Annotated in this window: 38 protein-coding genes and 4 pseudogenes; 14 read left to right on the top strand and 28 right to left on the bottom strand. The window is 44.2% G+C overall.

Features of this window, described 5'->3' with window-relative positions; genetic code table 11:
• Positions 1-67 precede the first annotated feature (67 nt).
• Positions 68-559 (bottom strand): VOC family protein, encoded by a 492-nt coding sequence (locus tag ACED46_RS15345; protein ID WP_371721819.1) that lies wholly within the window; start codon positions 557-559, stop codon positions 68-70.
• A gap of 520 nt (positions 560-1,079) precedes the next feature.
• On the opposite strand from ACED46_RS15345, the gene ahpC reads away from it, so the two are divergent.
• Positions 1,080-1,637, top strand: a complete 558-nt coding sequence (ahpC, locus tag ACED46_RS15340; RefSeq protein WP_016798107.1) for an alkyl hydroperoxide reductase subunit C — start codon at positions 1,080-1,082, stop codon at positions 1,635-1,637.
• A 198-nt stretch (positions 1,638-1,835) separates the two neighbouring features.
• A complete protein-coding gene (ahpF, locus tag ACED46_RS15335; protein ID WP_371721818.1) occupies positions 1,836-3,428 on the top strand; it encodes an alkyl hydroperoxide reductase subunit F in 1,593 nt (530 codons plus the stop codon).
• 136 nt (positions 3,429-3,564) lie between these two features.
• On the opposite strand, the gene ACED46_RS15330 is transcribed toward ahpF, so the two are convergent.
• A complete protein-coding gene (locus tag ACED46_RS15330; RefSeq protein ID WP_017071831.1) occupies positions 3,565-4,164 on the bottom strand; it encodes a LysE family translocator in 600 nt (199 codons plus the stop codon).
• Positions 4,165-4,286: 122 nt separating this feature from the next.
• On the opposite strand from ACED46_RS15330, the gene ACED46_RS15325 reads away from it, so the two are divergent.
• Positions 4,287-4,772 (top strand): Lrp/AsnC family transcriptional regulator, encoded by a 486-nt coding sequence (locus ACED46_RS15325; RefSeq protein WP_017065258.1) that lies wholly within the window; start codon positions 4,287-4,289, stop codon positions 4,770-4,772.
• Positions 4,773-4,871: 99 nt separating this feature from the next.
• Here ACED46_RS15325 and ACED46_RS15320 read toward each other — a convergent pair whose 3' ends face one another.
• Together ACED46_RS15320 and ACED46_RS15315 are read right to left on the bottom strand one after the other, a co-directional pair.
• Positions 4,872-6,242, bottom strand: coding sequence for an L-serine ammonia-lyase (locus ACED46_RS15320; RefSeq protein ID WP_371721817.1), 1,371 nt, complete (start codon positions 6,240-6,242; stop codon positions 4,872-4,874).
• A 26-nt stretch (positions 6,243-6,268) separates the two neighbouring features.
• Complete coding sequence (locus tag ACED46_RS15315) at positions 6,269-7,810, bottom strand: sodium/solute symporter (RefSeq protein WP_371721816.1); 1,542 nt, start codon at positions 7,808-7,810, stop codon at positions 6,269-6,271.
• Between the two features lie 348 nt (positions 7,811-8,158).
• Between ACED46_RS15315 and ACED46_RS15310 the strand changes: the two genes are divergently transcribed.
• The 4 genes from ACED46_RS15310 (at position 8,159) to ACED46_RS15295 (ending at position 13,174) form a co-directional block, all read left to right on the top strand.
• Positions 8,159-9,463 (top strand): MFS transporter, encoded by a 1,305-nt coding sequence (locus ACED46_RS15310; protein ID WP_017065255.1) that lies wholly within the window; start codon positions 8,159-8,161, stop codon positions 9,461-9,463.
• 125 nt (positions 9,464-9,588) lie between these two features.
• Positions 9,589-10,605, top strand: a complete 1,017-nt coding sequence (locus tag ACED46_RS15305; protein WP_017065254.1) for a nuclear transport factor 2 family protein — start codon at positions 9,589-9,591, stop codon at positions 10,603-10,605.
• A 248-nt stretch (positions 10,606-10,853) separates the two neighbouring features.
• Positions 10,854-11,939, top strand: a complete 1,086-nt coding sequence (locus tag ACED46_RS15300) for a porin (protein ID WP_371721815.1) — start codon at positions 10,854-10,856, stop codon at positions 11,937-11,939.
• A gap of 197 nt (positions 11,940-12,136) precedes the next feature.
• On the top strand, positions 12,137-13,174 hold the full coding sequence (locus tag ACED46_RS15295; protein ID WP_371721814.1) for a LacI family DNA-binding transcriptional regulator: 1,038 nt from the start codon (positions 12,137-12,139) through the stop codon (positions 13,172-13,174).
• Positions 13,175-13,230: 56 nt separating this feature from the next.
• Here the strand turns inward: ACED46_RS15295 and ACED46_RS15290 are convergent.
• Positions 13,231-14,040, bottom strand: a pseudogene (locus ACED46_RS15290) (sulfatase-like hydrolase/transferase); the annotation flags it as partial.
• Between ACED46_RS15290 and ACED46_RS15285 the strand changes: the two are divergent.
• A pseudogene (locus ACED46_RS15285) lies at positions 14,036-14,287 on the top strand (DUF481 domain-containing protein); the annotation flags it as partial. The pseudogenes ACED46_RS15290 and ACED46_RS15285 sit on opposite strands and share 5 nt — an antisense overlap.
• A 111-nt stretch (positions 14,288-14,398) precedes the next feature.
• Here ACED46_RS15285 and ACED46_RS15280 read toward each other — a convergent pair.
• From ACED46_RS15280 to ACED46_RS15255, 6 genes are all read right to left on the bottom strand, one after another.
• Positions 14,399-14,818, bottom strand: coding sequence for a globin (locus ACED46_RS15280; RefSeq protein ID WP_371721813.1), 420 nt, complete (start codon positions 14,816-14,818; stop codon positions 14,399-14,401).
• Between the two features lie 136 nt (positions 14,819-14,954).
• Positions 14,955-15,335 carry a VOC family protein gene (locus tag ACED46_RS15275; protein ID WP_017062185.1) on the bottom strand — a complete coding sequence of 127 codons (381 nt, stop codon included), beginning with the start codon at positions 15,333-15,335 and terminating at the stop codon, positions 14,955-14,957.
• 146 nt (positions 15,336-15,481) lie between these two features.
• Positions 15,482-15,931, bottom strand: a complete 450-nt coding sequence (gene soxR, locus ACED46_RS15270; RefSeq protein ID WP_017062186.1) for a redox-sensitive transcriptional activator SoxR — start codon at positions 15,929-15,931, stop codon at positions 15,482-15,484.
• Between the two features lie 164 nt (positions 15,932-16,095).
• Positions 16,096-16,617: an NADPH-dependent FMN reductase gene (locus ACED46_RS15265; RefSeq protein WP_017062187.1), complete on the bottom strand. Its 522-nt coding sequence runs from the start codon at positions 16,615-16,617 to the stop codon at positions 16,096-16,098.
• 329 nt (positions 16,618-16,946) lie between these two features.
• Positions 16,947-18,494: a glutamate synthase-related protein gene (locus tag ACED46_RS15260; protein WP_371721812.1), complete on the bottom strand. Its 1,548-nt coding sequence runs from the start codon at positions 18,492-18,494 to the stop codon at positions 16,947-16,949.
• 224 nt (positions 18,495-18,718) lie between these two features.
• The gene (locus ACED46_RS15255) at positions 18,719-19,276 is read right to left on the bottom strand and encodes a DUF1439 domain-containing protein (RefSeq protein ID WP_017065247.1); all 558 of its coding nucleotides are present in this window, start codon (positions 19,274-19,276) and stop codon (positions 18,719-18,721) included.
• 162 nt (positions 19,277-19,438) lie between these two features.
• Here ACED46_RS15255 and ACED46_RS15250 point away from each other — a divergent pair, with 162 nt between their 5' ends.
• From ACED46_RS15250 to ACED46_RS15240, 3 genes are all read left to right on the top strand, one after another.
• Positions 19,439-19,825 (top strand): thiol-disulfide oxidoreductase DCC family protein, encoded by a 387-nt coding sequence (locus tag ACED46_RS15250; protein WP_017062190.1) that lies wholly within the window; start codon positions 19,439-19,441, stop codon positions 19,823-19,825.
• Positions 19,826-20,209: 384 nt separating this feature from the next.
• Complete coding sequence (locus ACED46_RS15245) at positions 20,210-21,553, top strand: AarF/ABC1/UbiB kinase family protein (protein WP_065584895.1); 1,344 nt, start codon at positions 20,210-20,212, stop codon at positions 21,551-21,553.
• Between the two features lie 84 nt (positions 21,554-21,637).
• Entirely contained in the window at positions 21,638-22,228 is a 591-nt protein-coding gene (locus ACED46_RS15240; RefSeq protein ID WP_371721811.1) for a glutathione peroxidase, read from the top strand.
• On the opposite strand, the gene ACED46_RS15235 is transcribed toward ACED46_RS15240, so the two are convergent.
• The 5 genes from ACED46_RS15235 to ACED46_RS15215 form a co-directional block, all read right to left on the bottom strand.
• Positions 22,225-22,659, bottom strand: a complete 435-nt coding sequence (locus tag ACED46_RS15235) for an N-acetyltransferase (protein WP_017062214.1) — start codon at positions 22,657-22,659, stop codon at positions 22,225-22,227. The genes ACED46_RS15240 and ACED46_RS15235 overlap by 4 nt on opposite strands.
• Before the next feature lie 151 nt (positions 22,660-22,810).
• Positions 22,811-23,425: a LysE family translocator gene (locus tag ACED46_RS15230; protein ID WP_371721810.1), complete on the bottom strand. Its 615-nt coding sequence runs from the start codon at positions 23,423-23,425 to the stop codon at positions 22,811-22,813.
• Between the two features lie 130 nt (positions 23,426-23,555).
• Complete coding sequence (locus tag ACED46_RS15225) at positions 23,556-23,909, bottom strand: hypothetical protein (RefSeq protein ID WP_082152309.1); 354 nt, start codon at positions 23,907-23,909, stop codon at positions 23,556-23,558.
• 116 nt (positions 23,910-24,025) lie between these two features.
• Positions 24,026-25,462, bottom strand: coding sequence for a lipopolysaccharide biosynthesis protein (locus ACED46_RS15220; RefSeq protein WP_371721808.1), 1,437 nt, complete (start codon positions 25,460-25,462; stop codon positions 24,026-24,028).
• 16 nt (positions 25,463-25,478) lie between these two features.
• Complete coding sequence (locus ACED46_RS15215) at positions 25,479-26,405, bottom strand: glycosyltransferase (RefSeq protein WP_017062218.1); 927 nt, start codon at positions 26,403-26,405, stop codon at positions 25,479-25,481.
• A 316-nt stretch (positions 26,406-26,721) separates the two neighbouring features.
• Between ACED46_RS15215 and ACED46_RS15210 the strand changes: the two genes are divergently transcribed.
• The gene (locus ACED46_RS15210) at positions 26,722-27,870 is read left to right on the top strand and encodes a glycosyltransferase family 4 protein (protein ID WP_371721807.1); all 1,149 of its coding nucleotides are present in this window, start codon (positions 26,722-26,724) and stop codon (positions 27,868-27,870) included.
• Positions 27,871-27,998: 128 nt separating this feature from the next.
• On the opposite strand, the gene ACED46_RS15205 is transcribed toward ACED46_RS15210, so the two are convergent.
• From ACED46_RS15205 to ACED46_RS15185, 5 genes are all read right to left on the bottom strand, one after another.
• Complete coding sequence (locus ACED46_RS15205) at positions 27,999-28,772, bottom strand: viroplasmin family protein (protein WP_136974212.1); 774 nt, start codon at positions 28,770-28,772, stop codon at positions 27,999-28,001.
• Positions 28,773-28,853: 81 nt separating this feature from the next.
• Positions 28,854-29,159 carry an NIPSNAP family protein gene (locus ACED46_RS15200; RefSeq protein WP_017070270.1) on the bottom strand — a complete coding sequence of 102 codons (306 nt, stop codon included), beginning with the start codon at positions 29,157-29,159 and terminating at the stop codon, positions 28,854-28,856.
• Positions 29,160-29,221: 62 nt separating this feature from the next.
• The gene (locus ACED46_RS15195) at positions 29,222-29,551 is read right to left on the bottom strand and encodes an AzlD domain-containing protein (RefSeq protein WP_371721806.1); all 330 of its coding nucleotides are present in this window, start codon (positions 29,549-29,551) and stop codon (positions 29,222-29,224) included.
• A gap of 2 nt (positions 29,552-29,553) precedes the next feature.
• Positions 29,554-30,282 (bottom strand): AzlC family ABC transporter permease, encoded by a 729-nt coding sequence (locus tag ACED46_RS15190; RefSeq protein ID WP_136982857.1) that lies wholly within the window; start codon positions 30,280-30,282, stop codon positions 29,554-29,556.
• A gap of 90 nt (positions 30,283-30,372) precedes the next feature.
• Positions 30,373-31,206, bottom strand: coding sequence for an AraC family transcriptional regulator (locus tag ACED46_RS15185; RefSeq protein ID WP_371721805.1), 834 nt, complete (start codon positions 31,204-31,206; stop codon positions 30,373-30,375).
• 247 nt (positions 31,207-31,453) lie between these two features.
• On the opposite strand from ACED46_RS15185, the gene ACED46_RS15180 reads away from it, so the two are divergent.
• The gene (locus ACED46_RS15180) at positions 31,454-31,792 is read left to right on the top strand and encodes a hypothetical protein (RefSeq protein WP_371721804.1); all 339 of its coding nucleotides are present in this window, start codon (positions 31,454-31,456) and stop codon (positions 31,790-31,792) included.
• 228 nt (positions 31,793-32,020) lie between these two features.
• Here the strand turns inward: ACED46_RS15180 and ACED46_RS15175 are convergent.
• The 6 genes and pseudogenes from ACED46_RS15175 to ACED46_RS15150 form a co-directional block, all read right to left on the bottom strand.
• Positions 32,021-32,131: pseudogene (locus ACED46_RS15175) on the bottom strand (integrase); the annotation flags it as partial.
• Between the two features lie 227 nt (positions 32,132-32,358).
• Positions 32,359-33,729, bottom strand: coding sequence for an L-serine ammonia-lyase (locus tag ACED46_RS15170; protein WP_371721803.1), 1,371 nt, complete (start codon positions 33,727-33,729; stop codon positions 32,359-32,361).
• A 112-nt stretch (positions 33,730-33,841) separates the two neighbouring features.
• Positions 33,842-34,855, bottom strand: coding sequence for a LacI family DNA-binding transcriptional regulator (locus ACED46_RS15165; RefSeq protein ID WP_371721802.1), 1,014 nt, complete (start codon positions 34,853-34,855; stop codon positions 33,842-33,844).
• A 151-nt stretch (positions 34,856-35,006) separates the two neighbouring features.
• Positions 35,007-36,110, bottom strand: coding sequence for a porin (locus ACED46_RS15160; RefSeq protein ID WP_371721800.1), 1,104 nt, complete (start codon positions 36,108-36,110; stop codon positions 35,007-35,009).
• 99 nt (positions 36,111-36,209) lie between these two features.
• On the bottom strand, positions 36,210-37,232 hold the full coding sequence (locus ACED46_RS15155) for a nuclear transport factor 2 family protein (RefSeq protein ID WP_371721799.1): 1,023 nt from the start codon (positions 37,230-37,232) through the stop codon (positions 36,210-36,212).
• Position 37,233: 1 nt separating this feature from the next.
• A complete protein-coding gene (locus ACED46_RS15150; protein WP_371721797.1) occupies positions 37,234-38,511 on the bottom strand; it encodes an MFS transporter in 1,278 nt (425 codons plus the stop codon).
• Between the two features lie 357 nt (positions 38,512-38,868).
• Between ACED46_RS15150 and ACED46_RS15145 the strand changes: the two genes are divergently transcribed.
• On the top strand, positions 38,869-40,425 hold the full coding sequence (locus tag ACED46_RS15145; RefSeq protein WP_371721796.1) for a sodium/solute symporter: 1,557 nt from the start codon (positions 38,869-38,871) through the stop codon (positions 40,423-40,425).
• 39 nt (positions 40,426-40,464) lie between these two features.
• Here ACED46_RS15145 and ACED46_RS15140 read toward each other — a convergent pair.
• A pseudogene (locus ACED46_RS15140) lies at positions 40,465-40,578 on the bottom strand (transposase); the annotation flags it as partial.
• Between the last annotated feature and the right edge of the window lie 405 nt (positions 40,579-40,983).

Below are 40,983 nucleotides of genomic sequence, written 5' to 3'. Positions count from 1 at the left end.
AGACTCATCAACAGGCTACTGCATGATCTCCATACACCACATTTGACAATAGCTCGCAGTAACGCTATTACTCGTAATCAGTCGCGTAGGTGTCTTCGTATGTGTGCGAGTAAAATTCGAATAGGTTGCCAAACGGGTCTTCTAGATAAACCATTTGTGCTTGTTTTAGTTCGTCTTCTGGGTGGTAACGCATGATGTCCATACGGACCTTACCGCCAAACTCTTCAACACGTTTAATCGCTGAATGAAACTGCTCTTTTGGAAGCTGTAGACAGAAGTGGAAGATACCTAGACGTGAGAAATCAACTTCGTGACGCTCTTGGCGCTCTTTCATTTCGAACAGCTCAACACCGATACCATCAGATGTTACTAGGTGTGCAATGTTGAAGCCTTTAAAGCCTTCACCGAACACAGCGATACACATGCGGCCGATTGCTGATTCGCGCTCTTCCATCATTTTGGTGTTGTTCATTACGATTCTTAGACCTAGAGCTTTCGTGTAAAACTCGACTGCTTGGTCCATGTCACCCACCATGATGCCTACGTGATTCATTTTCATAACTTGCTCCAAATTCGTTTTAAATTCTGTGCTTTTCGAAGTCTAGCTTCGGTGTTTCGTTTCGATGGAGAGAGTATAGGTACATGCGTTAATTAACTGAAATTATCATAATTTATATTAATGATAATTTTTTGTTATTTACAGTTTGATATAACAACTCAACTCTCGCAAAGAAACCATACCGAACCCTACCTACATAGACACATAGATACATAGATACATAGATACATAGATACATAGATACATAGATACATAGATACACACACCAATAGAGATAAGCCCAATGTAGAGAACAACCTAAAGAGCATAGCTACTTAAATTGGGAGTTGTTGATGTTTGATGGCTTTTGTTAATTGTTTTTGTTGATAGCTTTTACCGATAGCCTTTTCCTTTCGAAGATAGGATTCGCCTATTGAATCTATAGAAATGTCCGATTTCACTAATTTTCGGTGGCAATGCAATATATCTACATCGACGCGGGATAGCGTTAAACACTATAAATTAGAAAGAGAGTCAAATCATGATCAACACAGAAATCAAACCATTCAACGCAACAGCATTCAAAAACGGCGAATTCGTAGAAATCACTGAGCAAGACGTTAAAGGCAAGTGGGCTGTATTCTTCTTCTACCCAGCAGACTTCACGTTTGTATGTCCAACTGAGCTAGTTGACCTACAAGACAAATACGCAGAGCTTCAATCTCGCGGCGTAGAAGTTTACTCAGTATCAACTGACACTCACTTCTCTCACAAAGCATGGCACGATACTTCTGACAAAATCGGCACTATCGAATACTTCATGGTAGGCGACCAAACTGGCAACATCACAAATAACTTCAACGTTATGCGTGAAGGTCAAGGCCTTGCAGACCGTGCAACGTTCCTAATCGACCCTGAAGGCGTTATCCAAGCAATGGAAATCACAGCTGAAGGCATCGGCCGTGACGCAGAAGACCTACTACGCAAGGTTAAAGCAGCACAATACGTAGCCGCTAACCCAGGTGAAGTTTGCCCCGCTAAATGGAAAGAAGGCGAAGAGACTCTAGCTCCATCTCTAGACCTAGTAGGCAAGATTTAATCTAAGCCTAGCTAACAAGAATAGCTAAACGGTTCTACAGGCGCGCTTCGGCCCCCCTCCTAAAGGGCAGTCGCGCGCCACCCTTTCAAAACATCAACACCACAATATTTGCCGACTTGCGCCCCCTTTTTATTTTCCTTTTTCAGCAAGAAGGTATTGGTCAATACCAAGACACAGAATTTAAGAGCAGGCACGATTATGTTAGATCAAGCAATGAAGCAGCAGCTAAAAGCATACCTAGAAAACCTAAAAACCAATGTTCAGTTAGTGCTTAGCCTGGATGGCAGCGACACCGCGAACAAACTTCAAGATCTGGCGAATGACACCTCGTCTTTAACCGATAAAATTGAAGTGACTCGCGATGACAGCGCAAGCACTCGCAGCCCTATCATGCAGGTCGTGAACCAAGAGAAAGGCACCGCGATCGGTTTTGCCGGTTTGCCAATGGGTCACGAATTTACGTCACTGGTTCTAGCACTGCTTCATAGTGGTGGTCACCCTATCAAGCTTGAAGCGGACGTAATCGAGCAAATTAAAGAACTCGATCAAGAGCTTAATGTAGAGATTTTTATCTCGCTCTCATGCCAAAACTGTCCAGAAGTGGTTCAAGCCTTCAATATGATGTCGGCGATTAATCCTCTGGTTAAGACAACGATGATCGACGGCGCAGCATTCCAAGATGAAGTGAAGTCTCGCGACATCATGGCAGTACCAAGTGTATTCGTTAATGGTGAGCTATTTGGTCAAGGCCGTATGTCACTGGCTGAAATCCTTAACAAGGTTGATTCAGGCGCAGCGGAAAAGAAAGCAGCAAACCTAAACCAACAAGCACCGTTTGATGTATTGGTTGTCGGCGGCGGCCCTGCAGGTTCTTCAGCGGCAATTTATGCTGCACGTAAAGGCATTCGTACTGGTGTGGTTGCTGACCGATTCGGCGGCCAAGTGATGGACACCATGGCGATTGAGAACTTTATCTCAGTGAAAGCAACCACCGGCCCTAAATTAGTGGCAAGCCTTGAAGAGCACGTAAAAGAGTACGGTGTTGAAGTAATGACTGAGCAGCGCGCTGCAAACATCATTGCGGCAGAAGACACTGAAGACGGTTACATCCACGTTGAGCTAGAGAGCGGCGCAACACTACGAGCTCGCACGGTTATCACAAGTACAGGTGCTCGCTGGCGTGAAATGAACGTTCCGGGCGAGCAAGAGTACCGCAACAAAGGTGTTGCTTACTGCCCACACTGTGACGGTCCATTGTTCAAAGGCAAAAAAACAGCGGTTATCGGTGGCGGTAACTCAGGTATTGAAGCGGCTATCGACCTAGCAGGTATCGTGGAACACGTAACTGTGCTTGAGTTTGCGAACACACTGCGCGCTGACCAAGTGCTTATCGACAAAGCGAACGCAACACCAAACATCGAAATCATCAAGATGGCACAAACAACGCAAGTGATTGGTGATGGCAACCGTGTAACCGGTCTGGAATACAAAGACCGCAACACCGATGAACTTAAACAGATTGAACTCGCAGGTATCTTTGTTCAAATCGGCCTGATGCCAAACAGCGAATGGTTGAAGGGTTCGAAAGTTGAGCTCTCACCACGCGGTGAAATTGAAATTAACGCTCATGGCGCAACATCAATGAAAGGTGTGTTCGCAGCGGGTGACGTAACAACCGTACCTTACAAACAGATCATCATTGCGATGGGTGAAGGTGCGAAAGCAAGCTTAGGTGCATTTGACCACCTAATCCGTAACTCAGCTCCAGTTAAAGAGGCTGAAACCGCTTAACCTTTACACTGAAAAGCTTAAAGCTTTTAACTCAAGCTCCTTAAATATTTGTTAACTTAATTCTTTACTGTTAACGACTTAGTCGACATTTAGACGCCACTCCTATGGATTTAGGAGTGGTTTTTTTATTTGTGATTTACGCCGGTTGATAAAGCATAAAGGCAACCACCATCGCTAAGCTTCCGCCCAAGCAACGGTTCACAAACATCATCTGTTTTGGTGATTGCAGTAGCTTTTTAAGCATGGTGCCGCAATACGCCCACACCAACATGCACGGTACACCGGTAATCACCATACCCGCGATAATGGTCACGACTTGAATCAAGTAATCTGCATTCGGAGTGATGAACTGCGAAAACACGGTTAATGACGCTATCCAACCTTTAGGATTTAACACCTGCACCAACACACCCGACACAAAGCCTGAACGATTGTCGGTGGTGCTTTCTTCGATTTGCATATTCGCAATCGACCACGCCATGAACAGCAAATAAGCCGCACCCGCGTATTTCAAAATGCTGTATAGCTCTGGGTAAAGGGTAAATAGGCTCACCAAACCGACACTAGAACCCGCCAGTACGATGATGATGCCAACAGCGTTCCCAGAGATAAAAGGTAAAGTCGCAGCAAATCCATAACGACTTGAAATCCCAAGTAATGCGATATTGCCTGCCCCAGGGGTAATTGCAATTGATGTTGAAAATAGCAAGAACGCCAGCATTAATTGAGAGCTCATTTCCTCTCACTCCTAATAAGTAAAGTATTTATAGGGAGAGAGTTTACAGATTCGACTAGGAATTAAATTGCTATATAGGCTAATATTAATCCAAATTTGAGCAAGAATTTTCCAAAATAGCCATGAAACAGAAAGAATCCACCAAAGAAGTATTGGATGACACAGATATCGCCATCTTAGAGCATATCCAGCAAGACGGACGCATGAGCAACAGCAAGCTCGCAGAGAAGGTCAACCTCAGCGAAACCCCATGCTGGCGTCGTTGGAAACGCATGGAGGAAACTGGCTATATCGATGGTTACGCCGCTAAGCTGAATCGTAAGAAATTAGGCTTTCATGTGGCTGGTTTTACTCTTGTGACCTTGGGTAACCATGAAGTTGAAAACACAGAACCATTCGAAGAATTTGTCGCGGTAACCGATTGGATTCCTATGTGTCACTGCATTGCAGGCGGCGCCGATTACATGGTGCAAGTGTTGGCCAAAGATTTGGAAGAGTACTTTGAGCGTATTAGCTCGATCAGACGAGTCAAAGGCGTGAGTGCGATTCAGTCGAACATCTCAGTAAAAGAGTTGAAAAACAGCTATCGATTACCGCTTTCAGATTAGCTCCCTAAAACACATAAAACAAAAAGCCCAGCCGCGATAGATTTCTAAAGTCTAAGGCTCTGGGCTTAACGTTATTATTTACTGGGTTAACTGGCTTAGCTATTCACAAGGATGAGCTAGATGGATCAAGGCTAAACCACCGAGTGATGTTTCACGATATTTCTTGTTCATGTCTTTACCGGTTTGGTACATGGTTGCGATGACCTTATCGAGTGAGATCAAAGACTTGCTCTTTCGCTTCAATGCCATGCGAGATGCATTAATTGCCTTCATCGCACCCATCGCATTTCGCTCGATACACGGCACTTGAACCAAGCCGCCAATTGGGTCACAAGTCATACCCAATGAGTGTTCCATCGCGATTTCCGCCGCAATACAGATCTGCTCATTGCTGCCACCGCGTAGTGCCGTTAATCCCGCAGCCGCCATAGAGGATGATACGCCTACCTCACCTTGGCATCCTACTTCCGCACCAGAGATCGAAGCGTTAGTTTTGTACAGAATACCAATCGCGCCCGATACCGCTAAGAAATCTTTTAACTGCTTAGTATCCAACTCTTTAATGAAGCGATGGTAGTACATCAACACAGCAGGAATAACGCCCGCCGCACCATTGGTTGGTGATGTTACCACTTGGCCACCAGCCGCATTTTCTTCGCTAACCGCAAACGCAAACAAGTTAATCCAATCCATGATTTCCATTGGGTCGTTTTCAACCGCCGCATTCGCTTCTAACTTTTTCAGTAGGTTAGGCGCACGACGAGTTACGTTCAAACCACCATCAAGAATGCCTTCGGTTTCAAAGCCACGCTCCATACAACGACTCATCACTCGCCAGATTTGATCCGCTTTCTCTGAAATAATGTCAGCGCCTTCGAACTCCGCTTCATTTTTTAGAATCATACCACCGAGGCTCATCCCACTATTGTCAGCTTGTTGAAGCATTTCATCGGCGTTTTTGAACGGGAAAGGAACTTCTACCGCTTGGGTTTGAGTACCATTTTGCAGTTCATCAGCAGTTGCGATAAAACCGCCGCCAATCGAATAATAAGTTTCATCGACAATCACGTTGCCACTCTGGTCAAACGCAGTAATCATCATGCCATTTTCATGCAGAGGCAGATTGTCTTTGTGGAACAACATGTCGGTTTCGTAGTTGAAGGCAATGTGCTTGGTGCCCGCTAAATCCATCTCACCACTGTCTACGGCATGACGCATTGCTTGGTTTGCGCTGGTGATTTTGATGGTGTCTGGTTTATTGCCGAGTAGCCCCAATATTGTAGCTCTGTCGGTGTGGTGACCTATGCCAGTCAATGACAAAGAACCGTATAAATCCACCTGAATACGCGTCACTTCTGCGATTTTATCAGCGATTAATTGTGTGAAATGGAAACCCGCAATCATTGGGCCGTTGGTGTGAGAGCTCGATGGCCCAACACCAATTTTGTAGATATCAAAGATCGATAACATAGATATACCAGTAAAAAATCGGTCAATTAAGAAAGAGCGGCATAAAGCCAATCAGGGATAACAGTACAAGCAGCAATCGTCACAACAGCGAACACCAACAAGCCATAATGACTCGCGGTAGGCTTTGCAAACAAATGCTTTTGCTTTTCTATAAATTCATTTTGTTGCTCGGTTACCTCTCCCCAGAAGCGGCTCACAACAAAACCTAACACTAAGAAAACCACAGTGCCAATCAAGGCAAACCAAGGCCAAGCTATTCCGCTGTATTTGGCGATGAATACGACGGCCACACTGCCAATACTGCCCGCAATTACGCCTTTCTCGTTTGCTTGTTTGAAGAACAAACCCAAGATGAAAGAGCCAAGGCGAATACCAACAAAAATAGAGGTTAAGCTCGCAATCGTTTTAAGCACTGATTCATTCGAAACAGCCAGTAACGCAGGCACAACAACCGACGCTGCAGCAACCAGGCTCATTTTTCTAGCCACTGATTCATAGTGCGCGTCAGAGGCTTGCTTACGGAAGAAGCGCTTATAGAAATCGAACGTTGCGACCGTCGCCATTGAGTTATAGGTGGAATCCAATGTCGACATTGCCGCAGCCGAAAGTGCTGAGATCACCAAACCAACAATGATTGGGTTGGTATGGTTAAACACAAAATCGAGAATCACTTCGTTGCTGTTTTCAAAACTGCTGTCTTGATAAAAGACACTTAACAGCACCCCCATCACAGCAAAGAACAGATAAACAAAAAATGCGCCGTAGCCACAAAGCAACATCGATTTTTGCGCTGTTTTAACACACTTAGTCGCCAATGTTCTTTGAATAATCAGTTGGTTAGTGCCATACACACTCAGGTGCAAGAAGCTCACAGCCACTACGCCGGCCCACAATGTGGTATCGACGCCTAAGTCAAAATCGAGATTGATGATATTCAAATGTTCAGGAGACAACATCTCGCCCGCATCGATTTTCATCAGCAATAAAACAAAGATCGCAATGCTGCCGATAATCAACACTGCTGACTGAAGCATGTCAGTCCAGATTACAGTCGAGATACCACCCGCATAGGTATACAACGCAGTAAATACGCTGATGTAGATGATCGCCTCAGAGATACTCACTGGCAGCACTTGCACTAAGATCAGGGCTACCGCATACAGAATAACCCCTGCCGAAATACACTGAACCACAATGAACACGATGGAATTGATCGTGCGAGCAACAACGCCAAAGCGGTGCTCTAGGTATTCGTAAATCGAGGTTAGGCCGAGCTTGTAAAACACCGGAACAAAGAAAAGCACAGTGAAAAAGATCACTATTGGATAGTTCAAATGTACGCTCATCGCTTCCATGCCTGAGCTATAAACCCAGCCCGGCATGCCAACGAACGTCATTGCGCTGATGTAGGTTGCAAGAATCGACACACCTGCCGTAAACCAACCAAACTGTTTTCCACCAGTCGAAAAGTCGCCACCGACGCTATAGCGCCTATTAACTAAGTAGCTGATAAACAAAGTAGTTAGCACATAAAGAGCAATAACCACAAAACTTGAGTACGTAACCATTTTTAGATTCCGTTTATTGTATGTCGCAATTAATTCGCTGCCAATAGTACTCAAAAATGGATATTTTCCCTCAAAAACCCACAATAAGTGTGACTATTATCACTAAGATAGACGATTAAACACTCAAACCACCCCACAAAGCACAAAAACCCAGTTAAATGAGATCAAGATCACTAAAATACACAAAATGGGTACGCACTCATTTTAAAATTGACTTTGATCACGGATCTAATAACCACAAAAATTCTATTATCTCTCCCGAAATGAAGACGGTGTGATGAAGATAAAGAATCAACACACAATAATTAAAACCAAAACCACCCTATATAAAATAAAGGTTTATCGGTCATGACCATTAAAAAACACATGAGCGAAGTTCCTATGATTCAAAGGGTAGCCGCATATCTAGCAATTCTAGTAGGTTACTTTTTTTATTGTTATAACTTTGTAATTATTGACTACGTACGCCCATACATTGTGGAAGAATATGCTGGTATTAGCCTTTCTGATACCGCTCAGTTCTACACTTGGCAGTCGGTTGGTGCTCTGATTGGTGCTCTGAGCTGTGCATGGTTCGCAACCAAGTTCGGCAAGAAGTCCACACTAATAGCAATTACGGCATTAAACGGTGGTGCAACCATCATCAACATGATGTTTACCGACTACGCCACTTGGGCTGCAATGCGTTTCATCATTGGACTATCTTTAGGTGGTTACTTCACTGTAGCTGTATCTTTGATGATTGGCCTATTTACACCAACGGTTCGCGGTAAGTTGACTGCTTTTGCTTCTTCAATGTTCTCTGTTGCTTTAGTGGCAATGGGCGCTTACGCAGCCTTCATTACAAGTGTTGATGCACCTTGGCAGAGCCTAATGTGGGTAGGTGGTATTCCACCGCTTGTAGCAGCAGCGTTAATGATCTTTGTATTACCAAGCGACAAAACTGTGATCGCCTACGGTGAAGAAGATCAACAAACAACAACCAATACAGCTGGGGAAGTAACCGAAGCTAAAAAAGGTTCTTGGGGTGAGATGTTAAGCAAGCCTTACCGCAAAATTACGATTACTTGTTTACTTCTTTCTGGTCTTAACTTCTACGGATTCCAATTCTTCGGTGGCTTTGTAACTACCTACCTGAAAGATGTTCGTATGTTTGATGGTGCAACCATCGGTTTGATCTTCTCTATCTCAGCATTTGGTTCACTCTTCGGTGCTTGGTTCTGGGGATGGGCAGCAGATAAGTACGGTCGTAAGATCAACGCGTTCGGCTTCATCCTCGCAGGTATCATGGTTTCTATCTTCTTTGTCGCACCTGGCGACATGATGATTGGCGGCCTAAACATGCTGGCTCTTCTGGGTCTTATCTACAACTTCGGCCTGTCTGCTTCTGCAGTATGGGGCGGTTACTTCTCTGAATTGTTCCCAGCACGCTTGCGTAGCTATGGTGCAGCTTTATTCCATGGCGGTCGTATTATCGGCATGTGGGCACCAATGGTTCTTATCTTCATCCAAGAGCGTACCGACCTACAAACAGCAATGTGGGGCTCACCAATCGTATGGATTATCGCCGGCCTACTATGGCTAACACTGCCTGAAACTCTAAAAGGTGGCGTCTTCGATAAGAGCAAAAAAGCTGAAGCAGCAAAAGCTTAATTCGACACTCATACGCTGAAGTTCAAATACGAAAAGTTTAAAGCCGGCTGATAAATCAGCCGGTAACAAAATCCAAATCGAGTCCTGTTCCGAATGTTGACTCGACAACACAAAGAGAAATTATTATGTCTAAATATCAAGAAGCGAAACGCATTGTTCGTGAATACTTCGATGCAATGGAAAACGCAACTCACGAGAACGTTGCTGAAGTTTTAAAAGCACACACTTCTGAAGATTACTTGTGGCGCGGTGTTTACCCATTCCGTGAGCAAGAAGGCGCACAAGCAGCAGCTGACGTATTCTGGGCACCAATGATGAAGTCAATGACTCGCATGCAGCGTCGTCAAGACATCTTCATCGGTGGTAACAACGAAGTTAACCCAGATGAGATTTGGGTAATGAGCATGGGTCACTTCATGGGTCTATTCGACGCTGAATACCTAGGTATGCGCCCAACTGGCAAGATCATGAACGTTCGCTACGCAGAATTTAACTGTGTTGTTGATGGCAAAATCACTAAGACAGGCCTGTTTCTAGACCTACTAGGCATGATGGATCAAGCGGGTTGCTACCCACTTCCACCATCAACTGGTAAGCACTTCGTATACCCTGGCCCACGTAACCACGACGGTCTGCTATTCGAAGACGCGGCTCCAGAAGAAGGTGTTGCGACACTTGCTCTAGTAAACAAAATGGTTGATGACCTGTCTGCTCTTAACGACAGCGGCGCGATGGGTTGCCCACCAGAAGTACTAGCGAAGAGCTGGTCAAAAGACATGATTTGGTACGGCCCATGTGGTATCGGCGCGTCTTACACAATTCCTCGCTACCAACAACAGCACCAACTTCCTTTCCGTAACAACCTGAAAGACAAGAAGTTCAACGGCCACGTTTGTCGTTTCGCTGAAGGTAACTTCTCTTGTTTCTTCGGTTGGCCAAACCTATCAAACACACCAACAGGTGGCTTCCTAGGTATGACTGGCGGTGAAGTACGTGCAAACATGCAAGTAGTTGACGTTTACTACCGTGACGGTGACAAACTGTCTGAGAACTGGGTTCTTATCGACCTTCCTTACTGGCTACAACAGCAAGGTCTAGATGTGTTCGAACGCACTTCAAGCATCATGAACCCAACGCTGTAATCGATACGCTTTAATCCAAAAGATTGAAACGAAATAGTGGCAACCTAAATAGACATCTGATTTAGGTTGCCACGCTTACTGGGGGACCCTTCTCGCTCCTAGTAAGTGCTCCAACCAATTCATTATTGCTCCACTAATAACTGAATCTACTAGTGCCTCATGGATGGGGTACACCCTGCCAAACCATTACCAATATAACGGGCTTGAAAGCACGGTGGCTTTCTACGGCCTGAATAAAGAGAATTACAATGAAAAAGTCGATTCTTTCAGCAGTGATCCTGACAGCACTTACCTCAGGTTCTGCTTTTGCTGCACACACTTTTACCAATGACGCGGGCGATAGCCTTACTTTAGACGGTCGTTTCGACGTTCGTTACCAAGATAAGGGCGGCGACCACAACGGTGAGTGGAACAGCGGTAGCTCTCGTTTCGGCCTTAAAGGTCAAATGGGACTCGATAACGGCTGGACTGGCTTTGGCCATGCTGAATGGGGTTACAACTCAGGTGCTAACGGCGACAATATTTACGACCGACTTCTATACGCAGGCGTAGAGCACGACAAATACGGCAAGATCGCAGCAGGTACTAAGCAGTGGTCTACTTTTTATGACGTCGCATGGTACACCGACTTAGGTCGTGTCTTCGGTACTCGCGGCTCAGGTGTTTACAACCTTTCTGACTGGGGTATTGCATCTGGTACAGGTCGAGCAGAAAACTCCATTACTTACCGTAACTCAATCAACGACCAAGTAAGCTACGGCTTCACTTACCAAACGACACGTGAAGAAGTGGCACTAGCGAGTAATGCGACAGCTTCATTGAAAAACGGTATGGGCGCGTCGATCACTTACAAACCATTTAATGGCGTAACACTTGGTGCGGCTTACCACCAAAATGAGCTAGAAGATCTTTCAACGAGCGTTGAAGGAGCTAAAAATGGTGACAACATGCGCATCATGTTATTGGGTGCGAACTACAGCAACGGTGGCTTCTACGCAGGTGCCACTTTCCACGTGGGCGAAAACTGGGAAGCTGTAAGCCAAGGCGGTACGGATGTAATGTTCGATACCCTAGGTGGTGAAATCTACACTTACTACCACTTCGACAATGGCCTACGCCCTACGTTGAACTACAACTACATGGAAGATCGTGATGACCAAACAGATGGCTATGAGCGTAACCTGCTTATTCCTGGTGTTGAATACCACTTCCAGAAGAACAAATTCCTAGTTTGGACTGAGTACCAATTCGACCTAGGTAAAGATCAGTTCGTTGGCGGTAAATTCGAAAACAGAGACGACCAATTCGCTGCAGGTATTCGTTACTACTTCTAACGCCCAGTTAGTCGATTCATAAATTCTTTAAACAAAGCTCTGCTCTTACGCAGAGCTTTTTTGGGTCATACCCAGAATAATATTCAACACTCTCTATTAACCCTTATTTTTCATCCAATCATGGCATATTGTATTTTTGAGTACGTACCTAATTATGTTACTCTATGCACAATCAATTTGGTTCAAAAGTATGGTCTATGAGCTCTCCAAAACACTCCACGGCGTCAAAGCCAACCGTCACCTCTAAAGATGTCGCTAGACTTGCTGGCGTTTCTCAATCAACTGTATCTCGCGTATTTGTACCGGGAAGTTCAGTGTCTGAAAAGACCAAGCAGAAAGTGTTCGATGCCGCGAAATCGTTGAATTATCGTCCCAATGCTTTTGCCCGTAGCCTTACGACAAATGAATCAAAATTGATTGGCTTAGTTTTCCCTGATGCCGACTACCCTATTCACATGAAAACGCTGCAGCTTATCTCCACTGAACTACAAAAACAGGGATATTCTGCGGTATTGATCCCTTGGCAAGTTGATGGCAACGATAACCACTCAATTCCCAATATCTTCCAATACCGAGTTGATGGCGTGATTGCTGCTTCTGCGACCTTTAACAAGTCGCTTTATGAAGAGTGTGAAGAGTTCAACATCCCCATTGTTCAGTATGCTCGTGTAGTTGAGGGGACTAAGAGTAGCCATGTAATAAGTGACAACTACGCCGCAGGCCAAGTCGCCGCTCAACATTTACATAGCGTAGGAACAAAGTCAGCGGTTTACCTGACAGGTAACGTGCCAACCTACACCAACGGCGAGCGTGAATCGGGCTTTTGCTCAGAATTCGAAGATCTAACAGGCAAGCAAGCTCGTGTTATTGAAGCTGACTATGACTACCTTGATGCTCTAGATACCATTCGGACTCTGTTTTCAGAACCCACACATCCTCAAGCGATTTTCTGTGCGACAGATAACCTCGCGATGGCAGTAATGGATGTGGCGCGCTTAGAATTTAACCTGCGTATTCCAGAAGATCTTCAAGTGATTGGTTTTGACGATATCCCACAGACTCAATGGTTGAACTACCAACTCACTACCTTCAAGCAAGATTTCAGACGCCTTGCACGTGAATCAGTGAAAATTGTCGTTAGCCAGATTCAAGAGCAAGACACAAGCTTGGTTAAGCTGATGGTGCCAGTGAAGTTCATTGAACGAAACACGACGCTAAAACAGAACCAACGTTAAGACGCTTTCAAACAAAAATCCCGCTCAGTGTGAGCGGGATTTTTTATGATATTTAACTAGTTACCTACACCACCAGTCTTCTCTGCCGGAGAGTCAGGCGTCACTGGAGGCCACTCTTCGAAGGTTGCTAAGTGTTGTTGAATAGCAGCTTGAGCAGGGCCAAATGCCCACATCTTCTGCCCCATCCATTTCAAGTACATACCCGACTCTTCAGCTGCTCGCTCGTAAGGATCACGACGCAGGTTGAACAGCAATGGCGCGTTAAGTTCTTCTTTCGGGCCACTCCAACCGTGATTCTGAACCACGAAATGCGCCTTCCAATCACCAACACGAACCGCTTGCAGCTTGTCTCGTTCGTAGTAGTAGATCTCTTTACGGTTTGACTCGCCTTTCTCAGTCAGCATATCCACTTGGTTGTAACCATCAAGGTGCGCTTTAAAGCCATCGTGACCTTTCAGCAGTTTTTCTTTTAGATCCGTTGGACCACCAGCCGCAGCGACCAGAGTGGGTAACCAGTCCATACCATCAAAGATGCCATTGCCTACAGTACCCGCTGGGATTTTACCCGGCCAGCTAACCAATGCAGGGGCTCTTACGCCACCTTCCCAAGTTGTGCCTTTCTCACCGTGATAAGGTGTCATACCGCCATCTGGCCAAGTCATGATCTCTGGGCCGTTATCGGCAGTGAAAATGATGATGGTGTTGTCAGCAATACCGAGTTCTTCCATCTTCGCCATCATCTCACCGACGTGATCATCAAGATCTTTCATGACCACTTCTTGGAGTCCCCAACCGTTTTGACCGAGCATCGCTTCGTATTCAGGTGACAGGTGCGTCCAAACGTGACCGCGTGATGGACAGTACCAAATAGGTGTGAGATGGATAACGCAGATCAATAAGGATTGGAAGTTTCACGCAACCATTGATGCAGGGCTTGGTAGTGACACCAACTTTACCTCATCTCTGTTAACTGGCGTGCGATACCAGATAAACAGTTGGTCTGACTTAAATGTTGCCTACAAATCGACCTGGGTTGATTACGAAAACAAGGGGACCTTTGAATACGATACCGCATCGCAAGGGTTCCTGATTGGTTGGGCTGCTCATTTCTAGTCAAACAATAAGAGGTAAGCCTGATATCGTTAGGCTTACCTGACAATGTCAATCTTTCAAGAGTTAATGCCGGTTTTAACTAACGAACAAGCAAAACTACCCACCAACGACCTAGTTATTCACAGTGTTTGGAACTACGCACTCTTTCTTCATGATAGTTAAGCCGGCCTCGAGAGTTTCTGTCCAAGCTTGTTCGACGCTTTCATCGTAGTGAGGGTCATATTTTTTAACTGTATTGAGTAACGAATTGAACCACTCGTTGAGTTCTTGCTCAGAGATATCCATTCCTAAATCTTTATGTCGCTTCCCAAGCTTTTTTACCGAGTTTCGTACGCTCGGCAGACCCGCAGAGTTATAGATAAGAATGATCGAGGCTTTAAGCATCTTGATTTGTTGCTCTAACCCTATATTTTCAAAACGTTCTGAAAACCTTGGGTTATGCTCGCAAAAATCAGCCAAAAACGTTTCGAGAAATTCTTGGTCAATCCGGCAGCGCTCAAAACTTTCATAAAACAGTTCGTTCGGTTTCATCTAGCCAGTCCTTTGCAAAATTTTGAGTTATCGGGAAGCTAACAAGTCCAGAGCCGCAACTTAGCCAACTCCGAACCATCAATATGATCTAAGTATACGCCACTGTGGCATAAAATGAACGATGGCATAACGTAAACTACGGCATAAAGTGCGTTGCACAAATCTTGTTTCCATCAGGATCTCGCAAATAAGCCATGTACAAGCGACGCTCGTCAGAACCTCTCGCTCCGGGGCCATTTTCAATGCTGGTACCGCCATTTTCGACGCCAACTCGATGCCACTCATCTACAACTTCAGGAGAAGACGCAAGAAAACCCACCGTCATACCGTTGCCGTGAGTCGCAGGCTGACCATCAATCGGCTTCGTTAAGCCCAACACACCCGTTTGGCTAACGTAAACACAGCGCCCTTTGGGATCAACAGAGCCTTCGCTATAACCAAGCACTTTCATGATTGGGTCATAAAAAGCCTTCGCGCGTTCAATATCATCGGTACCGAGAAAAACATGGCTGAACATAACTAACCTCTTCTTTTATTGAAAGAACCATCTAAACTAGACCTATAATTCGTGTTTGTCTAGGCACGCTATTCGGTCACAACTGTTGCTTAACCCATTGAGCAAACACCTGAAACTTAGTTCGCTGTTCCATGCCTTTCGGGAACTCAGTTAGTCTGTTCAACAATTCGTTGTGCGCCCTGCCCTTGGTCATGCAAGATATCATCAGGATTTAGCAAGTTGCACTTTTGCATACTCAAGCATCCGCAACCGATACAGCCGGTTAAGTTCTCTTGTAGCGATTTAATCTGCGCCATTTTACTGTCGAGTTGCCCCTGCCACTTCTTAGCAACGCGCTCCCAATCTCGCTTAGTCGCGGTATGGTTCATCGGCAGTGTCGATAATTCTTCGGTGATCTCTTCCAGCGTGAAGCCTATCGACTGCGCGACTTGGATCAACGCAATTCGTCTCAACATCGCCGACTGATAACGGCGCTGATTTCCGTTAGTACGAATCGAAGCAATCAACCCCTTGGTTTCGTAAAAACGTAACGCCGAAGGAGCCACGCCACTGCGCTCAGCCAACTGGCCTATGGTGAGGTATACGATGTTTCTCATTACGACACTATCCTTGAGATCATAAATATTTAAAGCTTACTTTAACTTTAGAGTAGCGACCTATTGTTACCTTAACCAATTAATGTCCTTAAACTTTGACAACGGGCGCAATGAAAAGCAATCGTGAACATGGCTGCTTTGTTTTATTGTGGTGTTCTCGCTCTCTAAATCTGACTCATGATCGATTTCAGGCTCTCGGCCATTTCGGCATTGATGATCTCACCCGTTTCTACATTAAAGTTGTCGTAGAAACTTGGCACCGACATCGACCCCTTCACATCTGCATCAAAGTAAGGTGCCGAATTTACCGCAGACGACAACACAGAGTTTGCGCCGCCTGGGCCTGGTGATGTGGAGAGCATCACAACAGGTTTGCCTTGGTACACTTTCATGTCGATTCGTGATGTCCAATCAAACACATTCTTAAAGGCTGCGGTGTATGAGCCGTTATACTCTGCAAAAGAGATGACCACAGCATCTGCTTCGCCAATCTTGCTAAAAAAGCGTTGAGCGTGTTGATGAACACCTGAATCTTGCTCTCTTTTCTCGCTGTAAATTGGCATCTCGAAATCATTAAGGTCGAGCACCTCGACTTGCGCGCCTTCGACTAAACCTGCGGTGTACGCTGCAAGTTGTTGATTAATTGATGTTGTACTGTTGGTCGCGCCAATCGCTAATACTTTCATTGTTGATCCTTGTTCATTTTTCTCACCTTTTTGCACTCATGACTTCAATTACGGAGCTCAAAATTCATAACTGAAGATTCGTAACGTCTGTTTGATAACATCAAAACCTGCACTAGGCGACAAGGTGATAGATTGTGTTTTTAGATTGGGGATGATGATAAAACCTCAAGTTAACTTGAGGTAAAGCGATATTTTCAAAATATAGGAAATAGTTTAAAAACACTTATAAAGCAGTTGATTATGAAAGGTTTAACATAGGTTGGCATTACACAGGAAAAAGTCAGCACACCCAAAATACATTGAGTGTGCTTTATCGAAGTATTATTTACTTAAGGACAGACACCAGAGTAAGCGACACCGGATAGCTCGGCCATTTCGCGATTCCATGTTGCCAAATCATGAGGGTTAAATTGATTCAAATGATCATGCCCACATGCCCTCGCCATCACTTGCATTAATTCTGTCGAGGCTTCAAAGAAGTTCTTAAGCTGGTTCGATGCTTTCTCGACATTCAAACGCTGACGTAAATCGGCTTTTTGAGTTGCAATACCAGCAGGGCAATTATTGGTGTTACACATTCTCGCCGCCACACAACCTATCGACTGCATGGCACTGTTTGAGATAGCGACACCATCAGCACCAAGCGCCATCGCTTTTACGAAATCCATCGGCACGCGCAAGCCGCCCGTGATGATCAATGTGACTCTGTCACTGACCCCTTGTTTATCGAGATACGCTCTAGCGCGAGCGAGTGCTGGAATAGTGGGAACACTGATATGGTCACGGAACATTTCTGGCGCCGCCCCTGTACCGCCACCACGCCCATCTAAGATGATGTAATCGGCACTGGCATCAAGCGCGAACTGAATGTCTTCTTCGATGTGATTGGCACTTAACTTAAAGCCAATCGGGATACCGCCTGTCACCTCTCGAACACGGTCGGCGAACTTTTTAAAATCCTCGACCGTGTTAAGGTCGACAAAGGTGGGTGGAGAAATCGCTGCCGTGCCCGCTTCAATGCCACGCACCTCCGCGATCTTGCCTATGTTCTTCGCGCCCGGTAAGTGCCCGCCCGTTCCGGTTTTTGCGCCTTGCCCTCCTTTAAAATGGAAGGCTTGAACGTTTTTGAGTTTAGCTTCATCGTAACCAAACTGAGCACTGGCTAACTCATAAAAATAGCGAGAGTTCGCCGCTTGCTCTTCAGGTAACATACCGCCTTCACCTGAACAGATACCTGTTCCTGCGAGTTCAGCCCCTTTCGCCAATGAGACTTTTGCTTCTTCAGATAGCGAGCCAAAGCTCATATCAGACACAAACAAAGAGATGTCCAATTTAAGCGGCTTCTTCGCTTTGGGGCCAATAATCAGTTCGGTACCAACAGGCACATTTTCTAGCAAAGGCTTAGTCGCCATTTGCGCGACCATCACTTGAATATCGTCCCAGTGAGGTAATAGATGTCTTGGCACGCCCATAGAGGTCATTGGCCCATGATGCCCAACCTTAGATAAACCATCACGCGCTAACTGATGAATAAACTCCACGGTAGGCTCTTCTTTGGTTGCGGTTGCCGCTGGAGATAAATCAGGGGCTGTCGCTTGAATGTGAACTTCAGGGCCTTCTTGCCCAACTTGTTCCGCTGTGAACTGTTTATGAGTGCCATCGCAGAAAGGAAGGTTGTTGGAATACTTACAGCGACAAAGGTAGGCGTCTCCGCTCTCTTCGGCGACAAAGCTTTTCGGTTTGAACCCCGTACCAGCATGAGAACCGTCACAAAACGGTTGGTTTTTCGACTTCCCACAGGTACAGAAGTAATACTTCTCTCCCTTCGTCAGCTCTACTTTAACGGGTTTGTTATCCGCAATTACTGGACTCTTCATAGTTCGCTCACCTTTTCTTTCTTATGATTTGATGACTGAAGCGATGACTTGCTCACAAGAGTAAAGTAAAGGTGAGATACCCAGCGAATTCAATAAATGAGACTGATAGACAAGGTGAGTAAACCGACTAAAAACAGTCATGACCGACTGAGCTCAAACAAAAATGGCTACCTAGTAGGCAGCCATTATGGGTGAGAGCTTAGTCAAAACTAATGCACTGAGGGTTAATCAAACAATTCGATAACCAATTTATTGTCTTTAATCACTAGATTGGGTTCCGATGACTTAATCAACGACTCTTGAACCTTGTTGCTGTCGAGTTTGTAAACCGGAGACTGGGACAAAGCAAAACCTATCATCGATACAGCTGGTTTGAGTAGTGTCTCTATTTCAGGCGAAAGCTGTTTGCCTTTTTCTTCAAAGCGCTCTAGTCGCAGCGACTTTAGATACACCTCGCCACTCTCCTTGTCGTATTCGGGAATCGCGCTGAACTCTAAGTCTAAATCCAACCCCATATTAGGCATATTGAACACTTGAACTTTTGCATTGGTATTCGCCAACACGGACACGCGTTGTGCATCGGCTCGACCAATTTGCACTTCTAGATCATCCACAGCCACTTGTGCGTACATCACACTTTGTACACCAACCTCTTGTTCTAGCATCACTGAGTCTTCAAGGTACTTCGTCATTTCTTGCTCGGTAATACTGTAGCTAACACAACCACTGAGCATCAGGGCTGTCACAGCTATAATCAAACGGTTCATTAACTTTGTTGTCATTGGAGATAGGCTCTTATTTTTTAAATGCATGGAACGGATGTTACCTCGAGATGATACTGTAAATTGGTTGTCACAATAACAGTGTCGGATAACTGGGCAGAATGATCCACCTAAATGGTGATGTCGTATCAATGAGAATTGACGAAAATAGTAAGGAAAACAATGACTGCATTAACGATATTTTACGATGGAACCTGTCCACTTTGTGCAAAAGAGATGGCAGCACTGACTAAGTCTGATTCCAAAGATCAGATCCAGACCGTCGATATCTACAGTGAAGCGTTTTCAAACTACCCGCAAATAGATGCCGAGGCAGCCAATACAATCTTGCATGCACTGGACGAAAACGGAAAGCTGCTGCTCGGTTTAGACGTGACTTACCAAGCGTGGAAGCTAGTAGGAAAGGGTTGGCTGTATGCCCCGTTACGTTGGGCGATTTTTAAGCCAATGGCAGATTGGTGTTATCTACGGTTTGCCAAAAATCGATATAAGATTTCGTTTTGGCTAACCGGAAAATCACGTTGCAACGGTAACAGCTGCACAAAATAGTGTTGAGTTAAGACATGCCGCTGGCGACTTTGTAGTAAACGATGCCAAATAGGGCTGCGAACACCAATACCGTAACGGCCACTTTCAACCAAATAAATTTCATGCTTTGTCCTTTTAATTCTGTTTACTGTTCCACGCGACAAGTTAGCACAACAAAACATACGGTTGTGTAATGATTGATAGAACTTTGTAGTCATACCAATCACAGTAGGTAAGTGTCAAGAAATAGCGCAGGAAAAAAGCTTGAGAACAAGGCGGATTTTTTAGATAAGTAGTTATTCTACAATCAAAAAATCTAACGACTTTATCGAGATTTTTAACAAGCTAGGGTGAACAGTTATTTACTACGATTGGTATCAACCCTGATTCCCAGAGAGAACCTTTATGTCGGCAAAAGAGAGAAACCTTCCCACACATCGAATTTCTAGATTCAGTAAGTTCGCTTCGTTGGCGACAAGAGTCGCGGGTAACGTGCTAACGGAAGGCACCAAACAAATTGCACAAGGCAACAGGCCCAAAGCAAAAGACTTACTGTTAACGCCACAAAACATTGCTCGCCTGACCGATCAACTCGCACACCTGCGCGGTGCGGCTATGAAGTTAGGACAGATGCTATCAATGGATGCGGGTGATGTCTTAGAACCAGAGTTAGCCGACATTCTCTCTCGCCTGCGCTCCGATGCCGATCCACTGCCAACAAAACAGCTCAATCAAGTGTTAGAAAGCTCGCTCGGGAACCATTGGAAAACCGAATTCCTGTCCTTCAATTTTAAACCGATCGCCAGTGCATCTATCGGACAAGTTCACCAAGCCTATAGTGATGCTGGGGACAAACTCGCAGTCAAAGTCCAATACCCCGGCATTAGAAAAAGTATCGACAGTGATGTAGATAACGTGGGCACGCTGCTCAATATTGTTGGCTTGATACCAAAGTCGGTCGACTACAAAGGCTTGTTAGAAGAGGCAAAGAAACAGCTCCACGATGAAGCAGACTATGCTCGCGAAGCTGATTACGCAACTCGTTACCATGATGCATTGAAAGAATACTCTCACTTCGTCGTACCTAAGATTCATCCGCAAGTCTCTTCAGAATCGGTGCTCGCCATGGACTTCATCGAAGGCGTCTCGATAGAGCAAATCGAAAGTTACGACCAAAGCACACGTGACTTTGTAATGCACAGCTTACTGGAGCTTCTGTTCAGAGAGTTGTTCGATTTTAAGATGGTGCAAACCGATCCCAATTTCGCCAACTACCTTTATGTTGAAAACACCCGACAAATTGGCTTATTAGATTTCGGAGCAACCCGTGAGTACAGTGACCGCTTCAGCGAGGGTTATCGCTTGGCCTTTTCCTCTGTCATTAACAACGATGAGCAAGTGCTCAACCGAGCTTTAGAGCAAATAGGATTCTTTAGCGAGACAATTCTTCCCGAACAACGCCAAGCGATTCTAAATCTAGTGAAGATGGCCTGTGAGCCGATGTTAGTTGACGAAGAGTACGACTTCAAAGCCAGTGGATTGGCACAAAGGCTTCGTGAAGCAGGCACCATTTTGAGCATGGAACAAGAGTATTGGCATACGCCGCCCGCCGATGCGCTGTTCCTGCACCGAAAAATTGGTGGCATGTATCTATTAGCGGCTCGCCTTGGTGCAAAAGTGAATATCAGTCGCTTGGTCGCTCCATATCTTATCTCAGAGAGCAAAAGCACAACTAAAAGCGCGAGTTAATGAGACAGTAAATAATACGCAAAGTGATCATTTCATCGTGCTCAAGAGTAATAACCATTACGCCAACTAAAATGAGCCAACCCTATGAAATGTTCACTACTTTGCTCAACCGCACTGATTACAAGCCTCACGAGTTCCATCGCCTTTGCAGCGAGCTGTCCCGAAATACTTAATGGCAAACAGCGCTTGTTAAACTCAACCGAAGAAATCGCCTTGTGCGATGAGTTTCAAGGCAAAACTCTATTGGTGGTAAATACAGCGAGCCAATGTGGCTTCACTCCGCAGTTTGAGCAACTCGAGCAACTTCATCAAACCTACAAAGACCAAGGCTTCACGGTTATCGGTTTCCCAAGTAATGATTTTCGCCAAGACAAGGGAAGCGAAGAGAAGACGGCAAAGGTTTGTTACCTAGACTATGGCGTGACCTTCCCAATGATGGCGCGAGCTTCACTGTCTGGTAGCAACGCCAACCCCGTGTTTACAGAGATACAACAGCAAGCGGGCGTAACGCCTAAATGGAACTTTTACAAATTCTTGATCAGTAAGGAAGGTAAAGTCGTCGCCACCTTCCCTAGCTCCACATCTCCAGTGAGTGCCACGCTCAAAAACGCGATTGTGCTCATCGCTTGGCTGGCAGTATTGCTTGGCGAACAAAAAGAGCTAGTGACAATCTAGATGATGAGCTTCATCACTAACCTCGGCTCATCATCACCAAAGTAGTTGTCTTCTTGCTTGATGGTAACGAACCCCATCGATGCATAAAGCGCACGAGCCGATGTGTTATTTGGGTCTACAGTGAGCAAAAGCCTAGCATCTCGAGGCAACTGCTCAACCGCCTGTTGCATCAGTTTCCGGCCAACTCCCATGCCACGATAATTCTGGTCTACAGCCAATGAGAGGACCCAAAACTCATTCTGCTTGTCTGTGGTTGTCGTTAAGGCATAGCCAGCAATCTTTGAGTCTTGCTTAGCAACCAATAAACCTTTTCCCCAGCAATCAAAGGCCTGACGAAAGAAAAACAGCGGATAGGCGTGAGCGCCAAACAAAGCATGTTCAAGCTGGTAGATATCAGCCAGTTCTTGTTTTTCCGCACAAACAACATTCATAGATAGACCTCATTTAAACCGAACCTCAAGTTTAAACATGCAAACTCAAAGGTGCTATTAATAATATATCAACAGCCTAAAGGCTTACGAACTACCTTAACGAAGATGCCACTTAACTAACGCCTGAGGAGTAGATTAGGTTACTTATGTTTTACTGTCGAATAACCAACAAATTTGCGCCAGATAACGCAAGAAAAACCGAGCACGCTTTGTTGAAACGCTTAGCCATTTGCGGCTTGGAGAACCAGTTTCTGAGGTATAAACCAAAGGCAGCGTAGATAGATATCGCGAGCAGCTCTAACACTAGGAATGTGCCACCTAGAATGAAGAACTGTGTGTTTACATTGGCTGAAACATCAACGAATTGAGGCAGAAATGCGGTAAAGATGAGTATCGCTTTAGGGTTACCAGCTGCAAGGGTGAACTCTTGTTTAACTAGACCAAACCAATTCTTATTACGTTCGATATCCACGACCGGACTGGCGTGTGAGCGCCATAGGTTGAACGCGATCCACAACAGATACATCGCGCCAAATAGTTTGATCAGGAAAAACAGCGTTTCAGAAGTATAAAGCACAACCGCTAAGCCAGATGCAGCCAAAGCAATCATGCCAGAAAAAGCGAGGATTCTTCCTAGGCCTGCGACAAAGGCGGCCTGAAATCCGTAACAACGGGCGTTGTTCATTGATAACAAATTGTTTGGGCCCGGTGTCATGTTGAGCGCAAAACAAGCGGGGATGAACAGCAGTAACTTCCAGATTTCCATTGGTGCTTCCTAATTGCCAGATGCCGCGGTGATTGAATCGTTGAACGAGACTTTACCTTTTATAACAGCATTTAATATCTTGGGTAGCAACATTTGAAAGCAGTAACCATTCTCTGGCGCACCATGCTAATTAGTTCTCAAAAAATTTCTCATATTCTGGCGTAGACAAATTTTCCGCGACGCCAATTTCACCGACAATATAGATAGCACTCGCAAGGGTTTCGATGGTTTGATTAAGCTCTCTATCAGGCACTTCACCAACAACAGGAACCGACGGGCGTGCAGACGTTGATTTGCAGACCACGCTTTCACAAACGATATTGTGCTGTTCCTGCTGAGAAACTTCTGGCGGCTTGAAATCTGGTGAATTGAAGTCGGGAGCACTCATACCCTCGCTTGAAAAATTAGAGGCGCTGTATGAGGCAGCTGAAAACAGAGAAAGGAGCAACATCCACTTATTCATATATCTTTCCATCGTTAGCATTCGTTATATTTATAAATAATATCTAATTAAAATAATTATGAACATTGTTTTATTATTAATAATTCATATACCTCTAGACACTTATAAGGATACCCCGCACTCTAGATGAAGTGAGTTCAACTTACATGTGACTGCTTACCTAGCGTAAACTTATCGAGCAGCGCCTGCGGAACAGGAATAACAGAGTATCGAACAAAGACGACTAACGTCACTATTGCCACAAAACTGCCTAAAACAAAGTCATGAACATCAATCAACACCCAACCAAGAAGCCTGTCACTGGTAATCGCAAGTATGGCGATACTCAACGCTGCCATCCATTTACGGTGATCATAAGGTAAATATTCCATTTTTTGGCTCACGATATAGAGCAGTGACAACCTCACGGCATAAGTACCACAAAGCACCACTACCACGGCCCACACGCCATAAATCGGTGTCACAACAAGATAGCCAATGGTTGCTAAGATCGCACAACCACCCTGTATCCACATTTGCGACTGACTTGAGTCACCGCTAAAACAACCGAGGTTAAGGTAATCCCCTGCATTCTTAATCACGCCGATGGCCAAGAGTGCCACGACGATGGTACCCGCATATTGATAACTGCTAGGCAAAATCAAAGTAATAAAACCGGGTACAGTGAGGATCATCAAACAACCCAACACAATGGCCAGATTAACGCCGACTAGCGCTCTGTCCGCACACTCTTTCTTACCATCTGGTTGTTGCAGCATGGCCACCCGGTTTGGAAACCACCAAAGCGCGTAAGGCTGCAACAACAGACCAAGAATCAACGCGAACTTTCCGCTAACCGCATAAATCGCGAGTTCTTCGACACCGACGAAGCTTGCCATTACCCAGCGGTCGAGCCCCATGATCATATACATTGATGCACCGCCAACCAGAACGGGCAGTCCGAATTTTAAGATCTTCGCCGAGTATTTGAAGCAACCAAAAGATCCCATCTCTTGCCATTGATAACGCACTAAACAAACCATTAGCAACACACTGGATACCGCAGCTGAAATCAACACGCCATCTATACCGTATCCAGCCTCAAGCAAAACAAAAGTCATGATGGCTTGAACACCGGCTTTCAACACATTGAGCATGCAAAAACGTTTCGCCATCGCGTTCATACGCATCAGCGTTAGCGGGATAGAAATCGCCCCATCGAGCATGGTAGGAATAAGCAGAAGCAGTATCTGGTAAGGCTGGAATTCAACTGGCAACATTAAGATTAACAACGGCATATTGAGGGCAATCAAGGCGCCCCCAAGCACGCACACCAGCACGCTCAATGTGAAGCAGTTCGAGACGAGCTTTTGCTTTTCATCACCTTCCGCAACACCCACATAACGATACATGGCATCGACAATACCGAAGCTGAACAATATCGTCCCAATGTCTGCCAGCAAGACAATGACTTCTAAGGAACCATACTCTGCCAACGTCATATTGTGCGTAATGTACGGGATCATCACCAATGAAATCCCTTTCATCATTAATATACCGATGGCGTAGTAAGCCGACTGCTTTAAAGAACCCATAGTCGTCACCTTTTCCTTACCAAGCTGGCTTTAGGAAACTTTTACAGTCTCCAATTAGGTGTCGCAATGTGCGTTTTTGAGGTGACATGACCAAAGAACGGAAACTGTAGGCAATAGCTTGTCTATTCTGTTGTAAACCTCGATAATAGTCAGCATAACCTTCCAGTATTCTCGCCTTTGCGATTTTGAAGCTAGAAGTGGGTAGATTCCATCGTTGACTGTCATTTTGGTAATGTTGAAGAATAGTCTCTATAGACTGCAAATTTCTCAATTTAAGACTTTCAGTTTGGGTAACAGAGCTCGCTCTCATCAAGTAGCCAACCTGCACCGAGTTCAACACACCGATCTGATGGTTTTCACTCATTCGAAGCCACAGTTCCCAATCTTCCCCATACTTGATGTCAGCATTGAAACTGTCTGTTTGAGAAAACACATCCGCTTTCACCATGACCGTTGATGTTCCAATCACATTATTTTCTATGATGAACTCCAACGGGTTCTCGATATTGATGAACAGCTCATCTTGATCTTGAAACTGCGACCAGTAACTAAAGCAGTCGACTATTACTTGGTAATCTTCAGTAAGATGCTCGTAGTTAGTAAAGCTCATCGCGAGATCAGGGTAACGTTGATGAAATTCGAGTTGGCGCTCAATTTTTTCAGGAAACCAGAAATCGTCTGCGTCTAAAAAAGCGATGTATTCACCGGTCGCCTTTTCAATCCCTAGGTTTCTCGCTTGAGGCGCACCAACACCCAATGTGGACAACGTAATAATGCGTTCATCGTCTATAGAAGCAAGATACGTCGACGTTCCATCGTTACTGTTATCGTCAATGACAATCAGCTCAACATCTTGATGAGTCTGCTTTAGTACACTACCAATCGCTTTCGGCAGGTAATCCAAACAATTGTAGGTAGGAATAACAACACTTACTTTAGCCATAATGACGCCCTCAGATTTATCCTTTATATGGCTGACGTTGCATGTTCTATGCCGAGAGTGTCTTGCTATGAAATCACATCTAGATCAGCCACCTACGCGTCCATTCTCAAAATGACGACCAAACACAGATGTTCAAAAAAACTGCAACTCCAATTTGATTATCAATTTGAGAAAACGAGCGACTTCTTAAGGGGTAACCTTCGAAAAGCAATCAGAAAGCCCTCTAAAGCTACGATTCGATCTTGGTTCGTATCTTGCTTTATTGGTTATTAACTTGGCTTGATAGCTTTAGTCATATGGATTTGAGGAGTAAGGAATGAAGAAAGTAGCATTTGTGGCACCAACCTACCCTGTACTCAGTGAGACCTTCATTCAAACAGAAGTCAACTCTGTGAAAGCGTGTGGGCACGATGTTTGTGTAATGACGTTCAAAATTGAAAACAGTGAAAAACAGTTCGACTACGACATTGTCGAAATAGGTAAAAACGTTCGGAAGGGTAAAGTCGCTAGCATTAACTGGATAGGGTTCATCAAGGCTGTCTCATTTATTTCTAAGCAAACCAGCATGCCCAAAAAGTCACTGTTCGCTTATGGGTTTAAATTAGCGCTGCAACTCGCGGAAAATGACGTCGAACACGTTCACGCGCATTTCTGTCAGCACACTACAGCACACGCCATCGTCGCGGCAAAACTGCTGAATATCACCTGCTCGTTCGTTGCTCATGGTCATGATGTTTATGAGTTCGCTTATGACATTGAACATAAAATTTCATCGAGTGATTTTGTGGTTGCAGTGTGTAAAGACATGCTTGCTGACTTCAACACCATGGCGAAAGGAAACATTAAACTCTTGCATTGCGGAGTTAATACCAAACAATTCCAACTCAACCCAAAAATCGAAACGAAGCAACTTCGCTTTGTTTTCCTTGGCCGATTAGTGGAGCAAAAAGGTATCCACCATCTTATTGATGCATTGGCGCCGATTGCCGAACCTCTCGATATTCATCTCGATATCGTCGGTACTGGCGATTTAGAGCAACAGTTAAAGTTACAGGTCAAAGAGCAAGGGCTCACTCGAAACGTGACCTTTCTTGGCGCTAAGCCTCATGAATGGGTGAAAGAGAAACTATCGAATTATGACAGCCTAATCGCGCCCTTCTGTTTTTCCGAAACCGGATGTGTGGATACAGGGCCTCTGGTTTTAAAAGAAGCGATGGCTGTGGGAACGCCAGTCATTACCACCAACATCATGGGATGCAAAGAGATCGTCTCACCAGAGACAGGTTTTGTGGTTAACGAAAAAAACGTGGAAGAATTAAGAGAAGCGATTGAGCGTTTCGCGCAGCTAAGCAGCAACGATAAAGCATCGATGGGTTTAAAGGCGCGTGAGAGAGTGAAAGACAGTTTTAACTCGATCAAACAAGCTCAGCAATTATCTCGTTGGATAGAGAACCCAGCTCCATAAGAAAACGGAGCACCACAAAAACAAAAGAGCGCTACATCCATTTGAAATGTAACGCTCGTCTAGCACTGCCTAATGATGGCGACTTATGCTTTCAGTGACTTTCAGTAGCTTTTCATTAAGAAGCCTAACTAGCCTGCTCGCAGTGCCAAAATAGACTCAATATCTTCGATGTCACGATATTGAGCGAGTTGTTGCTCTTTCGATGAAATAGCCACAATCGACATTCTATCGGCCAGTTCGTTACCTTCAATACCAACGTGACCGTTCACATGGTAGATGGTAATTTTTGAAGCCAGTTCTTGGTAGAGCGCATACGCAGGCTTAATAATATCGAGGTTTTTGATCTCACCGCCAGACTTGGTCCAGCCCTTTTTCTCCCAACCCGTTGCCCACTTAGTAATACAATCAATTGAGTACTTAGAATCACAATAGATCGCAACAGAGAGGCCCGCGTTTAGCTTCTCTTTTGCGAGCAAAAACGCCTGTTTAAGGCCATGCAACTCAGCGGTATTATTGGTACCAACAGGTTGATACAAGCCATACCACAATTCGGTTAATTGGTTGTTTTGGTATACCGCTAACCCCGTCCCTGCTTCACCAGGGTTTGGTTCACACGCACCATCGGTAAAGATCTTGATATCAAAAGGCATATCAGTGATTTGCTGCTCCGAAAGAGGCGGCACCTTAGCTTTCGTCGCCTTACCCGCAGAGTTTGGCTTTGTCGCTGTAGAACCTGACGCAGACGACGTTTTACCACCGAAAGCAGACTCAGCCTCGCCTAGTGTTGGGAACGATTTATATCTCGCACCAGCAAAGCCATCGACTTGAGACTTACAGTCATTCCAAGTGGTAAAAATACCCGGTGTACGACCTTTCCAAACCACATAATATTTCTTAGCCAAACTAACTCCTTACCAAAACCTAAACACACAAACAGTGAATCAGTACATTAGATGCCACCACGCTATACGTTGCAAGGTCTATCACTCTAAAACAGGTCTAAAAAAGCTGCGTTCATAACTCACGATGCAATCAACTTCGTCTGCAAATTCAAACGCTTTAATACACTCGGCATCGTTCAACGATTTAATCCGATACTCTTCATAGGCAGCCAAACTTTCAAAGGTAAACAGCGCCAAGGCAATATTGTTCGCCCCTTCCGACGGTAAAAAATAACCATTGTGTTGGCCCCCGAATTTAGCGACCAGAGGAATCCACATTTTTGCGTATGCCTCAAACTCATTTACCTTTTTAGGATCAATCACATATCGAACATAACAAGTAATCATATTTATACAGCCCTTAAATAATAGGAGAAACACAAAGCCTAAGTTGACATTGAAGTTGAAGCTCACGAGAAAAGGTAATCAACCACGACAAGGTTATAGAACAAAAACACCGCCATGCTGACGCCGATCGTTAGCAGCACATTGCCTGTTTTCCAAATCAACAGACCTGTGACCACCGCGCCTATCAAGTATGGGTTTTCAAGGCTTGGCCAAAATGTTTGTTCTGGTGCAAATACAATTGGCCCCCAAATCGCAGTCAGCACCGCTGGGCTTGAATAGCGCAATAGGAGCCTTGCGGTTTGATTGAGTCGAAGCGGGATTGCAGGCTCAAGAAACAAATACCGGCTAAAGAAAACAATCGCAGTCATGAGTAATATCGTTAACCAAATCATCTCTATTTCCCCTCCACGATTGTCTTGTTACCGTTGTTTCGCTCTTGGAACGACTCGCTGAAAAAGCCCGCTAACATACCGGCGATCACTGCAATCATTAGCCCGCCCTCAATATTGTTAACCGACATGGCAACCGAAGTGACCAATGAAACCACAACACACACAACGACGGGTAGAGTTCGGATTAATGGGAACACCAAAGCGATAAAGGTTGCTGCGACCGCGAAGTCGAGCCCAATCTCATTAAGCGAAGGAATTTGGCTTCCCGCGACAATGCCGACAAAGCTCGCAATATTCCAAACGAGATAAAAACCGCCGCCTACACCCGCAGCATACCAGCGATTAAATTCTTTCTGAGACTGCCCACTACAAATCGCGAACAGCTCATCGGTGAGCCAAAATCCGAGTAATAGACGCCAACGCGCAGGAAGATGGCTAATTTTGTCACGCATCGATACGCTATACAGAAAGTGTCTTGAGGTGATGAACAGTGTGGTCAACAACATAGTGCCTAAACCAATACCCGCTTTGAACATACCCGCAGCGACAAGTTGCGCTGAGCCAGCAAACAAAATAGCCGACATCGCTTGCGCTTGAAGTTGATTCAATCCGGCATCTATCGCATATGAACCGGCTAGAATTCCCCAAGGGATCACCGCAATGCTCAAGGGCATTCCCGCTAAAACGCCCTTCCATAACTGTGTTCGTCTATCCATTGTTTCACTATCCATATAGTTCTTTTCTCTTTTCACATTAGCTATTCAATGTAAGAGGAGTTGAGTCGGTTCGATTGTACAAACTTGCTCGATTTCGCGAACGAATTAGAGCATTTTAATGTATTGCCCCGGCGTGTAGCCATTGGCCTTTTTGAAGTGTCGATGAAAATGGCTTTGATCATGAAAGCCACACTCTTGCGCGGTATCTGAAATGGTATGTCCTTGTTTCAATAACTTACGCGAAAGCCTTAACCGAGATTGGATTTGATACGCATGTGGCGGAAGACCAAACTCTTTTTGAAAAGAACGCACTAAGTGAAACGGACTCAATGCCGCTAACTTAGACAGCTCCTCTAGGGACACATCGGCTTGTGGAAAATCATCTAAGAACTCTTTCACCAAGACAAGCTGGCGCTGAGTTTTCCCATCGAGTTGGGGGTTAAGCGGCGATTTTCCGTGTCGGCTAATCAGTTTAACCAACATCCCGTACATCAAGGTCTCTCTTAACAAGCGATTGTCAGATTCATCAATCGTGTTAAAGACTAATCTCAATTGATTGGCGAGTTCAGGATCTTCAACAACCGCTCTTGGGAAGTAAGGCGCCCCGTAATTGGGTAGGTTTAGCTCTTGAGTGATCTTGGCAAGTTGATCTGGGAGTGGATACATGGCTCGATACGCCCAACCGCCTTCAGTGGCAGAGTGACCGCTATGGACTTCGTCGGCATTGACCAGAATAATCGCATTTTGTGGCGCAATATGATGTCCGCCCGTTCGATAGAAACGCTGAGCGCCCTGCTCGATGACTCCCAGCGTATAGCCCTCGTGGCTGTGGCGCGAGAAGTTCTGCTTTTCGTATTCAGCATTAAGAATTTCAAGGCCGCCGAGCTCTTCGGTTATCTTATATTCGGCCTTTTCTTTAGAGCGTTTATTGTTCTCCATAACAATTCCTAAGCCTGTTAATTATCGAGCGACTTATCAGTCTACTCTATTGTCTCTTTCAGCTTTTGTACAAAATTGCGCATTTGGCGGTTAATACATTTTTTGACCTAGGAATTAAACGGCTCAATAACGTGCTCTAATTGCGAGCAAGATCGTGGTCTTTAAGCAGTTATCGAAGAATTGACAAATCAACGACTTAATCATGCTCATAATCCCCGCCAATTATTAGTAACTGTTCAGAGATATGATGAAGAAAGCCTTAGCATTGATCTTTTTCTTGAGCCTTACGGGTTGCACGCATAATCAGTCCAAAGCACTAAGCATGAACTCCTCGCCAGTCAATACGTATCCTCAATCCATGTCGAACCTGCAACTTTGTGACACCTTGTATTACGGGCGCTCAAGTAACCAGACTCTCGCAGCAATTGGCAGTGAATTCAATCGAAGAGGATTATCCAAGAGTTGGTGTGATACCGAAACCAACAAGCTTTATCTAACAAAGACAATCGATTGGGTAGCTGACCAAGTAGAAGACAAAGAAGATTCAGAGGAAGATGCGTCGGCAGTGGTGTTGCCTGCGAATTGAGAAAGATGAAACGTTCTTGAACAAGAAAAAGGCAAACTGCAGATAGCAAAAAGCGTCCAACCACTTGATTATTTTCAATTACTTAGTTGACAATTAAAAACATAATGCGTCCAAAATTAAAATCATAAGGTGTCCTTTTAATAAACTTCAACAACAGCACGAGAGTTGAGTGAAAGAAAGTTACACAACATTAGAAATGGGCATAACTTGCTACGAGCAGGTTCTGGGTAACCGCATCAAACTATTTTCAATCTCTAGTCTGGTTCTGATCCGCCAAATTTCCTCACGACGAAAAGGCTTTTTGACGCCATTTCGTTTTGTTTTGTTGAAAACCACCATGATGACCTCCTTTTTTTATTTGGTCATCACGATTGTAGTTGGAAGAAAATGAACAAAAGTTTTCCAGTGACTTTCCGAAATTAGAGTATTATGAATAACTATATATGGAAAGTTGTTTAACTTAGTGTTCAATATTGATGTTACAGATCTGTGTAATTTTCATGGTACTTAGCATGATCCTGATTTCATCGAAATCAAGCACCTTCACTGATCACCGCTATAGCTCCTTACTCACAAGGAGGAGCTAAATGAATTAACGCCAAACCACCTAATGAGGTTTCACGGTATTTTTTGTTCATGTCTTTACCCGTTTGGTACATGGTTTCAATCACTTTATCTAGTGAGATAAGGCACTTACTGTTACGTTTTAATGCCATTCTAGAAGCATTGATAGCCTTCATCGCGCCCATTGCATTACGCTCAATACAAGGAACCTGTACCAAGCCTCCAATAGGGTCGCAGGTCATTCCTAACGAATGTTCCATCGCAATTTCTGCGGCAATACAAATCTGCTCGTTACCACCACCACGAAGTGCTGTCAGACCCGCAGCTGCCATCGATGATGAAACACCCACCTCCCCCTGACAGCCAACTTCGGCACCAGAGATAGAAGCATTGGTTTTATATAAAATGCCGATAGCACCAGAAACCGCTAAAAAGTCTTTCAACTGTTTCGTATCTAACGGTCGAATAAAGCGATGATAATAGGTCAGTACCGCAGGAATAACACCTGCAGCACCATTGGTTGGAGATGTGACTACCTGTCCTCCAGCGGCGTTTTCTTCGCTGACCGAAAAAGCAAACAGGTTGATCCAATCCATGATTTCCATCGGATCGCTCTCTACCGCAGCATTGGCTTCAAGCTTTTTAAGCAAATTTGGGGCTCGGCGAGTAACGTTTAGCCCACCATCAAGCACGCCTTCAGTTTCAAAGCCACGTTCCATGCAGCGGCTCATTACACGCCAAATTTGGTCAGCTTTAGCATCAATCGCTTCCATACCTTGAAACGCTAATTCATTTTGCAATACAAAGCCGCCAATGCTCATGCCTTTCTCGTTAGCAAGGTTGAGCATTTCTTCTGCATTTTTGAATGGATTTTCGACTTCAACTTGCGCAGTCGTTACACCATTTTCCAATTCATCTGTCGTTGCAATAAAGCCCCCACCAACAGAATAGTAAGTCTCGAAACCTATCACTTCTCCATGGTTACCAAACGCGGTGATTGTCATACCGTTTTCGTGCAGTGGCAGGTTTTCTTTATGGAACACCATATCGGTATCATAATCGAACATAATGTCATGCTTTCCAGCCAAAGCGAGTGCTTTATCTTTGATCGCAGTACGCATGGCTTGATTAGCGCTAGTAATTTTGATGGTGTCCGGTTTATTACCTAAAAGACCTAAGATCGTTGCTCGATCAGTGTGGTGGCCTATACCTGTGAGTGACAGAGAACCATACAAATCGACTTGGATGCGCACAACTTTTGCTAAGTTCGATTCAATAATACGAGTAAATTGATAGCCCGCAATCATTGGCCCATTGGTATGAGAGCTTGAAGGGCCCACCCCTACTTTGTAAATATCAAATATAGATAGCATAAACGTTCCAAATTGTATTGTTGAGTTGAATTTTGGGTGCAGTAACTCACTGCCTATCACATTGACAGGCAGTCGCTTAACTTGCTGGTTATTTATTAGTTGATGATGCGACTTAAGTCGGCTGTCTCAATGTCCCACGCTCAATAAACTTGGCTGAGACGTTGATGTTAAAGATTCTATCTGTTTGACCATTGATCTGCTGATCTAAGAAAGAAACAGCTTCATTTGAAAGGCGTTTTATATTCTGACGAAATGAAGTAAGTTCATAGCCTGACCATGATGACGGCTCCAAGTCATCGTAGCCGATGACTTGGATATCTTGTGGTATTTTATAGCCAAATTCAAACCGAACAACATCCATAAAGGCATAGGCGATGACATCCGTCGCGCAAAGAACTGAGTCAGGCACACCTTTCTGTTTTATTCTTTTACGTATGAAGGACTTACACGCTTCGTAATCAAAATGGGTAACTAAAGTTTCTGGCCTATGTCCTAACTCATTCTCAATTTCGGATGCAAAACCATTAAAGCGATCATCGTTAGTTTTTGATGGTAAGTGACCAGTAATATACAGAAAGTCTTGGCCATTTCTTTTAAGCATTTCGCTCGCGGCTAGCTCACCGGCCCCATAATTATCGCTAGCGGCATAACTGCAATCAGATTCTACGTCAACACGCATAATCTGAACGACAGGTAATCCAAGCAAATTACATTCATAATATAAGTTAGTTTCGTGGTGCGCTGATGCAGTGATTATTCCATCGACTTTATACTGCAACAAGTTCGTTATGGAATAGCTCTCCTCTTGATTTAACTCGCCAGGAATTAAAAGTGCTGTGTAGCCTTTTGCTTTACATGCCTGAACTAAATGATTGAGCAGTTCTAAATAAATAGGGTAATTAGCACTGGGTAATAGTATTCCAATCAGGTTAGCTCGACTGTTATTTAAAGTGCGTGCATAAGCATTCGGTCGATAGTTAAGTTGTGCTATCGCATCCATCACTTTCTGCTTTGTGTCTTCTTTTGTGTAACCTTTGCCACTCAACACCCGTGATACTGTAGCCTGCGATACCCCCGCTAATCGAGCAACATCGTTAGATGTAGGGTTTTTACTATTTTTTGACACACATAACTCCAAGATTCATTGATTTGATAGTGAACAATCTATTTCTAGTCGTTCTTTCAGCGATAACTTGCATAAATTATGCATGCGGCCACTCATCAATGGCAACTTAAAAAGCATCGGCCCTTATCTCATCACGATGCCGCTCTATTTATCAGAAGTAGTAACGCATACCCGCAGCAAACTGATTCTCGGCCGTATCAAATTTATGACCTGAAGTCAGTTGATCGTTGCCCATATCAATTTGATACTCTGCCCAGAGTAAAAAGGTATTGCGTGTAAAGTGATATTCTAATCCTGGAGCCAATAGATGACGCGTATAGTCAACATCAGTATCACGGCTTTCAAAGTAATTATAATTTAATGTAGGTCGTAACCCATTATCAAAATGATAATAAGCGTAGAATTCCCCGCCCATCGTATCAAACATCGCATTAGTGGTAGAGGAGGTCTCTACCGACTCCCAGTTTTCACCAACGTGAGCTGTTGCACCAAGATACCAATGATCGTCTGCGTAATTAACACCCACCAACAAGATCCGCATCATATCGCCGTTTTCAATGCTATCAACACTGAGGCTAAGATCATTGATTTCATTTTGTTGGTAAGCAAAGCCTACAGACACATTTTCAATACCACTATAACGTAACGAACCACCCAGGCCATTTTCTAACGTTGCTGTCGCTCGGTTGTTTTCAGAACCAGATAAACCGACATCATGTCTCGACGCCTGAAGGGTAATACCATAATGCCAGCTTTCACCAATATCATTGCGATACACCAACGAGTTCTCTGCACGACCTGTACCTGAAGCAATACCCCAGTCTTCTAAATTGTAAACACCTGAAGCACGCGTACCAAAGACACGTCCCATGTCGGTAAACCACGCAACATCATAAAATGCTGACCACTGTTTTGTACCCAGAGATATGTTACCGTACTTATCATGTTTCAGACCAACATAGAGTAAACGGTCATAAATATTATCTCCATTATCACCCGAGTTATAACCCCACTCGGCGTGACCAAACCCCACCCAATCGTTAGATAGAATTTTTTGTCCTTTAAAACCTAGGCGAGAGCTGCCACTATCAACAGTCGTTGGCGTGTCTCCTCCTTTGTCACGGTATCTTGCTTCAAAACGACCATCGATCGTTAACGAATCTCCGGCCTCATTTGTCATGGTCTGAGCTGAAATAGCAGGTAGGGAAAAGAGCGTCGTCAGTGCAGTCACACAAACTATAGGCAACTTTTTCATTGTTATTGTTTACCTTTGAGAGTTATTTAAAAAGGGCATTTGATAAATTAGAAGTTGCCGCATCCTTGCGGCAGGTTGGGAGCATATTTGTAATATGAGTTATAATTTAGGGTTAGTAATTCCTGTTGTGCGCTCCAACACATCAAGACCTTGTTGTTTCAGCCAGTAAGGGATATCAATCAGCACCCAGTTTTCAGATAGCTTGTCATCTTGGCGGTAGTACACATCTACGACTTGCATATCGGCTTTGACTTCACCACCAGGTAACCCTAGGAAGCCGCCTGTCGGTACATTAGATAGGTTTGGCCAACCGAAGAAACAAGAGAAGTTACCTTCTGCGAAGCGACATACGTGACCATTGAACACTTTGTCTTTCAGACCGCTACGGAATGGCATTTGATGACCTTTCTGGTAACGAGGAATGGTGTATTGAGCACCAATACCACAAGGACCGTACCAAATCATATCTTCTTGCCAACGCAAACGTAGACATTCACGTAATGTTTCCATGTCAGCAAATGGTGCCGTCTTATTTAAGCGATCAATGTCATCGACCATAAGGTTCATCACTTCTTGAGTTTTCAAACCTTCTTCTGCTGGCGCATCTTCAAATAGCAGACCATCGTGGTTACGAGGTCCCGGGTATACGAAATGATTACCTGTCATTGGTGCTAGAGGGTAACAGCCCGCTTGGTTCATGAAACCTAGTAAGTCTAAGAACAAGCCCGTTTTAGTGATCTTGCCATTTTGGACACAGCTAAACTCAGCGTAGCGAAGGTGCTGTAATTTACCTGTGTATTTAATGCCTAACCAATCGGTATCAAATAAGCCCATAAAATGACCCATACTCATGACCCAGATTTCATCATTGAACTCGTTCTGACCACCGATAAAGATGTCTTGACGACGTTGCATGCGGGTGAGCGACTGCTTTAATGGCTCCCATACTTGTTTTGCAACTTCATCTTTACCTGAACGCTCACGGAATGGATAGCTACCTAAAAACTCATAGTCATCTGACATGAACTCGTCCATCACTGATTGGACTTCAGATGCCTGACACTTTTCTAGCGCCTCAAAGTACTCTCTTACTAATTTTTTTGCAGGTTGAAAACGTGACATATTATTTTTCCGTTGCTAGTTTATCTGATTTATTTTTGGCGAAAACGCCATGTTCTAGTGTTTCTGGTAGGCTTAGCCATACAAATGCTGCGACAAACCACACGATTGGTGAGCCCCACATTGCAGTTTCAAGTGAAGTGTGGCTTTGAATAAAGACAAGAACCATAGGTGCCCACATACCGATGATACGGCCGCCATGGAACAATGCTGCTCCGTAACCACGTAAGTGACTTGGGAATAACTCGATAAAGTAACCACCCCAGATAAGACTTGAAGATAAGCCGAAGTTGTAAAGGAGCCCCAAAATTGCGAGTAGGTTTAAACCCAAAATTTCAACATTTGAAGGGGCAACAAAGAATGCGGCAGACATAACACCCGCGAGGATGAAACCGAATGCGTTGACTTTACGTCCCCATTTATCTGAAATCGCACCCCATATCCAGCCACCAAATAGGTTACCGAAGGCCGCAATAGAAAAGATAAGGCCCACGGTTCCCGCATCGAACATGCGAACTTCTTTAAGATAAGTGGTTACAAAGCCACTAAAAAACTGATAACCATAGAAATTCAACCCTGCCAATAGTAGGCAGCAGAGAGTAAAACGGCGGTAGTTCACAGAGAACATTTCACTCCAGCTACCTTTCTTCTCTTCACCGGTTTCGGTCTTTTCTATATTTTCAGCACCAAAGGCGATATAACGTTTTTCACTTGGGATAAACAACGCCATTAAGCCAGCAATAATGATCGGCGGTAGGCCACCAGCAACCATCAAACCTTGCCAAGGTGCATCAATGTTCGATAGATAAGCCGCGTAACCACCCATAAAGATCAACGCCACTGAGAACATGCTGGATAAGAAGGCGGTCATCTTGCCGCGAATACTAGCTGGGAACATACCTGTCATCACAGTGAATGCGATAGTGGCATAGGCACCTAATGAAAAACCGATGACTAAACGAGCAATGGACCAAGTGATATAGTCTGTCAATGCGATATTAGCCAATGTTGCGGCACCATTTAACAGCGCAACAAAAACTAACCCACGCTTACCTGCTATTTTTGCGGCGACGATAGCACCCAGTAGCGCTCCCACCGATTGCCAAGTGTAGAACTGAGCAGTATGTGCAAGTGTAATAGAGTCGTATGATTCGACAATAAATGGTCGAACATAGTCAATGATTACAAAGTTGTAGGCATAGAAAAAATGTCCTGCCAAAAGTATGATATAAGCCAGTATTCGATGCTGGATCGATACTTCACTCATGTGTTTTAGATTCATGATGTCGTCCTAGAGTTTCAATATTTAGGGCATACATTGCAGTGACAATTACAATCACTCACCTCGCCCGTTCGCTATATATTATTCATAAACCGACCTCGATAAAACATTGATCAATATCAACCTTTAGGTGTACGTATACACTCAAATAATTACATATGAAATCAAATATTTTTTATAATTACATAAAAATCCATTTTAAAATAGAAACTTAACTAGTAGGGATTATTAACTAATGTATACGTATTCATTAAAATATTCACAAGCTGATGGTTATTTTCTTGATAGCGATCACGACCTATTCCGTCGCTTATAATGTAAAATCTCAGCCTAAATAGAACTGAATCAGAGACCACCATGGGTAACATCACACTTTTCATTGTTTTGGGGTATATGGCTCTAACTTTCCTAATTGGCTATTTAATCAGTCGAAAAACAGGCGATAAAGGGAGTGTATCCACAGGAGAAAGGAACTTTAGCGCGTGGGTTGCGGGGGTTTCAATTCTCGCTACTTATGTGAGTGCGATGACATTTATCGGTGTACCTGGATGGGTATATCAAAGTGGAATGGAAGCGCTGATCATTCATATCAACTACCCGATCGTTATCTTTTTCGTTTGTTCTTTTTTCGTCCCAGTTTTTTACAAGATGAAAATTCAGTCAATATACGAATATCTAGAGATTCGTTTTGGCTACAAAGCCAGAATGATTAATGTGGTCGCTTTCTTATTCATTCAAACCATCTCTGCCGCGTTAGCTCTTTACGCGATTGCCCTATTGGTTTCACGTATCTTACCGCTTGATATTTATGAGTGCATTGTGGTGATTTCAATTTTTACCGCCGCTTATACCTACTTGGGTGGGATCGCTGCGGTTATGTGGACGGATGTCTTACAAACCTGTGTACTGGTTTTAGGCTTTAGCTTAGTTTTCTATTTTCTCAGCCAAAGCATCACAATGGATGAAATACTAGCCAATAAAGAGGTCGTTATTGATAAGTTATTGGTCCTAGACACGAGCCTAGACTTTACCAAGGATACGACGCTTTATGCTGGACTATTTGCTGTCGCTTTTTTGCACCTAAGTGTTTACGGATCAAATCAACTTATTATTCAAAGGACGCTAGCAACAAAAGATTTAACGTCAGCACGCAAGTCGATGCTGTATGTGGGATACGGAATGTTTTTTGTTTACTTGCTATTCTCACTTATGGGAGTACTACTGTATATATTCTATAATGGCCAGGAATTTGTGAACGCGAACAGTATCGTTCTTCATTTTGTCTTTAATAATACAAATGAAATCGTGCAAGGTATCGTTACCGCTTCACTCATCGCAGCAGCAATGTCAACTCTTGATTCTACCTATAACTCGATGTCGACCATCTTAACTTATGATATCTACAAGCGTTTTATTCAAAGAAACAGAACAGAGAAACACTACAACATTGTCGCAAAGCGATTTTCCTTATTTTGTGCCGCTATACTAATACTCCCTGCAATGCTAAGCATTTCAAATGAGTCGGTTACAAAGCTCATTGCAAGCTTTACTTCTCTCTTCGTCGGAGTGCGTCTTGGATCATTTTTATTAGGTCTATTTTGCAAACGAGCCAATGAGTCGGGTGTGATATTTGGCACAATCACCAGTCTTATCTCTTTGATGATATGCCATTTATCTAATATTGCATGGCCTTGGCAAGCACCTATTGGAACCTTTGTGTTTATTGCAACAGGCGTTCTGACAAGTCACTACTTCGGTAAGCAAAGCCGTGAAAACATCAAGTTCATTAGTACCCAAGCACAGTTATTTGAACGCCCCACCATTGGGCAGTATGGATTATTACTATTTACCTTATTTACACTCGCTGTATGTTATTATTTGCCAAGTGCTGTTGATTTTGTAAGCGTATCATAAAGTGATACGCACTTTGTGTACGATACATGGCTGAATTTAGGTTTTTGGATAGACTGAGCTGATTACGTATGGGAAGCCTTTGATACCATCCACACAAAAAATAAAGATATCGTTCACTCCTCTATTTTGAAGCTCGGTGAGAATACTGAGCCAGATGTCGGAGGGCATTGTTTGAAACTTTTTCTACCTGCCGAAGCTTGTTCTATCATGGCTACAAGAGACTAAATCTGACAATAAAGATTGAAACCTAGACTCGAACAACATGACTTACCAAAGAAAGTGTGACAACAAAGTTTGTTAGCGATGATCGCTGTTACATTGCCACGCTTTCAAGACGCTTCATAATCGACAATGGGCTAGCATGATAGCTAGCTCAGTATTGGCTCATACAGGTATTACTTATGACTACCTAGTTGAGAACTTCCGACCTTTGGTTGTTGATGGTTATTTAAAATAAGATTTCATAGCGCTCATTTATGAGCGCTTTTTTATGCCAATTTTATGGTTCATCGCGGATTAGCGGGAACTAAAAACAAAAACGGTAGTAAGTGATATGGT

Origin of the sequence: Vibrio sp. 1S139 (genome assembly GCF_041439475.1) — a bacterium.
Classification (GTDB): Bacteria; Pseudomonadota; Gammaproteobacteria; order Enterobacterales; family Vibrionaceae; genus Vibrio; species Vibrio crassostreae_C.
Note: the sequence above shows the minus strand (reverse complement) of the source record. Positions and strands in the feature narration are given on the sequence as shown.

Bases quoted from the DNA above. Each gene is read 5' to 3' on its own strand.
- ACED46_RS15190 (WP_136982857.1), bottom strand. From the start codon at position 30,282: ATGGATAGTGAAACAATGGATAGACGAACACAGTTATGGAAGGGCGTT.
- ACED46_RS15215 (WP_017062218.1), bottom strand. From the start codon at position 26,405: ATGGCTAAAGTAAGTGTTGTTATTCCTACCTACAATTGTTTGGATTAC.
- ACED46_RS15315 (WP_371721816.1), bottom strand. From the start codon at position 7,810: ATGGTTACGTACTCAAGTTTTGTGGTTATTGCTCTTTATGTGCTAACT.
- ACED46_RS15330 (WP_017071831.1), bottom strand. From the start codon at position 4,164: ATGAGCTCTCAATTAATGCTGGCGTTCTTGCTATTTTCAACATCAATT.
- ACED46_RS15240 (WP_371721811.1), top strand. From the start codon at position 21,638: ATGAAATGTTCACTACTTTGCTCAACCGCACTGATTACAAGCCTCACG.
- ACED46_RS15345 (WP_371721819.1), bottom strand. From the start codon at position 559: ATGAAAATGAATCACGTAGGCATCATGGTGGGTGACATGGACCAAGCA.
- ACED46_RS15310 (WP_017065255.1), top strand. From the start codon at position 8,159: ATGACCATTAAAAAACACATGAGCGAAGTTCCTATGATTCAAAGGGTA.
- ACED46_RS15320 (WP_371721817.1), bottom strand. From the start codon at position 6,242: ATGTTATCGATCTTTGATATCTACAAAATTGGTGTTGGGCCATCGAGC.
- ACED46_RS15235 (WP_017062214.1), bottom strand. From the start codon at position 22,659: ATGAATGTTGTTTGTGCGGAAAAACAAGAACTGGCTGATATCTACCAG.
- ACED46_RS15210 (WP_371721807.1), top strand. From the start codon at position 26,722: ATGAAGAAAGTAGCATTTGTGGCACCAACCTACCCTGTACTCAGTGAG.
- ACED46_RS15155 (WP_371721799.1), bottom strand. From the start codon at position 37,232: ATGTCACGTTTTCAACCTGCAAAAAAATTAGTAAGAGAGTACTTTGAG.
- ACED46_RS15200 (WP_017070270.1), bottom strand. From the start codon at position 29,159: ATGATTACTTGTTATGTTCGATATGTGATTGATCCTAAAAAGGTAAAT.
- ACED46_RS15180 (WP_371721804.1), top strand. From the start codon at position 31,454: ATGAAGAAAGCCTTAGCATTGATCTTTTTCTTGAGCCTTACGGGTTGC.
- ACED46_RS15225 (WP_082152309.1), bottom strand. From the start codon at position 23,909: ATGCTAACGATGGAAAGATATATGAATAAGTGGATGTTGCTCCTTTCT.
- ACED46_RS15260 (WP_371721812.1), bottom strand. From the start codon at position 18,494: ATGAAGAGTCCAGTAATTGCGGATAACAAACCCGTTAAAGTAGAGCTG.
- ACED46_RS15295 (WP_371721814.1), top strand. From the start codon at position 12,137: ATGAGCTCTCCAAAACACTCCACGGCGTCAAAGCCAACCGTCACCTCT.
- ACED46_RS15160 (WP_371721800.1), bottom strand. From the start codon at position 36,110: ATGAAAAAGTTGCCTATAGTTTGTGTGACTGCACTGACGACGCTCTTT.
- ACED46_RS15305 (WP_017065254.1), top strand. From the start codon at position 9,589: ATGTCTAAATATCAAGAAGCGAAACGCATTGTTCGTGAATACTTCGAT.
- soxR (WP_017062186.1), bottom strand. From the start codon at position 15,931: ATGAGAAACATCGTATACCTCACCATAGGCCAGTTGGCTGAGCGCAGT.
- ACED46_RS15245 (WP_065584895.1), top strand. From the start codon at position 20,210: ATGTCGGCAAAAGAGAGAAACCTTCCCACACATCGAATTTCTAGATTC.
- ACED46_RS15170 (WP_371721803.1), bottom strand. From the start codon at position 33,729: ATGCTATCTATATTTGATATTTACAAAGTAGGGGTGGGCCCTTCAAGC.
- ACED46_RS15275 (WP_017062185.1), bottom strand. From the start codon at position 15,335: ATGTTCAGCCATGTTTTTCTCGGTACCGATGATATTGAACGCGCGAAG.
- ACED46_RS15185 (WP_371721805.1), bottom strand. From the start codon at position 31,206: ATGGAGAACAATAAACGCTCTAAAGAAAAGGCCGAATATAAGATAACC.
- ACED46_RS15145 (WP_371721796.1), top strand. From the start codon at position 38,869: ATGGGTAACATCACACTTTTCATTGTTTTGGGGTATATGGCTCTAACT.
- ACED46_RS15250 (WP_017062190.1), top strand. From the start codon at position 19,439: ATGACTGCATTAACGATATTTTACGATGGAACCTGTCCACTTTGTGCA.
- ACED46_RS15255 (WP_017065247.1), bottom strand. From the start codon at position 19,276: ATGACAACAAAGTTAATGAACCGTTTGATTATAGCTGTGACAGCCCTG.
- ahpC (WP_016798107.1), top strand. From the start codon at position 1,080: ATGATCAACACAGAAATCAAACCATTCAACGCAACAGCATTCAAAAAC.
- ACED46_RS15280 (WP_371721813.1), bottom strand. From the start codon at position 14,818: ATGAAACCGAACGAACTGTTTTATGAAAGTTTTGAGCGCTGCCGGATT.
- ACED46_RS15195 (WP_371721806.1), bottom strand. From the start codon at position 29,551: ATGATTTGGTTAACGATATTACTCATGACTGCGATTGTTTTCTTTAGC.
- ahpF (WP_371721818.1), top strand. From the start codon at position 1,836: ATGTTAGATCAAGCAATGAAGCAGCAGCTAAAAGCATACCTAGAAAAC.
- ACED46_RS15325 (WP_017065258.1), top strand. From the start codon at position 4,287: ATGAAACAGAAAGAATCCACCAAAGAAGTATTGGATGACACAGATATC.
- ACED46_RS15300 (WP_371721815.1), top strand. From the start codon at position 10,854: ATGAAAAAGTCGATTCTTTCAGCAGTGATCCTGACAGCACTTACCTCA.
- ACED46_RS15230 (WP_371721810.1), bottom strand. From the start codon at position 23,425: ATGGAAATCTGGAAGTTACTGCTGTTCATCCCCGCTTGTTTTGCGCTC.
- ACED46_RS15220 (WP_371721808.1), bottom strand. From the start codon at position 25,462: ATGGGTTCTTTAAAGCAGTCGGCTTACTACGCCATCGGTATATTAATG.
- ACED46_RS15150 (WP_371721797.1), bottom strand. From the start codon at position 38,511: ATGAATCTAAAACACATGAGTGAAGTATCGATCCAGCATCGAATACTG.
- ACED46_RS15265 (WP_017062187.1), bottom strand. From the start codon at position 16,617: ATGAAAGTATTAGCGATTGGCGCGACCAACAGTACAACATCAATTAAT.